This is a genomic window from Wolbachia endosymbiont of Drosophila pseudotakahashii, from assembly GCF_026015925.1.
Taxonomy (GTDB): domain Bacteria; phylum Pseudomonadota; class Alphaproteobacteria; order Rickettsiales; family Anaplasmataceae; genus Wolbachia; species Wolbachia pipientis.
The window spans coordinates 461,374-519,044 of record NZ_CP110359.1 but is presented as its reverse complement, the minus strand read 5'-3'; the positions used below and the strand labels follow the sequence as shown (position 1 = coordinate 519,044).

Sequence of the window (57,671 nt, the reverse complement as noted above, 5' to 3'; positions counted from 1 at the left end):
TTTGCTTAGGAGATACTAAGTAAGTTTTAGTACAACTATTACATTGTATTTTCATAGCACTTACATATAAAGTAGTAACAAGCTCAAATGATACAGAGCTACAAATTTAATATCAATATATATATAACAAATGGAAGGTTTGCAACTAAAAAAAACACAGAGTGAGATAGAAAATATTTGGAAAAATAGAGAAAAATTTAATGACTGTAATCTAAAGAAAACAGCAAGAATAGCAATTAAAGAGGTAATTGAGCTCCTTGATAGTGGCAAAATTAGAGTAGCAGAAAAGCTATCAAGTGGAGAATGGGTAGTACATAAGTGGATAAAGCAAGCAATATTATTACATTTTCTCACTGAAGAAAGCAAAATAATAGACAATACCAATTGCTGGTTTGATAAGATCGGTAACAAGTTTAGTGAATGGAATGAGGAGAAATTTCGCCGGTTAAAAATTAGAGCAGTTCCTGGGTGTTTTGTTCGCCGATCTGCTTATATAGGTACAAATGTTGTTCTAATGCCAAGTTTTATCAACGTTGGTGCATATGTTGATTCAGGAACAATGATAGATACCTGGTCAACGATTGGTAGCTGTGCGCAAATAGGAAAAAACTGTCATATTTCCGGTGGAGTGGGAATAGGTGGAGTTCTTGAGCCTATTCAAGCTTCACCTGTCATTATAGAAGATAATTGCTTTATTGGAGCACGTAGCGAAGTGGCCGAGGGTGTGGTAGTGAGAGAAGGATCAGTCCTTGGCATAGGCGTGTTTATTGGGGCATCAACAAAGATTATTGATAGAGAAAATAGCAAGGTATTTTACGGCGAAGTGCCACCTTATTCTGTAGTGGTACCAGGGTCTATTCCATCTAAAAATAATATTTCAACCTATTGTGCAGTCATAGTAAAAAAAGTGGATGAAAAGACGAGATCGAAAATCTCTATAAATGAAATATTGAGGGATTAAACTATCTTATTCCTTGTCGTCACTTTTTTTATCATTATTACTAACCACAGTAATGGCATACGCGCATAACTCTGAGAAAGAGATTCCATTTTCTTGAGATAGTTTATATAATTTTTGTAGACTTTCTTTTACTTTATTAGGAATATTCCCTCCACGTTCTTTTACAAGCCAGGAATCTTGATGATGAATTGGATGAGCATCACTTTTTGGATTTCCTATGTATATTGCAAAAGGTGAACTTTGTCCTTTGAAGTCACATTGTACAGTAAATTTTTTTATAGATTCAGCCATCTAAAGACCTCTACTTTTCTTTTTGGTCGATTTTATAGCAGGTGGAAGAGGTGGTTTCTTTATAAAATCTTGTCTATTGACAACACTTTCTCTACCTTCCAAAGCTCGGCGAACATCAGCTCTGCTTAATTGCGACTCTTTTGCTACCTTCATTCCATGCTTTGCCATAATATTAGCACATGCTAGTACTTTTTTTACCAATTCTAGATCACCATTTAGCATTTGAACTAGCACTTGAAACACTTCCGCTAAAGTTAGCCCATCAGCATTTATAACCTTGTTTTCTATAAAATTGACAGCTTCTTCAAATTTGTATTCAATACTATCATCTTGAGGTATAAGGGCAACATAATCGGTGTTTTTGTCGTCCATAACTGAAGCACTGTTACTCACAAACTTAAGTTTATACTATATATATAAATACTCTACTATTTTATATTATGGCACGCTATAGTTAAACATTTATTAATAACATGCTCACTTATATACACGAATTAATTGACAAAAGTCAAGGATCAATATCCATCAGTGATTTCATGAATGCCGTTTTGTACCATGAAAAATACGGCTATTATACAAGTAAATTACCGCTTGGTAAGGATGGTGATTTTACTACCGCACCTGAGATCAGCCAATTATTTGGTGAAGTAATTGCAGTTTGGATAATGCATACATGGGAAAAATTAGGAAAGCCATCAAAATTTTCTCTAGTTGAACTTGGGCCAGGCAAAGGAACACTCATTCACGATATAATAAGAGTCACTAAAAAGTACAGCAGCTTTTTTAATTCAATGTTGATCCACTTAGTTGAAATAAGCCCTACTTTACGGAAGATACAAAAGGAAAAATTAAAAAGCTTAGATGTTAATTGGCACAAAAATATTGACAACCTACCAGAACAACCAACCATTTTTTTAGCAAATGAGTTCTTTGACGCTCTTCCGATAGATCAGTTTGTATATCATGATGAGGGGTGGTATGAAAATATGGTGACAAAACAAGATGATGGCAGTCTCTTGGTGTCATGCCAGTGCGTGACACTGGAATCCAGAAAAAAAGAATCATGGATTCCAGTGTCAGCTACTCAGATGACAAATGGAAAATTTTTTAATGGTGCAGTGGTGGAAATATGTTCAGTTGGGGTTGAAATATTAAAAAAACTTGAGAAGAAGATATATAATAATAAAGGAGCTGCTTTGATTGTAGATTACGGTTATGTATACCCCGCATATAAGAGCACTTTGCAATCGATAAAACAACATAAGTATGCTAATTTTCTTGAGAATGTTGGTAATAGTGATATTACCGCACTTGTAAACTTTCAAGCATTAAAAGATTCATTAAAACACGTAGATTGCGAGATTTTAACTCAAAGAGAATTTTTATATCTTTTTGGCATAAAAGAAAGAACCCTGGCTTTAATGAAAAGCGCAAGTGATGAACAAAAGAATAGGATCTTTAGTGAATTTTTAAGGTTGACTGAAAATATGGGCACTCTTTTTAAAGCAATGCTATTGATATAGCTAACCCAAGAAAGGTTTTCCTACATCATACCGCCGCAGCGCTAACGAGTAGCGGAATGACGAATTTGTTGTTTTTCAAATTGTAAGTAAACCTAAGCCACTTTAGCTATAGCATAGCTAAAGTAATTTATGTTATTGGGTAAGTTAAAAATATGATATAAATAAGATAGGAGGGAGCTACTCACTATAGGAATAGAGTTGTGCACGACCCACAACTGTACGAACATTTGTTTGCGAAGAAATGTTATAGCTGGTTTTGCCTCAAACACAAAGATGTCATACGAGTAGCTGACTACTTGGATCCAGCCTTTCCATCCAAGACGGCAGTGCCCAGACACTGGAATAACAGCAGTCCTACGTCATACCGCGATTCATTCGCGGTATCTCTAGATCCCGCTAACAAGCAGCGGGATGACGGTTGTCTCCTAGCTGTCATCCCAGTACTGGTAGACTCAAATCACAATGCTCGTATAGCTGCAACCCTGGAGGTACTGTTTCTCACCCACTGGAGATATTGCACGGTACTATCTACTTGATCATCGTGTCGAGTTTCAGGAAACATTAAAATCTCATACTCAAAATCGTTCAGCCATACTGCTTGATGTGGCAGAAAAACCTTGCCAGACTCTATAATCGGAACAATTTGATGAAATCGAGTGAGCTTGTCATCATGTGGCACTATTTCAATAATCGGTAAATCACTGTTTGTCTTTAGCTCTTGCACCAATTGTTGACCACTTGTTTTTGCTTCGATTAAAATTGCGTGTGGCGTCCATCTTGCAGCTAGTGACAAAACCTGTTCTTTAAGCTTTGGATACTCAAGCTTTGCGCGATATACGTCGAGTAAATAGAATTTATTATCTATTTTTGCCCAGATGGTGCAGACACTAAAGTTGCTCATGTTACTTGTTGAAACCGCAGTATCCCAACTTTGTGTTATATGCGAGAGATTATCAGGAAATTTTTTATAGCGTTTCAACCACTCTGGTTTAATTATACCACTTGAAAGCGGCAGAGGGTTTTGTTGATATTGAGCAGCAAAAGCGTAACTCCCAAGTTCAGCTTTTATTATCTCAACTTCTTCTTTTCCTCCATCGAGGGGATATAACAACTGACCTTCTTCTCTTGAATATAATATCCTTACAGGTGACGCTGGTTTATTATATAATCGCCTGGTCGCACAGTGCTGAGCTACTCGGATGATAGGAACGGGAGGTATTGGCTTTTTGATTGAATAAATAACCTGCTTATTTTCAGAAATCATTGGCAAACAAATATGATGCCATATGTTTTTTGGCTTGGAGAGAAGGTGTCCAGTTAAGTCCTCCTGGTGTAGCCTGTGCATTACAAGAACGATGACTCCTTTTTTTCTATCGTTCAGCCTGGTTACTAAAGTCTGATCAAACCAGTTTGTGGCACGCTTTCTAAGCGTTTCACTCAAAGCTTGAGCAGAACTGAGCGGATCGTCCACAATGATAAAATCACCACCTTCACCAGTTAGTGTTCCACCAACTGATGTTGCGATTCTGTATCCTCTCTGCACTGTTTGAAATTTATATTTGGTATTCTGGTCTTTGGATAGTTCTATCTCTGGAAATAGCGCTCTATACCAACTAGACTGCATCACGCACCTGGTGTCGAGCGAGTGCTTTTCGCTGAGCCGCTGAGAATAACTTGCAACTATTATTCTCGCAGTTGGTTGGTTTCCCAGTATCCATGCGGGCCACGCAACGCTTATGCACATGGACTTCATCGAGCGCGGAGGCATATTGAATATTATTCGTTTCACTTCACCAGCGCTCGCTGCTTCCAGCCTATCTGCTATGACTTTTATGTACCGATAATTATTATACTCACACCCCGGCACTACCGTTTGAAAGCATAACTCAATGAATTTTAGAAAGTTCATGATATAATGTTGAAACTAACGCGTGACGCTGGGATGACAAAAAAAGGAGCACTGGAATGACACCCTACTTAACCGTCATACCGCGATTCATTCGCGGTATCTCTTAACATAGATCCCCTACTATACCTTAACATAGATCCCGCTAACAAGCAGCGGGATGACGAATTACTTAACCATCATCTACACCGTCATACCGCGATTCATTCGCGGTATCTCAAAGCATAGATCCCGCTAACACGTAGCGGGATGACGGTTGTTGTTTAGCTATAAATATTAAGAAATTTACCAAATGAAAAAAAAGGCAAAAGAAGCCCCGTGGTTATTATCCGCTTTAAAATATTGGCGTTTTTTATGTTTTAAACGCTTGACAAGCGAGATTCAGCCGCTTTTAATTGCAACTAACCTACGCTGCAAATGTTTAAGAAATTTACTAAGCAGAAAAAAAGACAAAGAATCCCCGAGTTAGCTAGTCTTTTACTATCTCTGTCGAGTATTGGCATTTTTTGATGTCTTGTAACGCTTTATAAGCGCGTTCAGCTTATTTAGATAAAAATCTAGATGTAGATGAAGTTTTGTAAAGACATACAGTATCTATATACTGCAAAAAATTGAACATAAGACGCCGATACATTAAGTAACCCTTACCTTTTAATCTGCAGATTGGCGAAAGCAAATACAATAGCTTCACTATCGTGATAAGGGCGCTGGCGAAGGGTGTCAAGTAAGTTTTTTCGTTTCTATTCCCAATAAAAGTTTGTTATATGGTTATGCAAGAAGTTTAATACTCATAGTTTCAAGCATATACTGAAATATTTCATTAGCTATAGCAACATCTTGGCGTGGGGCTTTGCCGTGTTCTATAAACACAGAGATTGCATAGCGCGGGTTATGGTAAGGGCCATAGGCGATAAATAACTTATGACTTTCGCCCTTAGAGTTTATTTCTGGTGTACCGGTTTTGCCAGCAATTTGTATACCGCTTAGCCCTTTCTTATAGGTTCCAGTTTTAGAATTCACCACATCAAACATAGCTTTTCGAACTATGCTAAGATGCTCACAATCCACATCAATATCGGGAAAATCTTGTATCGTTTCATTCATCTTAATGCGGGGAATTACCTCTTTTCCTGTTGCAATCCTCGCTGCAAGAACTGCAAGCTGTAGTGGTGTTGTAAGCATATACCCTTGTCCTATAACTAAGTTGATAGTGTCACCTAAATACCACTGCGAATATAGCTTTCGTGTACGCCAATCTCTATCTGGCAACAACCCTGGAGCTTCTTCTTTAAACGTTCCAATCAGTGGCCCACTTCCAATACCAAATTTTCTGGCCATTTCTACCAGAGAGTCTACACTTATTTTTTTCCCTATATTATAAAAGTAAGTGTTGCATGATAATGCCATTGCCTCATTTAAAGATACATACCCATGGACTTTGCTTTTCAGACAACGAAATTTCCGCTCACCTATTTTCATATAGCCCTTGCACGAGAATTTCTCTTCTGGTGTTATTATCCCGTCTTTTAAACCCGCAAGCGCAACTATTACTTTAAATATTGAACCAGGTGGAATTTGATATGATAACGCACGATTCACGAGCGGCAATGAAGGAGCATTCAAGCTCTCCCAAGTCTCATTTGATAGCCTGCTAGCAAAAAGATTATTATCGTAAGAAGGTGAATTATATAATGCTAAAATTTCTCCATTATTTACATCAATTACCACTGCGGAGCCTTGGTGATCTTTAAATACCTCTGCGGTTTTCTCTTGCAGATTAATATCAATTGTCAGTTGTACATCTTGTCCGTCTTGTTGTGGTATGCTTGATAATTCTTTTATGACGCGTTTTTTAGAATTTATTTCCTGCTCAGATTTTCCTGACTTGCCTTTCAATATATGATCATATGTATATTCAATACCGCTGATTCCTACTTCGCTTATGCCTTGCTGTCTTTTTGTATATCCGATTACATGAGAACACATTGAACCAAACGGGTAATAACGTTTATAAAGAGCAGTTATTTTTTCTGACGATTTTGCTATTTTAGACTCGACTTCTGATAATGTCTGCAAATCAACTTCCTTACCAGAACCATCAAACAAAACAACATACGAAATTTTGTTTACCGCAAGTTCAATGCTATTCCTATCTAAAATTTTGCCCCGCTTAGGCATAATAGTAGCAACTCTTATTCTATTACTATTAGATAGTGCTTCGTACTTTTGTCTGTTTCGTATTTGTAAATTATATAACCTGCAACTAAAAACCGCAGAAATGGTAAGCTGAACACCACCTAATATGAATGCTCTGCGGTTAAAGACTTTGTTTTTTGTCCACATAACATTCCTTCAAAACGCACTTTTTTCCCCTCTTTTATTGTTACACTTCTGGCTTTTACCGTATTACAAACCCTTTTTTCCCACTCACTTAAGGTCACAAACTTATAACCTGATTTTTTTAGTATTTTAATAATATGAGGTAAAGCTTCAATTGTGTTTGACCTGTTATTGTGATCATGAAACAGTATAACTGCTCCATTATGTACATTACTTAAAACTCTTTCAACTAAAGTTTCTGGCTTATCACCTTGCCAATCTAGCGAATCAACTATCCATAATATTGAATACATATTTAATTGATCAGTATTTTCAATCAGATTATCGTCATAACATCCATATGGCGGACGAAACCATTTTACATCTTGTTTTATTGCATTTTTAATTGCTGTATTTGTCTTTTCCAATTCTTGCAATTGTTCCTCACTTGAAAGTGATGTCAACTTCCTATGCGACCAAGAGTGATTGCCTAACTCATGACCTGATTCATGAATTTTCTTTACTATTTCAGACGTTTTTTCATTTATACGTTCACCAAGCACAAAAAATGTTGCTTTTGCTTCATAGCTTTCCAGAACATTAATAATATCGTTTATTCTATTGTTGGAAGGTCCATCATCAAACGTAAGCGCAACAAACTTATCGTCGTTATTCAATAATTTTTTTATATTACTTAAATTTCTATATGATAGATCTAGATTACAACTGAGCCCACAGTATGGTAAATTAAAATTACAATCACTACAAAAAGCCGTACTTGAATATAGTAAGAAAAAAGTGATTATCCTTATAAACATTTGTAATCAGCAAAGTGATAGAATACTACACTTTTTTGCTAAGTTAAGCCATCTTTAATTGCTGTAGCCTTTACTTCATCGCTTCTTTAATATATTGTATTAACAATTTTATATAATATATTATGATTGCAAATATAAATACCGTTGCGCTTCAGGGAATTAGCACAGTAAATGCACAAATTCATATGGCAAATGGTATTCCAGCTTTTAATATTGTTGGATTGCCAGATAAAACTGTTGCGGAATCCAAAGAACGCATCAGAGCAGCGTTAAATTCAATCAATCTACTACTACCTCCAAAAAGAATTACAGTTAATCTCTCCCCTGCGGATTTACTGAAAGAAGGTAGTCATTATGACTTGGCCATTGCTATTGGACTACTTGTTGTAATGAATGTGATACCAGTTGAAAAAGTTCAGTCTTATATCATTATGGGTGAGCTTGCCCTTGATGGCAGAGTTATTCCAGTTTCAGGAGTGCTGCCAACAGCGATCAATGCAAAACAGGCAAATAAAGGAGTAATTTGCCCAAGGGGAAATGGAGTAGAGGCTTCATGGGTAAAGAATGTTTCAATTCTAGCTATAGAGAAATTAACTGATATTATCAGACACTTTAAGGGTGAGCAATTAATTCAGCCAGTAATTTTTAAATATAGTGATGCACCCAAAGAAAAAAGATTGGTTCCCGATATGAAGGATATTAAAGGCCAAGTTGTTGCAAAAAGAGCAGCTGAAATTGCAGCAGCAGGTGGGCATAATATGCTTCTTGTTGGCCCTCCTGGTACTGGAAAATCAATGCTTGCTAAACGATTTGTAGGGCTATTACCTGATTTGACTGAACAGGAAATGATTGATGTTAATATTATTTCCAGCATAACAAAAACTGGTAACGAAATATTCAAAGTAACTCGTCCCTTTCGTGAACCTCATCATTCATGCTCTATGCCAGCGATGATAGGGGGAGGAAAGAATGCAAAACCTGGAGAAATTACCATGGCTCACAATGGCGTGTTATTCCTTGATGAGTTGCCAGAATTTCCAAGACTTGTGCTTGATTCTCTGCGCCAACCACTTGAAGATAGAAAAGTTACCGTTGCAAGGGCAAATGCTCACATAACCTACCCTGCCAATTTTCAACTGATAGCTGCAATGAACCCTTGCAGGTGCGGTTATTTAGGTGATGCAAGCAGATCGTGCAACAAAGCTCCAAAGTGTGGCACAGATTACAAAAACAAAATATCAGGGCCATTGCTTGATAGAATAGACATATGCATTGAGATGCCAAACGTTAGCATACTCTCTCCTGAAATCTCTGTGGAGGGAGAAAGTACTAAAATTATAAGAGAAAGAGTGATAGCAGCAAGAAAAGTTCAAACTGAGCGCTATAGTGAATTAAATATTCGTTGCAATTCAGAAGTAAGCGGTGAAGCATTTAATAAATTTACTGAACCAGATCAGGCAGGGTTAGAATTGCTAAAATACGTACTGAAAGAAAATTACATTTCCAATCGAGGCTACACACGCGTATTAAAAGTTGCAAGAACTATTGCAGATCTTGCAAAAAGTGAAGAAGTAAAAAGAGCACACATTGCTGAAGCGCTCAATTACAGAATAAAGGTATATTAAAAAATTAGTTTACTTGACAGGCAATTTTTTTTACTATATGCTTCCTTAATGAAATTTTAACGTTCTATTTAAGGAGTAGAGTTATGGCATTAACAAATTATGAGCATGGAAAAGGGGATGGCATTTTTCATGCTATTTCAGAAGGATATATACGAGCTGAAAAATACTGGGGAATTCCTGGTGCTGCTGGTGGAGCTGGTCAGTACGCTATGCATAATAAAGGGAGAATAGCATTATTTCCGCTTGCAGTTGCAAGTGTTGTCTTTACAGCAATGCATATGAAAGCAGGCTTTGTTAGTGCAGCAGAAGCTTCTGGGTTTCTTGCTAAGACTGCCAGTTACTTTGTTGGAACAAATCAAGCAATAGCTGCTTCATTACCTGGATTTATCGGAACAGGTGTTGCTGGTCAGATAGTTGCGGGTGCCATAATGGCAATTGCTGCAGCTGCCGTTCTTTATGGAACATATCAAGTTGCCTCAAAATTAAAAGATGTTGCAGTTGAAGCATTGAAAGGGAAAGATCAGGAAGTATAATAATCTTCAACAAAATAAAAAGGGATAGGTTTCTGTCCCTTTTTATAAACTTTTTCTATTTTTTGCATCGGTTAAGTGATGTCATCTAAGAATCTAGTTATTATAATTAACTGCACTTATTAGTATAAATGTTAAGAATAAGTAAATCCCGTTTACTGTTTACGCCTATAGAAGTGAAAAGTATTTGCATATTATTAAAAAAGCGGTAACTTATTATCAAGTCAATTCGCTAAATTTGAGTAATTTAAATGTCTATTGATCTTAGTCTGCCGGAGTTACCTATATTGCACCCAAGGATTACCGTTGTGGGAGTGGGTGGTGCTGGTGGAAATGCTGTGAATAACATGATCCAATCTAATTTGCAAGGAGTGAATTTTGTTGTCGCAAATACCGATGCTCAAGCACTAGAAAAGTCGTTGTGTGATAAAAAAATTCAGCTTGGCATTAATTTAACTAAGGGGCTTGGTGCTGGTGCTTTGCCTGATGTTGGCAAAGGTGCAGCAGAAGAGTCAATTGATGAGATTATGGAGCATATAAAAGATAGTCATATGCTTTTCATCACAGCAGGAATGGGCGGTGGTACTGGAACCGGTGCAGCACCGGTAATTGCAAAAGCAGCCAGAGAAGCAAGAGCCGCAGTTAAGGATAGAGCGCCAAAAGAAAAAAAGATATTGACTGTTGGAGTTGTAACTAAACCGTTCGGTTTTGAAGGTGTGCGCCGTATGCGCATTGCAGAGCTTGGACTTGAAGAACTGCAAAAATACGTGGATACACTTATTGTCATTCCAAATCAGAATTTATTTAGAATTGCAAATGAAAAAACTACATTTTCTGATGCATTTAAACTTGCTGATAATGTTCTGCACATTGGCATCAGAGGAGTAACTGACTTGATGGTCATGCCAGGGCTTATCAATCTTGACTTCGCTGATATAGAAACAGTAATGAGCGAGATGGGCAAAGCGATGATCGGCACCGGAGAGGCAGAAGGAGAAGATAGAGCAATTAGCGCTGCAGAGGCTGCAATATCTAATCCATTGCTTGATAATGTATCAATGAAAGGTGCGCAAGGAATATTAATTAACATTACTGGTGGCGGAGATATGACTCTGTTTGAAGTTGATGCTGCAGCCAATAGAGTGCGTGAAGAAGTAGATGAAAATGCAAATATAATATTTGGTGCTACTTTTGATCAAGCGATGGAGGGAAGAGTTAGAGTTTCTGTTCTTGCAACTGGCATTGATGGTCGCAATAATAAATCAGAAACTTCACCTATAAGTCAGAGCGAAGACTCAGAGAAAGAGAAATTTAAGTGGCCATATAGTCAAAGTGAAAGTACGCAAGACAAAACACTGGAAACAAAACCAGCTGAACAGGTAAGCGAAGGAGCTAAGTGGGGCAGCAATATCTATGATATACCAGCTTACTTAAGAAGAAAAAAATAATGCAATTTTGGCTACTCAAGTCAGAGCCAAGTGAATACTCATGGCAAAAAATGGAAAAGGATCAGGTAGTTGAGTGGGATGGTGTGCGCAATTATCAAGCTCAAAATTACATGAAAATTATGAAAACAAGCGATCTTGCGTTTTTTTATCATACAGGTAAAGAGAAAGCAATACTTGGAATCGTTGAAGTATTTAAAGAGTATTATCATGTTAATGATCCCAAGTTCGGATTAGTGAATGTAAAGTTTTTGAAACCTTTAAATAACCAAGTAACGTTAAATAATATAAAACAAAACCCACTTTTGAAAAATATGACTATATTAAAACAACCACGTTTATCAATTGCCCCAGTTTCGGAAATTGAATGGAATGAAATAATAAGGATGAGTGATGTGTAATACCTGTCATTTCAGTTCCTAAATGATGTCATCTCAGCACACAACGCACAGCTGTATGAATATTTGTCTCGAAGGTAGTGCATTAAACGTTATAGCCGATTTTGCATCAAACACAAAGGTGTCATTCCAGTGCTTGACACTGGAATCCAGCCTTAATGCAACCACATTAAAGCCGTTGTGTTTTAATATAAGATTAGCTACTTTTATATTCACTAACTTGATGTCTAATCAAAATTCCCGGATTCCAGTGTCTAGGTACTGGGATGACATCCTTCTAGTGTACAATATTCGTACAGTTGTGTACATGACACAAGGGTCTATAACTCTTCTTTTTTGGATTCCAGTGTCAGCTATTTGCATGACACCCTTACTGATGTGTCACTCATGTTAGAAGTAAATATTCTTGACAAGAAATGGTGCAGCATTATAGAAAATCCTAAAAATTTTGTATTAGGTGTCATCAATGCTTCTCTAAAAGAATTAAAAATAGACCACTATAAACCAAATATATCAATAGCTCTGGCTGATGATGACTTGCTACATCAACTTAATTTAAAATTTAGAGAAATGGATAAGCCAACTAACGTACTATCATTTCCGTATGAACAATTGTCTAATGAGTGCGATTTAGGAGACATAGCAATTTCAATAGACACAATAAAAAGAGAATCGCATGAGTATTGTATACCCATTCTTGCTCACATTGCACACATGTTAGTGCATGGATTACTGCATTTACTTGGTTATGATCACCAAAAAAAAGATGAAGAAATTATAATGAAAAATCTAGAAAGAGAGATTTTAGCTTCGCTTGGCTACAATATGTGCACGATTTAAAAGGAATTTAATAAAAATATAGTAGATGATAATAAAATATGTTATCTACAAAGGGTTTTAGCTATAAACAATAAAAGGTAAGTGATATGGTTCAGTTTTCTTTGCCAAAGAATTCTAAAATTAATCAAAAGGGCAAAATTTATCCTATTCCTGCTAGAGCAAAAAACATCAGAAGATTTCAAATTTACCGTTGGTCTGCTGATGACGAGAAAAACCCTAGGATAGACACATTTTTTATTGATATGGATAATTGTGGCCCTATGGTACTTGATGCATTAATAAAAATAAAGGATGAAATAGATTCGACTTTAACTTTCAGACGTTCTTGTAGAGAAGGCATATGTGGATCTTGTGCCATGAATATTGATGGAACCAATACTCTTGCATGTACTAGATCTATACATGATATAAAAGGTGACGTAAAAATATATCCATTACCTCACATGTATGTAATAAAGGACCTAGTCTCGGATTTGAGCCAATTTTATGAGCAATACAAATCAATTAAACCTTGGTTACAAGCAGATAAGCCTGCCCTACCAAATAAAGAATACTCTCAATCTTCTGAAGATAGAAAAAAATTAGATGGCTTGTCCGACTGTATATTATGTGCTTGCTGTTCGACTGGTTGCCCAAGCTACTGGTGGAATAGTGATAAATTTTTAGGACCAGCAATACTATTACAAGCTTACAGATGGATTGCTGACAGCCGTGATAATAAGACAGGTGAAAGACTTGATGTTTTAAACGACCCATTCAAGTTGTATCGTTGTCATACAATAATGAATTGCACAAAAACTTGTCCTAAAGGACTTAATCCAGCAAGAGCAATAGCGAAAGTAAAACAGCTCATGGTAGAGAGAGAAGGAGTTTAAGTATTATCTTTTGCATTCTTCGTAAGAGAACAGCAAACCTTCCGAAGCGTAGGGTATTGTTAATACCCTGAACGCTTTTCCATTCGTGAAATGCATCGTATCATCATACGATTCAAATAATTTTTTGAACAACTCATGTCTTTGATTACTAATAGTTTGAAAATCCTCTTTTTCTAAAAGCTTTTTAGATTCGCAGAGGTAAAGCATAACTTCATGATAAGTTGGGTAAGATGCCAAAAATTTTGGGTCAAATTGAAAGGTTTTTATAAAAGCATTATTATAAAATTTTAGCTTTTGATTCTTACTATACATTACTATAGCAACCGGTAACCTCTCAAGCAAATTTTTCTGTGTAGCTAAATAACTGTTTAATTCAGTATATAATTTCTCTGCATCACTAACATCTTTCCCATACATTACTATGCTACCAGAACCTTGTATTGGAATTTTAACAAAATCGAAAACCTTAGGTTCGTTCTTATAAGTTATGACATGTCTTCCTGGTTTTGTGCTATGAGCGCTACCGGTAATAGCAAATTTCTTAGAACCATCTACATATTTATCATAAAATAAGTTATAAAATTCCACCTTTCTACTCTTGTTATATCTTAGTATTGGAAATGGTAAAGAGTTGAAAACGTTTTTATAGCTCTCCACTTCCTGTGTAAGCTTACTATTTTCTAACTCAAGTCCGTTAGCCTTTATCTTACAGTCTGAGACATTCCTTATCCATAACAGCACACCTATCACATTGTTAGAATCATCTATTATGCTTCTACCGTAACATATGCAATAAACCTCACTGTCTTTTGACTTTAAATCTAGAGTGAAAGATTTATTTATTTCCTTTGCCTCAACAAAATTTTTGATTAAGCTTTCTGATTGCTCAAAAAAATTCAAAAACTCATTAAATGAGTAAAAAACAGTATTAAGCAAAATTAGTAAATTGGGAGAGAACTTTTCTATACGTTTTTTTGCATCCCAAATATAAAACCCATCATTCACAGTATCAATTAAATTATTTATGATAACATTTTGATGCTGTAAGTTCTTAATCTTATTACTAATTTTTAATTTAGAATAAGAGAGAAAGAATAATATTAGAATCAATATTAAAACCACTTCATACAAAAAAAACATAGCACTTTTAAAACAAATGTAAAAATTTGTAACCGCTCAGAATTATGCTGAAGAGGTATATAAGTAAAGATTGCCTAACATTTAGAAAGCCCAATCTCTTATAAAGGTTCACAGAAGATTTCATACAATGTGCTACTATATATTTGCATTCAAGCTGTTTAGCTATCTTTATTCTTTCTAAAACCATTTGGGTACCTATTCCACGATTCCTGTAAATTGGTAAAACTCCATCACTATAAAAACCAGCTACGCTGCCTTGAACATAAAGACCGCATGTCCCAATAATTTCATTATTTAGTGTTACAAGAAAAAATCTTAATCTTGAGTTCTTATCATCATAATTTGATAATCCGCGAAAAAATGTGCTGACAATTCCAACGCCATGATAAAAAATTTTAGAAGTGTGTAGATCTAACTGTTCTAAGAGGTTGCTACCATTCACAGCATTTAACCTCAAGTTTGGAATAACATCAGCAGGTAAAAAGTAATTTTTCATATTAAGTAAAGCTTTTTTTGGTGTGCTAACGTGTTTTATTTCACACTTTTCTAAAATATCTCTTATTTTCATATGTGAATTTATTACCCATGTTGCTTCTATATCTCTTGTTCTGAGATAATCTAGAGTTTTTTGTATAGAAAGCTCGGTACATTGATCTCCACAGAACACAAAATTAAATAATGACTCCCTGGTACCATTTATTGTAAATATGATGTTATCAAATTCATCGTGTACTTCCCACTCAGATAAATTCGCTGTGTACAGTATATAATCCTTTAGATTTTGAACAATTAAGCTTGAATAATAAATTTTTTTATCCTGCATACACCAACAATAAACAATAAAAGGCTCCTATAAGAACACAGGCTAAAATTGCAGCTATAACGTCATCTAGCATAATACCTAAAGGACCTTTGGTATTTTTATCGATTAAATTTATAGGCCACGTTTTTATTATATCAAAAAACCTAAAAGAAAAAAAGCACAACAACAATGAAGAACAATTCATCTCTTGGCTTAACAATATCGAAACTAAAAGTATCGTCAGCAATTGACCAACCACTTCGTCAATTACTACCTCTTTTGGATCACATGAAGTCTTGTAATGTTTTATATAATTACCTGTAGACCATAATCCAATTAAGAATAAAAAAGAAATAATTGCTGCACCTAAAATTTTGTTGCTCAGGATTACAGGAACAAGCGGAAAAGAAGCCAAACTACCCACAGTACCTGGCATTTTTTTTACTGTTCCAGACAGCCACCACGTTGATATTAATTTATATAAAAATTTCACAATATATCGAAATACAAAATTAACTTATAAGAACAGAAATAGTATCCTCTATAGAGGCGCTTTCATACAATAATCCATAGACCGCTTCACATATAGGCATTTTTATCTTTAGCTTTCCTGCTAAATTAAATATGGACTCAGCAGTGCTAAAACCTTCAATCACTGACTTGCCTTCTGACAAAATCTGCTGAACATTAAAGCCATTGTCACTATTACCTATTTTAAACCCAAAAGATAAGTTTCTTGAATTCAAGGATGTGCATGTCATAATTAGGTCACCCAGACATGCTGGCCCAAGTAGTGTATTTATATCCACACTACCGTCACCAATTTTTGCTGAGTATAAAGCCTTAATTTCGCTCATACTTTTCGTAATCAATGCTGCATGAGCATTAAACCCAAGTTTACTACCTAAAACAATCCCACACGCTATAGCAAAAACGTTCTTTAACGCTGCACAAATCTGTACTCCTGTAATGTCGTTACTAAACTTCAATTTAACATTTTCTTGTTGCAGCTCTGATACTAGCTTTGAACCTAATGTGTTATTTTGGCATGCAAGAACCATTGAATAGGGTAATTTTCTTGCAACTTCTACAGCAAAGCTAGGACCTGAAAAAATAGCAATAGGATTGTTAGGTAAAATTTCATTTACTATTTCACTAGGTAATTTTAATGTAGACTTTTCTATTCCCTTACAAGCTAAAATTATTGCTACATCTTTTTTCAGATTACAATTATGCAATTGCTGACATACCTTCCTCAGAGACTGAGTGGGAACAGCGAGGATTGTTACTGAAGCATTAATTGTGTCTTCAATAGCCAATTTTACTGACACATTATCAGAAATTCGACAACCGGGTAGCTTGTCACTTTCTCTTTTCCCGTTGATTGATTCAAATGTAGTTTCATTGCGAGTCCACAAAATCACATCTTTCTTACTACCTAATGAAATTGCGATTGCTGTACCCCATGCACCAGCACCTAAAATTGATATTGCCACACGATATTCCTGAAAATATTACTTATACTTTAAAATAGTAGGATAAGTAAATTAAAAATATAATACAGACATATAGAATAGTTAAATATTTATTAACCGAAGTATTCTTTTAATAATAGTAACTTTAATTCAATATTTACTAAAAATATTATTACTATCATGGTATGTCTATTATATTTTAGATCTATTTATATAACTTTGGAACAATATATTTACTATTAATTAATAAGTGTAATTTTGATCATTTGTTAATAAAAATTTGATTTATTACTTTCCTTAGTTATATATATTACTAAAATTATAAATTATTTATGGGGTGTAAAATATGCGTATATTATTAATTGAAGATGATCAAGTAAGTGCAAAGACTGTGGTTAACGCCTTAACTTCTGATGGACATTTCTGTGACGTTGTTACTTCTGCACAAGATTATAACAATAATATGGTTTCCTCAAACGGAGATTACTATGACCTAGTTATTTTAGATATACACTTGCCTGGTGATATTGACGGATATGATATATTGCTAAGACTAAGAAGTGCAAAAATCAAAGTTCCTGTCTTAATACTTTCATGTATATCCGCTGTCAATCACAAAGCTAAAGGACTCGGGTATGGTGCCGATGATTACTTAACCAAACCATTTCATAAAAGTGAGTTATTAGCTCGAATTAAGGCCATAGTGCGTCGTACTAAAGGCCATCCTGAATCGGTGATAAAGATTGGTAATATAAATATCAATTTTGATCACAGGATTGTTGAGGTGAAAGGTAAAACGGTTCACCTTACTAATAAAGAGTATTCTATGATAGAATTGCTAGCACTGCGTAAAGGAACAGTATTAACAAAAGAAATGTTCTTAAATCATCTTTACAATGGCTTAGATGAACCTTCAGATAACAAGATAGTTGATGTTTTTATGTGCAAATTACGTAAGAAACTTGAAAGTGCAAATGATGGAAAAAGCCACATAGAAACCGTTTGGGGCAGAGGGTATGTTCTGAAAGAGTATATTGATGATGAAGAATATTCTAATGTTAATGTAGGCGAAAGTAGTGATGGCTATCAAGCAGAACAAGTGAAGGACAACGCATGAAATGCCTATACATTTAAATATAGCATGGCTTATATCGCACGTATCATGTGAACGCCTAGGTGAAATATAAGCCGAGTTCTGTTTATGTAGCTATTTATCTGGAGTAAATGTTACCATTTACCGCATGCGATTTACCCGAGTAGATATGAGGAAAACATAAAATCTACTTCTATTTAATCTTGCTCCTAGTGTTGGTTACTCGACTACCAATGTTGCCATTGCCATGGTGTGCTCTTACCACACCTTTTCACCCTTACCTAAGAATATTTTAGGCGGTAATTCTCTGTAGCCCTATAACTGGAGTTACCTCCGGCGGGCATTACCCGTCACTATTTTTCCTTGGAGCCCGGACTTTCCTCTGCTATGTTTATCACACAACAGCAGCTACTTATTTCACCTAGGAATTATACTTTAACATGAAAATCACAAAAGCAAAAGACAATTTCCTAACAGTCTACATATTAAAAACATTTAGACAAATAGCTAAAGGTGATATTCCGGCACATCATCACTATCCCAAGATAAGCTTTTTTCACTTTTAGACTCCGCTTCAGTTAGTCAAGAGCCTGGTCCACCGCTTGAAGACGATGAGCTACTTCTTGATCGACTACTACTTTCTACTGATATACTATTTAGCACTGTTTCAGATTGATATATAGTTCGCATTCTGTTACCAGTGGTAAAAATTTCTTCATCGCTACTTGAAGATGATCGCCTTCTATAACCCAAATCAGTTAGTTCTAATACAGGAGCAGCATTACGACCCTTAACATATCTATATGCTATGAATCCTATAATTCCAACAATACCTATTGCTCCAACCAAAGATCCCCCTATCATTCCTGCCTTATTAGACCCTATAGCAAGTTGAGTAGGTTGTGGTGAAGAAGTAGACTGAGGAAGTAAAGTCGTGGTGAATATAGGAGTTGTTGACTCTTTTGTTCTAGTACTTGGTATACTAAATACTGTTTGTGTAGTTTTCTCTGAGCTTGTTATTGGCGCAGTTGGTTCCACTGTTACTGTGCTTGTTTGAGTCGTTGACTCTGTTGAAGGTTTATTCGTTGTAGAAGTAGGTGCAACGGCTTCTGTTGTTGGCTTCACTGTTACTGTACTTGTTTGAGTCGTTGACTCTGTTGAAGGTTTACTCATCGTAGAAGTCGACACACCAGTCGCTGCTGTAGGTTTTACAGTACTTGTCTCAGTCCCTGAAGTTACTGTCGGCACACTAGTTGACGTTGTAGCAACCGTGGTCGCTTGTGAAGTAGTAGTTGTTTTTGCTACTGTCGTTGACTCCGTTGAAGGTTTACTTATTGTAGAAGTAGGTGCAACGGCTTCCGTTGTCAATTTAGTAGTCTTCACAGCGTCGGTTTCTGCTGTGCTAGTAATTGCAGCAGTCGGCGTTTTCTTAGAAGTCACAACCGTTTCTGCAACAGTTATAGGAGCCACGGTACTACTAGAAATAATATCTGGCATTAATCGACCGTTAATGATATTAACAAAATCACTGAGAGTTTTGATGCTATTTGCCGGTATTATTGTTGCTTCAGAAGATTTTCCAGAGCCGTTTTGATTAAAAGTTACAATATTTTCTCCACTTACCGCAGTTACGATAAAACCACCCTGACCGTTGCCTTTAATATATAATTGCTCTATAGGATCTGTAAATTGATAGATAGGAAAATCTGACACTGATCCATTTTTAAGTAGAGTTGCTATATGTAACCTCTGCTCATTAGCTGATTGGTCATTTTCAAGAAAAGCAACTAGATCATTTCCTTCCGTTTGTTCAACATACTGCAAAAAGCTTATTTCATGTTCTCTAGAAAGAGATAGTGCTTTATTATCTATTTAACCTTTTCGATTACCAAGTAAAAAGCCATTAACTCCATCCTTCAGACCCTGAATCACTTTAGCCATATCAAATTTAAAAATACGTGTTTTTCTCACCTCTTGATTTTCCTTAGTAATCCTTTTGCTCACTTGCGAATAAAGCATCGTGTTTCCATTTAATGCCAATTGCCCCTGATTATCAAAATTGAACAATTTTCTTTCTGTAACACCTTTTTCTCCAGTCAATACCTTAAATTTTCCGCTCTCGCTTGACTTTAAGTACCAAGAAACTAAAGTTTGATCCTTTAAGTTATGGGCGATTACAATTACGTCACCATTACCAACTTTCACTGCTCTTGGTTGAAAGTAACTATTGCCCACATTTGCAAGACTATTATTATCAATATTCTTTTGTAATTTTCTTTTATCTAAATGTTCAACTGAAGGAGTATTAACTGATTATTTAATTCCGTAAGTGTTAAAAGATAAGCCTTTAACGCATTTTTCTCCTTCTTCGCTAATTCCTTCTTCAGGAAAGATAACTCCAACTTTATCTATTTCAGCTGAATCTTCTATTAACGTGAGAGATAATTGATCTTTGAATTCATTTGCTACGCTGATATTTGTACCACATTCGTATGTTTTTGATTGATATAATGGACTAATAAGTAATTTTACTTTACTGCTCCCATTACCATTATCTTGATAGCTGAGTCCGTAAGCAACTCCATTCCCCTCAATTAATTCTACGTTTGTTGGATTAAAACCTATCGCTTCTTTAATTTCCGGTGTATTTGAGTTGATCCCGAGCAATCTTCTTAATATAGACATAATTTTATTTAAAATATTAATAAAATGCTATTATGATTACTCCTGTGTGTTAATGTCAATGAAAATTTTAACTAAAATTAAAAAATTAATATAATATTTTATACTAAAAGGTAAATATAAGCTTGAAGAGGGCTAAGAAGCTTTATGCTATTTCTCAAAAAACCAACAATTGCAATCATTGGTTCTACAGGTATAATCTGTTAAAGTTTACACGAGTCTCATGAATGATAGAAAAAGAAGAGCAGTTTAGTTTTACATCAGAAAACCTCAAGAAAGCGGGAAAGTTTATAGAGAAGTATCCCAAAGGTAGAGAAGGTAGTGCTGTTATGCCTTTACTATATCTGGTTCAAGAGCAATGCGGATGGGTTTCTGAATCTGCTATGCGTTATGTTGCTGATATGCTGCATATTCCACATATTCGTGTATATGAAGTGGCAAATTTTTACACCATGTATAATTTAAAACCAGTAGGCAAATATCTAATACAAATTTGTATAACAACTCCTTGCTGGTTGTGCAATAGTGAAGAAGTTTTAAATACCTTTAAAAAAAAACTTGGAATCAATATCGGTGAGACTACTAAAGATAATTTGTTCACTTTAAAAGAAGTTGAATGCCTAGGTGCATGCGTTAATGCTCCCGTTGTGCAGATCAATAATGACTTCTATGAAAATCTTACTCCTGAGAAAGTAGAAAACATCATAACAGAACTTTCAGGCAAATAGATGAAAGAAGAATTTTCATTCAAGAGAATCAAGCAATCAGGTTCTGCAAGAGTTGGAACAATTAAAACTCCAAATGGAAGCGTAGAAACCCCCGCTTTTATATTCTGCGCAACAAAAGCTGCAATTAAAGCTGCAGATATTGAAAGAATAAGTGAAGCTGGTACCCAAATCATACTTTCCAACACCTATCACCTAATGCTTCAACCAGGAGAGAATACTGTTGCAAAACTTGGTGGTTTGCGCAAGATGATAGGATGGAATGGGCCAATGCTAACTGACTCAGGTGGATATCAGATATTTAGCTTAGGCCACGGATCAGTTTCGGAAGAGATAAAAGGAATAAGAAAAAAACAAAAAACTTTGATCAAAATTAATGAGGATGGGGCAATTTTCCGTTCTTACATTAATGGTAAAATTTATTGCTTAACTCCTGAAAAATCTGTACAAATTCAACAGAAATTAGGTGCAGATTTAATCCTAGTTTTAGATGAATGCACTCCATTTCACGTAAGCAAAGAATACACAGCAAAATCAATGCTCATGAGCCACAGATGGGCTGAACGTTCTTTAAATGAATTTGAAAAAAACAATAATGGCAAGCAGGCACTGTATGGAATTAGTCAAGGCGGAGTGTATCAAGATTTACGTAGAGAAAGTTGTGATTTTATCAACGATTTGCCATTTTTTGGTCAAGCAATAGGTGGATCACTTGGTCAAAGTAAAGAGCAGATGCATGATGTAGTTTCTTTCACTATGGACCACCTGAAAAAAGACAGGCCTACTCATTTGCTTGGTATTGGTGGAATTGTGGACATCTTTCGCGGAGTAGAGCTTGGAATTGACACGTTTGATTGCGTGCATCCAACCCGCTTAGCAAGGCATGGTGGCGCACTTGTTAAAGTAAAAAACAGAAATTCTATTTCTTCAAAGTGCAAAGAGCATATTAATTTGCGGAATCAACGATTTGAGCTGGACAACAACCCAATTGAAAGTGACTGTTTATGTTTTACCTGCAGAAAACATTCAAGAGCTTATATACACCATTTACTGAAAGCTAAAGAGCTCCTGGCTTACACGCTCGTTACCATTCATAATATTTTCTTTATGAATAAGTTAATGGCATCAATAAGGCAGGCTATATTAGATGATAGGCTAGATCGGGAGAAAAATAATTGGATTAGTGAGACACCACTACACTGTGAATTATACACCTAGTTCATATTTTTCTACGCTTATTTTATATTCCCTAAAACAGAAAAAGCCTTCCTCTTCCTACTCTTTCTTCCTTGGCTAATCCATAGTTAGCGTTTTTTGCACATGTGCGTTGCATTTTTTAATCTTCTTTAAAAACTTGACAATACATGACAACACTGGTATGTTAAAAATATAGTTTTTGTGGGGTATTTATGGTTAACAATAAAGAAAAACATCAAATAGCGTTTTGCGTTTCAGCCGTTACATTCTTAGCTGGGTTATCATTAATCGCAACTGCAATTGCAGTGGTTACCGTACCTGCTATAGCTGCTTGTCTAGTGATAGGAGGAATTTTGACTGTCTTGTCTGGCGTGCAAGCAGTAGAAAGCTATTTATTTTTACGAAACAGTGAGAAAACTTTGAGTAAACTGATAAGTAATATACGCGATGAACCAGAAAGCAAACTTTTTATAGAAAGGATTTTGCAACCGTTCATTGAACTTTTTAGTGAGCTTAAGCAACATAATTAAAGTACACTAAGCTTTAAGCATAGAAACCACTTTATCGTAACTTGGCAATGATTCAATTTCTCCAATTGCAGCTAGAGTGGTTTTTTCATGCTGAGATAACAATTCTTCTGCTGCTTTTTTTACGTTAGCAGTGGTAACTACACTAATTTTTTCTATTAATTCATTTTTACTGATGTACCTATTATAGTTACCGTAGTAGTGTCCCAATGTTTCAGCACGTGAGCTAACACTTTCGCGTGACATTAAAATTTGGGATTTTACTCGCTCTTTCACTCTATTTACTTCTTCTTCCTTCAGATCATCTGTAGACAACTTCTTCAACTCTGTCGTTATAGATCTTAAAAGCTTATCTAAGTTACTACTGTCTGTACCAGCAAAAATGGAAAACATTCCTGTATTAGTATAGCTGGAATTAAATGAATAAACAGAGTAAGCTAATCCCTGCTTTTCCCTTACTTCCTGGAATAAACGTGATGACATTCCGCTCCCTAATATAGAATCAAGCACTTGAAACGTGTGATATTTATCGTCATGGCGAGAAACACTAGGTAGACCAATTAGCAAGTGTACCTGATCTAATTTACGATGTTCTAAATACTCACCACCAGTACAGCTCGCATTTTGGCTTTTTTTCAGCTTTTTAGAATGAATCTTTGAGAGAAAATCTTTGGTTAATGCAACAACTTCTTCATGCTCAACCTTTCCTGCAACGGCAAATAGCATATTCTCACCAAAGTAATGCTCATTTATGTAATTATCTAGATCTCCTCGAGTAAAAGATTTTACAGTATTTTGCGTGCCTAAGATTGACCTACCAAATGGTTGGTCTTTATAAGCTGCCTCAAAATATTTGTCAAAAATAATGTCACTTGGTGAATCATTAGTTTGAAAAATCTCTTGTATTACAACACCCTTCTCACGTTCCAATTCATCTTCTGGAAACGTGGAATTCATCAATATATCTATTAATATATCAATACCAGTTTTTATGTCTTTCTTGAGGACTTTTGCATAATAGGTGGTGCTTTCCCTACCGGTGCTAGCGTTGAAAACTCCACCTATGTCATCAAAAGCTTTTGCAATTTCAAAGGCAGTTCTTGTCTTCGTCCCTTTGAAAGCCATGTGTTCTAAAAAATGGGATATTCCATTTTGCTTTGCACTTTCTGCTCTACTGCCAACACCAACTCGTACGCTTAAAGCTACGGAATCAATATCACGCACCTGCTCAGTTATTATGCGCAGACCATTATCTAATTTTGTTACCCGGGGTATATTCATCTCATATATTCTTCTAAGTTCTCTTCTGCAAAATCCCAATTAATCAAATGATCAAGGAAAACTTTTATGTAGTCAATTCTACGGTTTTGACAATCTAAATAATAGGCGTGCTCCCACACATCCATAGTGAGTAGTGGCACTTGGCCATAAATTATTGGCAAATCTGCATTTGGAGTTTTGGTGATTTTGAGCTTTCCTAACCTACCTTTTTCGAGCACTAACCATACCCATCCACTGCCAAATTGGCTTACTCCATGACTCGAAAATTCTTCATAAAATTTATCAAAGCCACCGATATCGTCTTGAATTTTTTTTGCTAGAAGACTACCATCTTTAGGCTTACCACCACCATTTTTTTTCATTGAATTCCAATAAAAAGTGTGATTCCAAACTTGTGCTGCGTTATTAAATATAGGCAAGTTGCCGCTATTACCATGCACTTTTGTTATTAATTCCTCAATTTTTACATGTTGATAATCCGTATTTTCAACTAGCTCATTGAGTTTATTTAAATATCCTTTATGGTGCTTATCATAATGAAAATCCAAAGTTTTTGCAGATATGTAAGGCTCCAAAGCTGTTTTATCATATGGTAATTCAGGTAAAGTAAAACTCATGCCAACCTCTTTATTTTTGACCTACTTGGATGGTAGGGCAATATATGCTTTTATGCAACATATAATTAATAGCTAAAACATTTAGGTATCTATTGCATTATTCTAAATTATACTACAATAACGATTATTATATAAGCCATAGAAATGGATTAAATGCAAAAGTTACTTGACACCCTTCGCCAGCCCCCTTATCATGAAACTGAAGCTATTGTATTTGCTTTCGCCAATCTGCAGATTAAAAGGTAAGGATTACTTAATGTATCGGCGTCTTATGTTCAATTTTTTGCAGTATATAGATACTGTATGTCTTTACAAAACTTCATCTACATCTAGATTTTTATCTAAATAAGCTGAACGCGCTTATAAAGCGTTACAAGACATCAAAAAATGCCAATACTCGACAGAGATAGTAAAAGACTAGCTAACTCGGGGATTCTTTGTCTTTTTTTCTGCTTAGTAAATTTCTTAAACATTTGCAGCGTAAGTTAGTTGCAATTAAAAGCAGCTTAATCTTGCTTGTCAAGCGTTTAAAACATAAAAAACGCCAATATTTTAAAGCGGATAATAACCCCAGGGCTTCTTTTGCCTTTTTTTTATTTGGTAAATTTCTTAATATTTGTAGCTAACATGAAGCTAAGTACGAACTTTGTTAAACACAACAAATGGTTTCATCCCAGTGCTCCTTTTTTTGTCATCCAAGTAGCTGACACTGGGATCTATTTTGCATGTAACTCCAATTGTGTTTTGGCATAAAACGCGACGCGTATTAGACTTATTTGCAAGCAAAGCTTGCTAGATCCCAGTGTCAGCTACTTGGATGACACTATATAGGCTACTTAGAGGACCCAAAAAGGGTGTCATCCCAGTGCTTGACACTGGGATGGCTTTGTTGCATCGCTAGCTATGATGGATTAAAGATAAAAAAGATAGTGAATATCAGTAGCTTATTATTCTGGTATTTATAACAAGAACGGTCAATGAATACCTAAATTTGAGTAAAAGAAATTTCACTACCATTTACCAATCCGGCTAAAATTCAAGAATTTCAATGCTTTAGCTATTTTCAATAGAATTAAATTTATTAATATAAATAACAAATTACTATTCTTAAATTTGATCAGATTGATTGCAAAAAAACAAGATTTTCAATAGGTTGCTTATAATCCTAACTATAGTTAGCCTTTCATAAGTAGCGATGCAACAAAGCCCACTGGGATCCAGCCTTGCCGTAATTTCATCAAGAACGTTGTGTTTTAACATAAAACGGCTACTTTTATGCTTACCAACTTAATAAAATTCCTGGATCCCAGTGGGCTTTGTTGCATCGCTAGCTATGATGGATTAAAGATAAAAAAGATAGGGAATATCAGTAGCTTATTATTCTGGTATTTATAACAAGAACGGTCAGTGAATACCTAAATTTGAGTAAAAGAAATTTCACTACCACTCACTAATCTGGCTAAAATTCAAGAATTTCAATGCTTTAGCTATTTTCAATAGAATTAAATTTATTAATATAAATAACAAATTACTATTCTTAAATTTGATCAGATTGATTGCAAAAAAACAAGATTTTCAATAGGTTGCTTATAATCCTAACTATAGTTAGCCTTTCATAAGTAGCGATGCAACAAAGCCATCCCAGTGTCAAGCACTGGGATGACATCATAGGGACACTGGAATGACACCATAGGGGCACTGCCGTCATAAAGGAACCAGTGTCAGCTACTTGGATGACAGCTAGCCTAACAACCGTCATCCAGCTACTTGTTAGCGGGATCTGGAGATACCGTGACGGTATGACAAGCAAGAACAGTTGCATTCCTGCACAATTTATTCTCATGACAAAAACGTCTTAACTTTTTCTCTACTTTTTCTGGGCAAGGTCACTAATTGACATGGTATCTTGTTAAAATATTTTTTGAAAAAATGGATTGAATTATAGGTAGATTTAGCTATTATTTGTAATACATGGGTATTGGATAAAATGTTTGAATTTAGTTCTGTGCTGCTAGCTCGAATTCAGTTTGCCTTCACAATAGGCTTTCACATTATATTTCCTGCTTTCACGATCGGGCTTGCAAGTTTTCTAGCCTTTTTGGAATGGTGTTGGCTTAAGACTGGTGATACACGTTTCCGTGATGTTTATAAATTCTGGATCAAGATTTTTGCCGTTGCTTTTGGCATGGGAGTGGTATCTGGAGTTGTAATGTCATATCAACTTGGTACCAATTGGTCGATTTTTTCTGACCGCATAGCCAATGTTCTCGGCCCTCTATTTTCCTTTGAGGTTTTAACAGCCTTTTTTCTGGAGGCATCTTTTTTGAGTATTATGCTATTTGGATGGAATAGAGTAAGTTCTCGTATGCACTTTGCTTCTACTTGTATTGTTGCAGTGGGAACGCTTATTTCAGCTTTTTGGATTATTGCGGCCAACAGTTGGATGCAAACACCCGCTGGATTCACGATTGGTGAGAATGGTCTCCTATATCCAACCAATTGGTTAGAGATTATTTTTAATCCTTCTTTCCCTTATCGCTTTATTCATATGGTAACAGCAGCCTATCTTACAACAGCTTTTGTGGTTGGTGGTGTAGGAGCATTTTATCTTTGGAGAAAACGACATGCTCCTCAAGCAAGAATTATGCTTGGTATGGCAACCATTATGGTAGCTTTAGCTGCACCATTTCAGCTGTTCATGGGAGATAGGCATGGATTAAATACACTAAAGCATCAACCTGCTAAGATTGCTGCAATCGAAGGTATATGGAAAACCGAAAAAGGGGCTGGCTTACTTTTATTTGCTTATCCGGATCAGCAAAATGAAATTAATCACTACGAGATAAAAATTCCTAATCTTGCCAGCTTGATCTTAACACATGATTTTTTAGGAGAAGTAAAAGGATTAAAGGAATGGAAAAAAGAAGATAGACCACCTGTAGTATGGGTATTCTGGTCCTTCCGTATAATGGTTGGAGTTGGAATTTTAATGATCATAATTGGGTCAGTAAGTGTTATACAGTATCTTCGTGGCAAATTATTCCAAAGTTGTTTCTTACATGGATGGTGGATATCAATGATGCCGTCTGGGTTCATAGCGTTACTTGCAGGTTGGTTTACTACTGAAATTGGCCGTCAACCTTACACTGTATATGGAATTATGCGCACAATTGAATCATTTTCATCTGCGATTACCGGTCCTCAGGTTGCATGGTCTTTGATTGCATTTATCGTTATGTATACCCTTATATTTGGAGCAGGCAGTTACTATATCCTGAAACTTATATACAAAGGAATTCCTGTCATTAAAGAAGAAGAGCAATTTTATAAACACGGTATTGGAGCTTCAGTGATTGATGCTGGTACATCTGGAAAGGGCAACAATCATGTTTGATTTTTCTTCCTTAATTAATTTACCCCTAATCTGGGGATTACTAATTGCCATAGCTGTTTTACTGTATATTTTAATGGATGGGTTTGATTTAGGTATTGGTATTTTACTTCCTTTTGCACCGTCAGATAAATGCCGTGATCACATGATAAGCTCAATTGCACCATTTTGGGATGGAAACGAAACATGGTTGGTACTAGGTGGTGGAGGGTTGTTTGCTGCTTTTCCTCTTGCATATTCAATATTAATGCCTGCTTTTTATATTCCAATCATTATTATGCTGCTTGGCCTTATAGTGCGCGGAGTATCCTTTGAGTTTCGTTTTAAGGCAGAAGGAAAATACAGGCAATTATGGGATTATGCCTTTCATTTTGGGTCACTTGGTGCTGCATTTTGCCAGGGCATGATTTTAGGCGCATTTATACATGGTGTAGAAGTAAACGGACGCAACTTTTCTGGTGGCCAATTTGATTGGGCAAGTGCTTTTAGTGTAATGACAGGCGTTGCTGTGATATTTGGATATGCACTTTTAGGTTCTACATGGCTCATAATGAAGACAGAAAATATAACACAAGAATGGGCACGCAAGGTTGCTTCTTATACGCTTGGTTTTGTAGGTATTTTCATGGGATTAGTGAGTGTAGTGACACCATTTTTAAATGAACGTATTAAAAACTTTTGGTTTAGTATGCCAAATTTTTATTATTTATTTTCTATTCCATTACTCACATCTTGGCTATTTTTCATGCTGTGGTTTGATCTTCAGAATACTAAACGGGAGTACCGTCCATTCTTTCTCAGTATTGCTATTTTTTTTATGGGGTATTTAGGTTTAGGAATTAGTATCTACCCATGGATTATACCTTTTCAATATACCATTCTGGATGCAGCTGCTTCTGGGCCAAGTTTATCTTTAATGCTCATTGTTATAATACCGCTTTTACCAATCATTTTAACTTACACTGGTTATTGCTATTATGTCTTTCGTGGAAAATCAAATTATGAACACACATATTAAGGAGTTAGTGACCTTATGGTTAAAACGTTACCCTTAAATCAAGCAGTCGTTCTGGCAATGGCGTCAACTTAAGAGCCTTCATTAGCAAATCCTCCTATGGATTTTCTGACTTCTTGTCATATAAGTAGCTTGACGCTGACATTCAGTTTTCTTTATAATTTTCTTTGTGAAAGAACAAAAATGCTTATTTGTAACGATAGCTGGCTTACCAAATGCTGGGAAGTCTACATTAATTAACAGCATCATAGGCAAGAAAATTGCAATTGTCACCCCTAAAGTGCAAACAACAAGGACGCAAATAAGGGGTGTTGCAACATGCAACAACACACAAATTGTCTTTACTGACTCCCCAGGAATTTTCTCAGCAGAAACAAAACTTGAAAAAGCTTTAGTCAAATCTGCATGGTCGGCAGTTAAGGATAGTGACATCACTTTGTTGCTTGTTGATGTAAGCAATTATTTGAAAAATATAGAAAGAATTAAGACTATATTTATGCGGCTGCAGCGCACAAAAGGCAGATGCATTTTGGTTATCAATAAAACTGATTTGGTAAAAAGGCCTGAATTAAAGATGGCGCATGAGCATCTGAATTTGCTTTATAAATTTGAAAAGGTTTTTATGATATCAGCATTAAAGAATGATGGACTTTCTGATTTGATGAATTACTTGTCTGAAGTTGCATCGGTGAGCCCATGGTTTTATGAAGAAGATCAAATAACCGATTCCTCGACAAATTTTTTATCAGCAGAAATTACGAGAGAAAAATTATTCTTGAACTTGCGTGAAGAATTGCCATACTCTACAGCTGTTATAACTGAACAATTTGAGGAAAAAAAAGATAAGAGTTTAGTCATCAAACAGATCATATTTGTGTTGAAAGATAGTCATAAAAAAATAGTGCTAGGAAAAGATGGCAGTAATATTAAAAAAATTAATATCGAAGCGCGTGCTGAACTAGAAAAATTATTTGAGTGCAAGGTACACCTCTTTTTATTTGTGAAAGTGCGACCTTGGATCGACCGTCCGGAGGAGTACATAGGCAATGCTTAATTCTTTATTGGTATTTGATATTGAAACTATACCAGATGTAAATTCCTGCAAAAATTTACTCAATATTAGTGATGATAGTAGTGTAGAAGAGAAGAGGGATGCATTAACAAAATATCATCTTGAAATAACAAACGGGCAAAACTCTTTTCTGCGTCAGCCTTTTCACCTTGTTGTAGTTATTAGTTTTTTACTTTGCAATATAAGCTACCAGAGTGGTTATGAGGTGTTCACACTGCAAGAAATAAGATCTGGAGGCACACTAAATTCCAGTGAAAAGGAGCTAGTGAAAGGATTTTTTAACTACATATCAGAGAAAAAGCCAAGATTAGTTTCGTTCAACGGACGCACTTTTGATATACCAGTGCTGAAGTATCGTGCTATGGTCCATGGCATTCAAGCAGAATATTTTCATAAAGCTGGCGATAAGTGGAATAGTTACAATCAGAGATATAGCAGTGATTGGCATTGTGATTTGCTTGAATCCCTCTCTGATTTTGGAGCTTCTGCGAGAGTAAAAATGAACGAAGTTTGTGCAGCATTTAATCTTCCTGGTAAGATTGGAGTTGATGGGTCACAAGTTATGGGCTTATACGATAGCGGCAAGATACAAGAGATTCGAGATTATTGTGAAACAGATGTAATTAACACTTATTTGATTTACTTAAGGTTCATGCATCATCAGGGAAGGATTACTACTGAAAGCTACAACAAAAGTGTGGAAGAGCTACTTTTAGAGTGCGAAAAAAAAGAATACCTAAAGAAATTTAAAGAAGAATGGCAAATAACTTGTGGTGGAAAAATTTTACTTCCATAGAATAAATAGTCGAGTTATAATGCACTAACAAGCGAACCTCTGTACTAAATTTTGGTTAATATACACGTTGAGCATATTAAGAAAGTTGCTTTAAGGTATTGCATTTTACTTTTATTTTCGTTATAAGGTTGCTTTAAGTTGAATTTTCAACATTTTTATACTATCTACATTTAAGATATGATTTCGAAATTTTTTGGGGGCACTTCATGAAAAAGTCTATGTATACTAGAACTGCTCTAGTTTCTTTATTAACTTTATGTTCTTTCAGCAGTTTTGCAGCTGACTTTCCTTATGAGAGTATGAAGGAAATAAAAAAGCAAGAGAGCACAAAAACTTCTGGAAAAACAGAAGTTATGAAAACATCAAATAAAAAACTGAAAGAAAAGATGGACAGAATATGTAATGCTGATCCAAGAAAAAAAGCTGAAGAGCTTAAGAAAAAAGAGGAGATCAGGCTAGCAAATGAGAAAAAAGCAAAGCTTATAGAGGATTCAAAAGCGAAAGCTCTAAACGCTAAGAATTCTAATATAGAAAAAGGTAAAGTTTCAAAAACTAAGCGTTCTAAAACTAAGAATGCTAAAGTTGAAGCTAAAGATGTAAAGAAGGACATAAAAGTTGTTAACAAAAATACAGAGGAAAAAGGTAAGGCAAGTCCTGTTGCTTCAGTTGGTAGAGTTGATATTATCGATACCAATCAAGGGCAAAGTAATTTAAGAATAACTTTTGGTGGTGTTGTTGATGCTCAAGGTTATGGCAAAGCTGGACCAAGTGGCGCAAATTATAAACGTTATAACGTTATGCCAAACAGATCTACAGAGTATTATAATGCCACTCCAGATATAACAAAAGGAGCAAATCCAATATTCTATGAAGGAATAGGAAATATTGGTGATTACAGCAACGATATGGGTATGATTGCTGATGCAATATTGCACCTCAGAGCAGAAAATAAGAATGAAGATTTAGGTCTTCTTTATGGTGCTGACGTGCAGTTTCATGTTCCAGTGACCGAAGGTAAGGGAGCTTCACAGGGTGTTTATGCTGCAAAAGGCAGAAGTGCGCATGTGTTTGTTAACTCAAAATATGGTGACGTGAAGCTTGGTTACCAATTTGGTCCTGAGGCTCTGATGAGGCTTGATGCAACAAGAATTGCGACTGTTGACGGAGCTGCAGATAGTGACTGGTTCAGAAAAGTGAACTTAGAAGGAAGCGCTGCTAGCTTTCCATTTTATGTAACACCACGTCTTTACACTGAAAGTTTTTCGAGTGAAAGTGAAAAATTCTCTTTCCGTATGGCAGGGAAATATAACAAAGGCGTTATGACTACACTGCCATTTAGAGTTGCTTACTACTCACCAAATTATATGGGCGCAAGATTTGGTATCAGCTACTCACCTCGTTATGATAGTGGTTTGTTTACTGTAAAAGAAACAGTTTCAGAAGATAAAGGCGGTAAGATAGAACATAAGGAAACGATAAAGCATGTCGGCCCAGACTATGAGCACATAGTAAGTGCTGGTGCATCATATGAATATGACTTTGATAAACATAACATAAAAGTTAAAACTTCTGCAGTTGGTGAATATGGCTTTCCAAAGCAACCAAGTAAAGATAAGCATCTTTATAAGGAATTTGTGGAGTATAATGACCTGATGGGTGTTAATTTTGGTGTAAGCGCTGATTATAAGATTAATGAAGATCAAGGCGTAAAGTTTGCTGCCTCTTTTGCATACTTGGGCAAATCTGGTCAACCGAAGGGTATTAAAAAATTAATTGGTGATACCTATACGGAAATTGATAGTAAAGATGCTACTGATGGCAAAAGAGTGGAAGGGCTGAAAGCTCAATTTGGTAAAGATAGTATAGATACCATGTATTGGACTGTAGGAGCTGGGTATCAACATGAGAATATCTACACAAGTTTGACGTATTTTGGCAGCAGAATGAATGACAAAGATATGCTTCATGATGGTGCACTTGGCGTTCAATATGATCTGTCTCCTGCATGCAGTAAGAACAAATTTGTTCCTTACGCAGCTCTCCATTATTTTATGACTAACGAAACAGGTAAGCTGAAAGATGAGTCTGATGCTGATGTACCTTCTAACCAAGGAATTCTCCTTCTTACTGGTGTGAAGTTTTCTTTCTAACCAGCCAGTACACACCACAGTTAACTGTGGTGTATTCTTGTCTGTTAGTGTTTATTTGTCGATCAAATAAACATATGGTGTCCTCTCTCCTGTCATCCCAGTGCGTGACACACAACTGTACGAACATTGTGATTTGAGGACACTCCACCAAGAAGGATGTCATCCCAGTGCCCAGACACTGGGATCCAGCTTTCCATGCAACTTCATCAAAAGCGTTTATTCAGCATAAGATCAGCCACTTTTTATGCTCACCAAATCAGTTTGCTTACTTACAAGCAAAATTTCCTGGATTCCAGTGTCAAGCACTGGAATGACACCCTATGGTCACCGGAATAACGCTTTATGGCTACTTAGATGATGAGAAAAGAACACACTGCCCTTATTCTACTGGCCATATAGCTACTTTCAAATTTAATCAATTAAGCAGGAGGCCCCTATGCAAACCACACTAAAAAATCATTTAGCTGGAGAATTACTTACCACTGCTACGTGCTGGAAATTAAAGCTCGCAGGTGGAGAAGTAATGGGATTCACTGACTATGATGAAGACTTAAATATTGATAATATACTCTATAAATCTTCAAGTGGATTTACAGCCAGTAGTATAATATTAAACAGCGATTTAAAGACTGATAATTTGGAAATTGAGGGAATATTAAATAGTGTTGATATCAAAGAAAAAGATGTTTTATCAGGAAAGTACGACTTTGCAAATATTGAGATATTTCTTGTGAATTATAAAGACTTGACCCAGGGAACAATGAATCTACATTCAGGAATTTTTGGTAAAGTGACATTAAGTAGTGGAAGATTTATTGCTGAAATTAGAGGGCTCTCAGCAAAGCTTGAGAGAAGCATAGCAGAATTATACTCTCCTGCATGCAGAGCACAATTTTGCGATGATAAATGTAAAGCCGATACTAAAAAATTTAGTAAAATAAGTACAATCACTAAAGTAATAGATGAAAGAAGATTTGAAGACACGAATTTAACTGAGAGTGATGAATATTATAAGCACGGAGTAGTAAAATTCTTTGGCTCAATAGCGTTTGAAGGTGTAGTAAAAGAATATAAAAATAAAGTAGTTACGTTGTTTACTTCGCCTCCATACCAAATTTTTGCTGGAGATAAATATTCAATACTCGCAGGTTGCGATAAAATATTTCCAACTTGCAGAAGCAAGTTTAACAATACTGTGAATTTTCGTGGTGAACCCTATATACCAGGTTTTTATATTGTTTAGCAGTACAATTTTCAATATTATGATATAAGCATGGAAAGGTGGCTGAGTGGTCTAAAGCACACGCTTGGAAAGCGTGCACATATGAAAATATGTCGGGGGTTCGAATCCCCCCTTTTCCGTATGTTACTTCTAGAATAGTATAAAACCCCCGGTCGCGCACACAACTGTACGAACATTGTAATATGGTACAATGCTACAACTATGCGGTGGTAATTTACGATAAATTCATGTAGCCATTTCAAATTTAGCCATACCAATGTCAGTAAATTGATTAAGCAAATAACACTTGAGTAGCAGTTCCTTCCCACGATTAATTTCAGATTTGTTCCGAAAATTAAACCCGAATGTTTGTTTCAGTCGCGAGAAAAAACTTTCTACATAAGATCTTTTTCCGTAGTTTGTTTGCCTTTTCCACCTCTTCATTCCATCTTCGCTGTATGACTTTATTAGTCTAATTGCAGCATTTCTCTCTGCCATACTTTGGATGCTCTGCTGCATTGTTTTTTTGGAGGAATTTTTGTCTTTATGCCGCATTCATCACACAATTTATAGAGTTTATGTCTGTCATATGCTCTGTCTGCATATAGTGCTTTTATGGCATGCTGAAAATTAACTCCTTTAAGTAAATCGCAAGCTCCATAGTGATCAGACCGTTACTGTATTCTGCAGCTATGGCTTTTTTGCTGTTTATATTCAACATTACATGCAATTTTCTTGTCTGTTCATAGCCACGATATTTTCTGTCAGCGCTATTTTCCTTGCTGTGTGTTGTTATAAATGCTGATACTTGTGCTATCTATGGCAATTTCGATATCTTCCATATTATTTTTATCAATTCTGCAATCATTGATCTTAATATTAAGTTTTTTTTGAAGCTTGCGAATAGCTGATAACTGCCAAATCTCTTCCTATTTGTTGCAAATATCCTTTTATAAACCCGACTGTTTGTCTTAAGCCAATTCTAAAAAGATTAACGATTATATGCACTAAAATCACAACTTTATCACTATAAATATAGTTGCCGCCCTGCATTTTTGGACTATTTCCATACCAATTTTCGATAGCTTTATCGATGTAACGAAAAATATTTCCTCTTTTTTCTAGAAATTTGTTATATTCATGGCAGTTACTAACTCTCATTTTTTGTGGCATATTTTTCCTTAAGCGGTTAAATGGCTATTTTATAATGAATTTTGTCAGTAGCCACCAGATTTTTTCAGTTGCGATGCAACAGAGCCATCCCAGTGTCAAGCACTGGGATGACAGGAAAAGAGGCTATTTGGATGACATCTTTCTTCTTGGTATAAATTACTTTTATATCTCAATGTTCGTACAGCTATGCACGTTGCCGCATAGTGGATGAGGTGTACTACCTCTAAGAGTATACATTATCTCACATAATAATATAATATTTCGTTCATAAATCAACGTTTTTAACATGCAGCAAGAACATTTCCGTTGTAATTAAGGTTCTTAAGATGTATATTAATGAATCTTGTTTTCAATAAATAATGAAAGTAATAATTGTCATGATAATGTTATTGTGTAGCAGTTACACAATGGCAAGCGAGAGAATAAGTCTAGTGGATAAAAAACTATCTCAAGGATATGTAGCTCCAGTGCTTACAGAAAATAGCGTTATTTTATCAGACAAGCACGGCGCTTTATATTCCTTTGATATTGATAACTCAAAGGCTATGAATTGGAAATTACACCTCTCACACAGAAAAAAAATTAGTAACATGAGCCTATTGCGTCACAGAGGAAACGTTTTCTTTATAGTGGATAACGTTCTACACACAATAGATGCAAAAACCGGCGAGATTCAGTGGGAAAAAGAATTGAGAGCTCCAGTAAGAGGGAAAGCAGCAGTAATAAACAATAAATTGGTAGTATTGACTATTGATAATTATCTGTACGTGTTTGATATAAAAGATGGCAGCTTCGTTTGGACTTATCAAAACGGCATCAATGAGGTTCGAGGTTTGTATTCCATATCGTCAGCAATTTCTAATGATAAAATAATAGCACCATTTTCAAATGGTGAGTTAATAGCTTTTAATGAAGACGGTAAAAAATTGTGGAGCCAAAAATTGGCTACAAACCTTTTGGATACACAGCTCACAGATGTAACTACTACACCGAGAGTGCTTGGCGATACTTTAATAGCTACAAATAATTCTTATATTTATGGTATTGACGTAAAATCAGGAAATATTTTATGGTCAAAGTCACTGCAAGTAAAAAGTGTATCAGACATTGAATCATATTACAGTCCTCTTATTCTTCCAAAGGAGCAAAAAGAAGGCGGAAGAATTTTTATAGTTACTAAAGACGATAAAATAATTGGCCTGGATATAAAAAATGGAGAAACAGTCTGGGCATCTGATTTAATAGAAAATACGCAATTGTTTGCTCCAATTATGCATGCCCATACACTGTGGGTGACAAGCAATAAAGGTTCAATGTTTGCTTTTCCGGGATCTGAAAATGCAGGAAAGGTAGTCAAAGTACCTGGCAATGTGTTTCACACTCCAGTGTTTACTCACGATAAAATATATGTAACAACTGAGGGAAAAGGTGTTTATTCTTTAGAAAATAGGTTTGTTCTTTATGATTGATTATGACCTGATTGTTATAGGTGGTGGTCCAGGTGGTTATAAGTGTGCTATCGCTGCTGCAAAACTTGGATTGAAAGTTGCCTGCATAGATAAAAATAGCATTTTTGGTGGTACGTGCCTGCGGGTTGGGTGCATACCCTCCAAAGCATTGCTCCATTCTTCCTATCAGTATGCTCACACGAAAAATGATCTGTCGAAGTTTGGCATAAAAATTAAGGACGCAAGTTTCGACTTAAAAGAAATGCTAGGCTATAAGGACGCCAGAGTTCAGGAACTTGGAAAAGGTATAGAATATCTGTTTAAGCTTCACAAAATCACTAAAATCAATGGGCTTGGGAAAATTACTTCTTTTGACCAAGGTAATCTTGAAGTTTCAGTTGAAGGTAAGGTGCTGAAGACAAAAAATATAGTAATTGCAACCGGTTCTGACGTTATTTCTTTGCCAGGAATTAATATCGATGAGAAAAGTATTATTTCATCAACTGGTGCATTATCTTTAACTGAAGTACCAAAAAAACTTGTCGTAATCGGAGCCGGGGCAATAGGGCTTGAAATGTCTTCTGTATGGAGGAGGCTAGGGTCTGAAGTCACTGTAGTAGAATTTTTTGATAGAATCGCTGCAGCAATGGATGGAGAATTAAGTAAGTCTCTACTTTCTAGTCTACAAAAACAAGGAATAAAATTTTTACTTAGCACTAAAGTTGAGGAGATAAAACAAAGTAGTAATTCTTTGAGTGTGAAAGTTTGCTCTGTAAAAGATAATCAAACAAACACTATAGAGGCGGATAAGGTATTGGTGGCAGCAGGACGCAAACCATGCACTGAGAATCTTGGTATTGATGAAAAAATAGAAAAAGATAATCGCGGTTTCGTTCAAGTTAACAACAGATATGAAACTAATGTGAAAGGAATATTTGCTATTGGTGATGTGATCGGTGGAGCAATGCTTGCTCATAAAGCAGAGGAAGAAGGAGTGGCAGTTGCAGAGATAATAGCAGGACAGTCACCTCACGTTGATTATGGAATCATACCATCTGTCATTTACACTCACCCTGCGGTTTCTTCGATTGGTAAAACCGAAGAGGAATTCAAAAATGCTGGCCGTAAGTACAAAGTTGGTAAATGTCAATTTGCTGCAAACGGCAGAGCAAAAATCACTGATGATGCTGAAGGATTCGTGAAAGTGCTGACTTGTAGCAGAGCAGATACAATACTAGGTGTGCATATCATAGGAGCATACGCTGATACGCTAATCAACGAAGCAGCGGTTGCAATGGCATATGGCGCAGCAGCAGAGGATATATACAGAATTTGTCACTCTCATCCTGATATAAATGAAGCCTTTCGAGATGCGTGCATCGATGCTTTCTTTAAAAAATAATTGTGGACCTCGGTTCAATCATTGAAAAATGGTATGAGTGGCTGAGGTGCAACAGATCTTATTCACCAAACACTTTGGAATCATACATGAGGGACTTGAAGGATCTTATAAGTTTCCTAAATACTCACATTGGTGGAGAAGTAAATGTTGGTACTCTGAAAAATTTAAGCATACCTGAGTTAAGAAGTTGGCTTACCTCTCGTTACGCAAGAGGTGTAAACGCAAGATCCAACACTCGAGCACTCTCAGTAATCAGAAATTTCTTCAAGTACATAAAAAACAACCACAATATAGACAATGAAGCTGTATTTTCCTTATCAAGGCCAATTCAGAGAAGAACTTTGCCCAAAGCACTTTCAATATCTAATATAAAAACTTTATTGAAAGAAATGAAACTATCCTACCTGGGCGAACCTTGGGTGGTAAAAAGAGAAATTGCGATTATCGTCCTGCTATATGGTACAGGCTTAAGAATCAGTGAAGCGTTGAACCTTAGGGTTAGTGATATTAACAATGAAAGTTTAATAGTAACAGGTAAAGGAGATAAACAAAGGCAGGTATTCATTCTCCCAGTAGTAAAAAAATGTATACAAGAATATGTAAAAGCCTGTCCTTACCTTGATGAAGCACAACATCTTTTTGTGGGAGTAAGAGGAAAAAAATTGGGAAGAACTTATGTGGCTAATCGTTTGCAGAAAATAAGGAGAATGTTAAATTTACCAGAAATTTTATCTCCACATGCATTTCGCCATAGTTTTGCTACTCATTTGCTTCAGGAAGATATTGACATAAGATCAATACAACAACTGCTTGGCCACTCAAGCCTGGAAACTACTCAAGTTTACACTCACCTCAATTATCAAGATGTTTTTGATATGTATAAGAATTTTCAGCAGAGTTTGGAGAAGAAATCAAAACCTTAACTTCGTTCTAAATCACCAAGCTGAGTGCTTTTAACGTTGCTAAGTGTTGTGTTTGCTTTGTATGAAAAGTAGCATCCAATTGTAAAAAAGGCAAATGCAGTTACAGCAAGTGGAATACATATTTCCAAATTAGGTATTGTTAAACATGCACCAACAGCAAACGCTCCAGACAACACAAAAGAAGCAGAAGCGTAGTTGCTTTGTTCTCTATCAGAAAAAATTGCTTGCGAGGGTTTTTCGTTTTTATTACTCAGACTTTTAGTACGGAGCAGTCTATTTTCTGATGAAAGCCTATCTCTTTCTTCCCTTACTTGTTTCAAATCTCTTTTTAATTGTGAAATTTCAACAGTGTCACTTGCTCTTCCATACACAATTCTATTAAGTCGAGTTACTTCACTATTTAGATCATTGATTTTTGTTTTTTGAGCCGATTTTTCCTGTCTTACTTGCCCTAAATCTCTTTCTAATAGTGAAATTTTGCTAGTTTTATTCGTTAGCTCTTGCTCTTTCTCTACAAGTTGAGCTTTTGTTCTTTCAAGCCCTTGTAAAAACTTCTCAAAATCTTCTGGTATATTATTCGTATTTGCAGGAAATTTTTCATTTAAATAATCTTTAATAGAGTTAACTGGATTATCAACACCCCCCAATGCAGCAGTAACAACTGCACGATTTATAAAACAATTATCTTCTACTAATTTTTTCACATCATCTAAATCTTTTCTATTAATAGTATCAGTTAATCGGCTCTGAATAGCTTGTTCAATTGTTTGCTTTAATTGTGCATACTGCTCGTAACTAAAATCTAGGTCTTTATGTTTTAAAAGTTTTGTCAATACTTCTTTTTCATCTTCTGTTATCGTTCGTAAACATAATCGAATAATTAAGCTAAGTGGTGTTTTTATTCTTCCATCTTGGGTTCTTCTCCAGCAATTAGGATGAAGCTCTTGATTCAATAGTGTTTTCGCTTGGCAAATATTTCCGCTAGAAAGAGCAGCTAATAATTCTTTTCCTTTCTGTGCTTTTTGTATTTCTATTATCAAATGCCCAGCACGATTTTGTCTAGCACATTCCTCAGGATTTTGATGGTTTTTATTGGTTAGATAAGTGTTTATGTTTGGATGACTTAGTAAGAGTTGTAAAGTTTTCTTTTGTTGAAAGCACATTGCTAGATGCAAAACTGTATTGTTATTATTTTGTTCAGAAATATTAACATCTATGCTCCGGTGCAGTAGGAGCAACCTAATCATATTCTGATATTCTTTTTCTGTTTCAGAGCCTGCAGACAAATTAGTAACTATGGACATCAAAGGTGTCATGCCTTCTTTATCAAACGCATTAACATCCGCACCCTCTGCCAGAGCTTCTTTAAAATCTTCTAGGTTTCCATCATTAATAGCCTTAAATAGCTGTTTTGTTGATTCACTTAGCTGTCTTGAAGTTGTCGGATTTCGAGCTTGCGATGCCGTGTTATCACCACCTCCATAAGCTCCATAATATGCTACACCGTTTCTATAAGGCATACTAAACCCTCTTTATTAATGATTTACTAATATAATTATGTAAAAGAAAAGGAAAATTGCAAGCAATTTATCTAAAATCCTAGAATTAACTACGACTCCAAAAACTTTTCTGCATCAAGCGCAGCCATGCATCCTGTTCCTGCTGCAACTACTGCTTGACGATATACCTTATCTTGAACATCACCTGCAGCAAATACTCCTGCTTTACTAGTTAAAGTTGTTCCAGGTTTTGTAATTATATAACCCTGCTGATCCATTTCAACAAAGCCTTTAAAAATACCTGTATTTGGTGCATGCCCAATTGCAATGAACACTCCATCGACTTTCAATTCTTGAGCTTCCGTTGATTTAACTATAATACCAGTAACTTTCTTTGGATTTTCTTCTCCAAGAATCTGCTCTACGGTATGGTTCCACATTACTTTTATTTTATCATTTTTAAAGAGTCTATCTTGCATTACTTTTTCCGCTCTTAATTTATCACGCCTGTGTATTAATATCACTTCTTTGGCAAATCGAGTTAAAAATATTGCTTCTTCAACAGCAGTGTTTCCACCGCCAACTACAACTACAACTTTATTCCTAAAAAATGCACCATCACAAGTTGCACAAGCTGAAACTCCATAACCTTGAAATTCTTTTTCACTCTCCAAACCAAGCCATTTTGCTTGCGCACCAGATGCAATTATAATTGCATCTGAATAGTAGTCATTAGTATCACCAGAAGATCTAAATCTATACTTATTAGAATCCTCAAGTTGTTCAACGCTTTTTATCTCATCATCTATTATTTTTGCTCCAACCTTTTCTGCATGCAACCTCATTTGCTCCATTAGTTCTGGACCCTGTATTGAAACAAAACCAGGATAGTTTTCAACATCTGTAGTAATTGTAAGCTGACCACCAGGCTGCATTCCCGTTACTACAATTGGCTCTAAGTTTGCACGTGCTGCATATATAGCGGCAGCATAACCCGCTGCCCCAGATCCAATAATAAGAACTTTTGTACTAAATTTATAATTCTTCACTGTATGAGTTTAGATAATCAGCTACTCCTTCATCGCTTGCCTGCATTGCTGGCTTACCTTTCTTCCACCCTGCTGGACATACTTCACCATGCTCCTCATTATGTTTAATTGCATCAACAATTCTAACGAATTCATCGATATTACGCCCTAAAGGCAAATCATTTATCGATTGATGACGTACAATAAATTTATCATCAATAACGAAAGTTGCTCTCAGCGCAATTGAGTCATCATATAAGACCCCATAGTCTCTTGATATAGACTTTTTGATATCAGACACTAAAGTGTAGCTAATCTCTCCAATACCACCATCATTAACTGGAGTGTTTCGCCATTTATAATGTGAAAATTTTGAATCTACACTTATTCCTATCACTTCAACACCACGTTTTGAAAAATCCTCTATTTTATTACTAAATGATATCAACTCAGTTGGACAGACAAAGGTAAAATCAAGTGGATAGAAAAAAAGGACAGCATACTTATTTTTTATGCGCTTACTCAGACAGAAATCATCAACAATTTCTCCGCCAGAGAGAACAGCTGAAGCAGTAAAATCGATAGCAGATTTTGTTACAAGATTCATAATTAACCTATTCTTTTAAAATAACTTCAATTTTACATCTTGATAAACTTATATGCAAGTTTTCTTTGGTTTTAGTCCTATAAAAACTTCCTAAAATAGCTCTTCTTTTTTACCGATAAGATACAATCCAGGTTGGAATACTGAGTTGGTGAGTATAAAATTCTACGTCATGCCACCGCGAACCGTCATACCGCCACGGTATCTCAGCCGCTCACAAGTAGCGGGATGACGATTGCCGTTTAGCTATAAATGTTAAAAAATTTACCAAACGAAAAAAAAGGCAAAAGAAGCCCCGTGGTTGGCTAATTACTTACATTATACTTTCAAGTATGGCGTTTTTTTATTCTAAACACTTAATAACCGCGATTCAGCTACTTTTAAACCGCAACTAATCTAAATTATAAACGTTAAGAAATTTACTAAACAGAAAAAAAGGCAAAAGAAACCCTAGGGTAGCTAGTTATTCACTATCCATTTTTTAAGTTGGCGTTTTTTTATGTTTTAAACGCTTTATAAGCGCGTTTCAGCTTATGTAGGTAGAAATTTTATAAGACATAAGGTGCACATAGTGCAAAAAATTAAACATGATACGCCAGATACGTGAGTTTTTTTGTCATTTAATCTGTACAGAAAAGATAAATAAATAGCTTCAGTTTTATGATAAGAGGGCTGGCGGAGTTTGTCAAGCAAGTTTTTTTGTTTCTGCGGACTACTTGAATAACAGCTACAATGTTTGTACAGCTATGTACATAGCTGGAACCAAAAAAAGAACCAAGTAGCCTTGGCTACTTGGATGACAAAAGGTAATACAAGAAATCTATTGGCTCTCGTATATCTTAGTGAAACTTAACAAGTTTATCTATAGTTTTAGTGATGATTCTTGGAGTATCCGGAGAAACTGCTGAGCTCAGCCTATTTAACCGCTCTATAGCGAACTCGCTATTCTCATTTGCTATGAAATCACATAAAATATTTTCTATATCCTTAGTAACACTTTCATGCTTTCTCAGAGGATGATTATGTGGATACCTACTGATGGTTTTGATACTGGAATACTCAACAAAAGCTTGATCCTTAAAAGCAAGTTGTCTCAATTTCTCTTTGAATTTTCCTTCTTCCTCTTTTGCTAAAAGGCGAGACTTTATCAGTGACTTTATAATCAAATTTATAGCTTGATGTATTTCAGAATGCACTATAACTTTAATGGTATTTTCTTCTACTATACAATCATAAATATTTTTTTCGCTCTGTAACGACTCTATTAATTTCTTGCTACTTTGTGAATTCAATTCCAAATTCTCCTCACTCATAGGAGTTATTATGAAGGTGTTCTTACTCACTCTGATGTTAAATTGTGGAGAGCCTTCAGAAAAGGAAAATGCTACATCCTTAAATTCAAGTGCATGATTGTATGCAGCAAAAAGGGTGTGTGCTATAACACTGCTGGGCACCTTCATTCCATGTTTACTCAGGTGGTTCAATACATTTTCAACCTCATGATATGTAAAGTCTGTATCTTTTAGCAATTCAACAACTTCTATGCCGTTGTGTTGTTTATACTCTATTCTCACTTCTTCTGTAAAAAGTGTTTTAGCTGCTATATGTTTATCAAGCACTGTGAAAATCTTGATGAAATTCTCTAAATCTTGTTTGTTAACTAATTCGATACTAATTAAGTTTCTGCTAATAATTGAAATATTTTTTGTCATTTTTTCCCACTAAAAAAACTCACTGAATGAATTGTATTTTTAATTCATTAAGAATTGTTTAAAGTGAGCATACTAGTTTTCATTTACGTATTACACGACAAAACAAGATAAAAAGTTACATAAAATCATCATGTGGTATAACACACTCTCCACAGTCATCATTGCTGTTTGTGTAGGTTGTGACATCAGTGTGATTGTCATTATTATTTAGCATATCATCCAACTTTCCTTCTTTTTCAAGATCCATCAATTTGTCACACCCCCCAATGTGCTTATCGTTGATAAAAATCTGTGGAACTGTTCTAACGTTATACTTTGATTTTATGTCGTTAAATAGATCTGAGTTTTTGAGCACATCAATTTCTTCATACTTCACACCTTTTTTATCTAGTAAATCCTTTGCCCTTATGCAGTATGGACAGCCCTTCTTTACATATATCACAACATTTTTCACAATTTATCTCCGTAGCTTACTAAAATATAGTTATTATATATAAGAAACATGTAAAAACATCAAATTGTATGAAAATTATTTATAATTGTGAGCAAGGGATAGAAAATAATATAGCACTAACCTTCGGAAATTTCGATGGCATTCATTTAGGACACGAGTTTGCAATTTCTACTCTCAAGAAGGTAGCACAAGAAAGAGGATTACCCTCTGCAGTTTTAACTTTTGAGCCTCACCCATCAACTGTTTTATTTGGTAGAAACAATTTTAGGTTAATAGACCAAGAACAAAAAAAGGAACTAATCAGCAGCTATGGTATAGATTACTTATATATTATTAATTTTAATAGAGGTTTTTCTGAGGTTAGCTGCGATGACTTTATCAGTGAAATTTTAATAGATAAATATGGCGCTAAACACATAATTGTCGGAGAAAATTGCACTTTTGGTCATAAACGATTGGGTAATATATTAACTCTAGAGAAATATTCTGAAATATATGGATACTCTTTGACTAAATTAGAGCCATTAACAATTGACGGCAAAATTTGCTCTTCTTCTTCAATAAGGAAGTATGTACAAAGGGGCGAAATAGAAATTGCTAATAAATTGCTCGGCAGGCCTTATCAAGTTTCTGGTGTTGTGACAAAAGGTGCATGTAGAGGTAGAGAAATAGGATTTCCAACCATAAATATTCCTATAGAAGATTGCATGATAAAACCTAAGTTTGGCACATATTACGCTAGAGTGACTTTTCCTGATAGTAATCCAAATTGGTTATATGGAGTAGTCAATATTGGTATGAGACCTACTTTTAAGGATCTGAAAAAGCCTATAATAGAAATGCACATATTCGATTTTGATGAAGACGTATATAGTCATAAAGTCAATATACAACTTTTAAAATTCATAAGGTCAGAAAAAAAATTCCATAGTATTGAGGAGTTAACAAAACAGATAAATTATGATATACTTAAAGTTTATAGGTTAAAGGCAAATTTATGAAAAAGTTATGCTTAGTTGTTATATTAATTATAGTATTGATTGACCAAACGAGCAAATTGTACATAAACTCATTGATTGATGAAGGAGAATCAATTGAGATCGCTAGTTTTATAAAACTAGTTGAAGTTTGGAATTCAGGTATTAGTTTTGGAATGTGTAGCGCTTTACCACATGGCGGTTTCTTTTTTTCAGCATTTTCAATACTAATAATTGGTATACTTGCATATTTGATATACAAGTCTGACGATCAGTCAACTTACCTTGGTTTTTCTCTGATGATTGGTGGAGCAATCGGAAACGTAGTTGATAGGATCTATTGGGGAGCTGTATATGATTTCATATATTTTCATATTGATGATTGGTATTGGCCAGCCTTTAATTTAGCAGATTTATCTATAGTTTGTGGAATGTTTACATTGTTATATAAGTGGTATATATACGATATGCTTATTTCTAAACAAAATGAGGAATAAAATAATTGTTTTTATATTAGGTCGAAATAATGCTTCATAAGTTTTTTAGTTTTCTTATACTACCTGTACTTTTTTTTACTTACCCAATTTCTTCGAATGCTTTAAACATAGAGCACAACATAAAATATACTAAACTCAGTAACGGACTAGATGTTTATGTTGTTTCTAATCATCGGATTCCAGCCGTTTTACATGCAGTAATATACAAAGTTGGGGGAATGGATAATCCAATCGGCAAAGCAGGATTGGCTCACTACTTTGAACATTTAATGTTTGAAACTACAGGAAAGTTCACAGATATAGAAGCCACTATGAGTAGCATTGGGGCTCAATTTAACGCGTTTACCACTAAAGAATATACCTGTTATTATGAGTTGGTCCCCAAAAAAGATTTACCACTTGCAATGGAAGTTGAAGCAGATAGAATGGGCAGCTTTAATGTTACTCAAGACAAAATAGATAGAGAAAAAAACATTGTGTTGGAAGAAAGAAAAATGAGATTTGATAATCATCCTAACAACTTGTTATGGGAAGAAATGAATAGTGCATTTTACCGTACTGGCTATGGTAGGTCTGTTATCGGCTGGGAGAGCGATATCAAAACTTACAATTTGGATGACATAACGAGGTTTCATGATAACTATTATCACTCCGGCAATGCAATATTACTGATTGTGGGTGATGTGGAACTTGATGAAGTAGTGAAATTAGCAGAAGAAAAATATGGCGAAATTAAAGCTAAGCCTGTAATGAGAAATTACCCAAATCAGGATCCAGTGCATAATGCAGGTCTATCGGTGACCTTAGAGAGCACTGAAGTAAAAGAACCAGTTTTATATTTTCGTTATCGTGTACCCTTATTTGAGCATATAAATGAAGCTTCCGCTGCTCATTTAGCGGTTGAAATTTTAGGTAGCGGCAAATCCAGCAAACTGTATAATGATCTGGTTTTAGATGAAGATGTGGCAGTATCAGTGTTTGCTTATTATAATAGCCTAGCTTTTAGTGATGGCTACATTGATATTCAGGTCATTCCAAAAAGCGGAGTTAATTTAGATATTGTTGAAAGAGAGTTAGATAATGCTATTAATAACTTCATGTCTAAAGGAATAACGGATGAGGAGTTGCAAAGCTCGAAATATAGATACAAAGCAGCACAGTTTGATAATCTATCTGACTTAACTCATATAGCGATGTTCTATGTGCCACACCTTGCACTTGGTATTCCACTTGATGAAATAGATATTTCATATAGCAAAATAGATGATGTTAATTTAGAGGATGTAAATAACAAAATTCGTACTATCTTTTCTTCCAATAAGTTAATTGGTCGTTTATTACCAAAAGGAGATAATAATGAGAATAAGTAAATTTGTACTTCTGTTTTTTTTCTGCCTAAGCTTTAATTTACAAGCAAGTGGTAGCTTAAATATAGAGGAGGTCACTACCCGTAAAGGATTTAAGTTTTTATTTGTCGAAAACTGTGCTTTACCAAAAGTTTCACTGAATATATCATTTAAAGATGCAGGTTATGTGTATGAGAGCGCAGAAAAACAGGGGCTTGCTTGGTTTACTTCTCTTGTAATCCAAGAAGGGGCAGGAAAAAATGATGCCAAAGATTTTGCGAAAAAGCTTGAAGATAAAGGGATTAGTTTAAATTTTATTGCTGATTTAGAAGCATTTAGGGTTTCGTTAAATACTTTGTCTGACAATCTAGAGGAAACAATTTCATTACTGAGCGATACTATAATGCGTCCTAAAGTTGACCCTGAAGGGTTGAATAGAGTTTTCGAGAAAGCCAAAGTTGATTTTAATAATCTTGAAAAAAATCCTTATTTTGTTGCTGGAAAAGAATTAGATACGTTATTGTTTAAAAAACATCCTTACTCAAAAAGTGTGTATGGTACTCTTGATACTATAATGAGCATTACTAGAGACGATGTTTTAACATACATAAAGCGTAATTTTGCTAAAGATAACATAGTTATCAGTGTTGCTGGTTGTGCAAAAAAAGAAGAAATTATTACGCTATTAGATAAATATTTATCTAAATTGCCGTCAAAAAGATCAAAAGTTAGAAAAATACCTGTGAAAAATGATTTTGGTTCTGCAGAAAGTAAGAACATTTTTATGGATATACCACAAAGTGTGATACTTTTTGCTCAAAAAGGTATAGCTTATGAAGATCCAGACTACTATAATGCTCAAGTTTTGGTTAATGCGCTTGGTGGTATGGGGCTGAATTCAGTGCTGATGAAAGAGCTAAGGCAAAATCTTGGAATTACTTATGGTATTAGTGCCTCTATGGCTAGTTATACGCATGCAAATATTATAGCCGGAGGTTTAAGTACTGATAGCTCTACTGCCAGTCAATCCATATCTGCAATAAGAGATACATTGAGCAGGATAAAAAAGGAAGGAATTGATGAACAATTATTTAAAGATACAAAAATTAGTATGGTAAATAATTTTATCTTTTCCCTATCTAATAACGTAAACACAGCAGTGTTCTTGGCTAGTATGCAGGTACGTAATCGCGATATTAATCGTCTAAATAATTTTGTAAGTCTCATTAATGACGTAAAGCTAGAAAAAGTAAACGAGCTGGCAAGTTCTTTACTGGAACCCGAAAATTTATTTTTCGTTGAAGTTGGAAAAAACGCTCAGGGTCAATAATTAATACTTTCTGCTATTGATCTTACTGCTTCTACATAGCACTTATGCTCCTCAGCTAGAATGCGTTCTGAGAGGCTTTGAATATCATCAGCTGGTAACACTGGTACAACAACTTGAGCAATTATGGCTCCAGCATCAACTTCAGGAGTGACATAATGTACAGTACAACCTGTAATTTTTACACCTGCTTTTAGAGCTTGCTCTTGAGCGTTTAGGCCTTTAAAAGACGGAAGTAAAGAGGGATGAATATTTATCACCTTGTTATGCCATTTACTCAGAAAATCAGCTTTGAGAATTCTCATAAACCCTGCAAGGCAAATTAAATCAACCTTATGTTGAACAAGTATTTCGTGAATTTTACCAGCATCAAGCGGTTTATCTTTAACAATAAACGCTGAGATTCCTGCTTGCTCTGCTATTTTCAGACCAGCAGCTTCGCTATTATTTGTGATAACACATGCAACTTCTGCGGAAAAATTCTGATCTTGACATGCTTCTATTAAGGCCTGCATATTCGACCCCCTACCTGAAATTAGTATTCCGAGTTTTATCTTTTTCATTATAGCACAGTTAGTTTAGAATTTAGTTAATACTAACAAAACAGCTCAAAAGGAAAACTTATTTTATAGCAAAGAAGGCAGACTAAACTCTTTATATAAGTGGACCTCTAATTTTGAACCTCACTGGACAACACAAAATAACGAATAGCCCCATGTACCCAGCTAAAACTAGCTTTAATGCTTAGATATTGTGCTATTTTTGTATAATATACTACTATAAGTATATATTTTTGTAATCGCGTTATTATTTATTTAACAAAGTATTAGTATAATTTATTACACTGGATTAAATGGAGAAAGTTCAATGAGTAAATTACCGAACAATGCAAAAATAGGTAAATCTCAGGTTACTCAGTGGGAGGTAATAAAAAATTGTGAATATGCTGATAATTGCTTGTCAAAAATAGTAACTTTGTACGTTATTAGAATAACTCAGCTATCAGATTTTTATACGAGTGACGAACCTGAAATTAACACTGTTTTAGCAAGAATAAGCGTGACAAGTGAAAATGTATTTTTAAACAAGGCTACTACTATTGAAGTTATGGAAGGTATTTTTCCGTATAAATTCAACAGCAAGAAGAGAAATAACGTATTAAGGTTAGAAGATTTGTATAATTATTTATGTTCTATTGTTAACAATAGCCTTCCAAAAGAAATGCTTGAAAGTCTTGTAAGGGAATATAAGGATGCTGTTAACTTATTTAAAGCAATTACTTAACTGAACGTAGTATTTTTAAGATTTTATTTTCTATTTCAGAAATGCCGCTTTCAAGATCTTTATCTATCAAATACATGGTAGAGAAATATGTTTTCTGCTTACTTTCAACATTGATAGTTAAAGTTCCGGGAGTGATTGTGACTGAATTGGAAAATAACGCAATGCTTTCATCATTATGCCCTTTGCATTTTCTTAGGATAATGATTGGCTCAAGCTTAGATTTGAGTTGTAGCACCTTTTTTGTTACATAAACACTTGATAAAATGATTTGGTACATTAACCATGGTATATAACTTACTAACTTATAAAACGACAGTCTACTCGTACTATTTAAAATCTGGCTAAGAGCTCTTTCAGCGTTTATCAACCTTCTAAAGATAAACGATGTGAATATAGAGGAAAACACTCCACAAAAAATAAAAAACGGCTCAAAATAACCAGACAATACAGTCCATAGAACAAATAAAATTATAAATGACAGAGAAAAAAACTTGATTTCCTTCCTAAAGTTGAGGTTTTTCATAGTCTGTAATATAACTTAAATGACTCTTTAAGGAAAGATAATAACGAATATTTAGGTTCTTGACTTCTATGTTAAAAGATATAACAACTAAGTTATGTATTTTAAGTGAGAAAGTTATGAAATATGACAAATTTATGGAAATATTAAAAAAAATAAATGACCTTTCAGATTTGAGCAAGGACAATATAGTTGAAAAAATAAAAGCTAAGTTACAAGAAGAAGATCCAGATTTATGTCAAGAGTGGGAAAAGAGTAAACCTGACAACGATAGTGGATCTGGCATAAATTACATATTTACTATATCTTGTGGTCAAAATTCTAAGAAAGTCAAATTGTTACATCTTGCTTCTTATTGGAACTATGCAAATGTAGCAAAAGCTCTGATTGAAAACGGGGCAGATATTAATGCAGAACATGATAATAAAATTACTCCTTTACATATTGCTGCTCACTATGGCCACAAAGATGTAGTAACCATTCTAACTGGAAAAGGAGCAATTGTTGATGCAAAAAATGGTGATGGATGGACTTCTTTACATTTTGCTGTTGAAAAGAACCACGAAAATGTAGTAAACACTCTAATTGGAAAAGGAGCAAATGTTAATGCAGAAAATGATAAAGGATGGGCTCCTTTACATCTTGCTATTACAAATGGCCACAAAGAGATAGTACAAGTTCTATCAAAAGCAGAAGGAATCAACGTTGATGCAAAAAATAGTGATGGGTGGACTCCTTTACATCTTGCTGCTGCAAATGGCCGCGAAGATATAGTAGAAACTCTAATTGAAAAAGGAGCAGATGTTAATGCGAAAGATCATTATAAATGGACTCCTTTAACATTTGCTTCTCAAAAAGGCCATGAAGTGGTAAAAGGAGCTCTATTAAAGGCACAAGAGAACACCAAAGCTTTGCATTCAGCTGTTAAACATAATAATGAGGAGGAGGAGGTGAAAAACCTATTAAATAAAGGAGTAAACGTTAATGCAAAAGATGATGGTGGATGTACTCCTTTACATCTTGCTGCTGAAAATAACCACATAGAGGTAGTAAAAATTCTAGTTGAGAAAGCAGATGTTAATATAAAGGATGCTGATAGATGGACTCCTTTGCATGTTGCTGCTGAAAATGGCCACGAAGATATAGTAAAAACTCTAATCGCAAAAGGAGCAAAGGTTAAGGCAAAAAATGGTGATAGACGTACTCCTTTACATCTTGCTGCTAAAAATGGCAAAATAAAAGTGGTGGAAGTTCTGCTACACACTGAAGCAGACCCTTCATTAAAAGATGTTGATGGAAAAACGCCAAGAGACCTTACTAAATATCAAGGTATAATTCAGCTTTTAGAGGAAGCGGAAAAAAAGCAAACGTTAAAAAATGAGAATAAAAAAGCGCCAAAGGATCTTACTGAAAATAAAGATGTAATGCAGCTTCCAGAGAAAAAGGAAGAAAAACAGGTTGGAAAAAATGCAATTGTGAAAGAAAAAGAACAATCTGCAAAAAATGCAATTGTAAAAGGTGTTATTGTGTGTTTTGTAACTGCAGTGATAGTTGGTGTTGCACTTGCATTTGCTACTGCCCTATCTGTACCAGCAATAATTGGACTAGCTGCAGGATTTGCGCTCATAGTTGGTGCTGGTCAATATATAATGTCAAAGCCTAAAACTGAAATGAAAGGAGTAAAGCAGGAACTTGTATCTGGAAAGGCAAAAGAAGTACTTACTTGATTTTTGTTATCCTGTTGCTATCAGACTAGCCTGGCACCTTATATTTATTGGGATAACTGTTTTATTATGAATTAAGTCAAAAACTCTGTAATATATTGAAGCTTAAAGATATCTTTAGATATGGAAGTTATTGCAGAAAATAGGAAAGCAAGGTTTGAATATTTCATCTTAGAAGAATTTGAAGCGGGTATGGTCTTATTAAGCAGTGAAGTTAAATCGCTAAGAGAAAGAAAAGTAAATATTTCCGACGCCTACGTTGTTGAAAAGAATAGCGAAGTATGGCTGCACAATATGCATATTGCAGAATATAAAGCTGCGAACCGAAAAAATCATAAACCAAAAAGGGAACGTAAATTACTCTTGCATAAAAAGGAGATAAATAAACTAATTGGTCAAATCAAGACTGCTGGGATAACTGTTGTGCCGCTTTCGGTCTATTTTAACGATAAAGGATTTGCAAAAACTAAAATTGCCATTGTAAAAGGAAAAAAACTCTACGATAAGAGAGCAACCATAAAACAGAGAGAGTGGGATCGTGAAAAAAGTAGATTGTCTAAAAATAATTTATAGCAAAATATGTCTTTAAATCCAGTAATTTTCAGCATCGGTCCTGTTTCTATATATTGGTATTCCTTAGCCTACGTTTTGGGTATAGTGTTTGCATATTGGTATTTACATAAGCTAGATGACCAAAAAATATTTACTAAGAATTTTTACGATTCGTTATTAACAGCCACTATTGTAGGTATTACCCTTGGAGGTAGACTTGGCTACGTATTGATATATGATCCAGTTCTTTATATAAGCAACCCTATTGAGATATTGAAGACCTGGGAAGGAGGGATGTCATTTCATGGTGGTGCTATAGGAGTTTTGCTTGCAGTAATAATCTCCTGCAGAAGACATAACATTCCTATATTTTATGCACTGGACCTAGTTTCTTGCGGAGTTCCCATAGGTTTATTTTTAGGTCGCATAGGCAATTTTATAAACGGAGAGTTATTTGGCAGAGTTACAACTATGCCATGGGGTATGGTATTTCCAGAGAGTGGTGATAATTTGCTGCGTCATCCAAACCAGCTTTATGAGGCACTTTTTGAAGGACTGCTACTTTTTGCAGTTGCAAATTCACTGTTTTTCTTAACTAGAATAAGACTGTATCACGGTGCGTTAACTGGTATTGCAGTTATGTGGTATGGAATAGCACGTTTTTTCGTTGAGTTTTTTCGCGAACCAGACTATCAAATTGGCTATTTGTGGCTTGATTTAACTATGGGGCAGTTGCTTTCTATACCTATGGTTTTGCTAGGAATGCTTGTATATCTAGGCGCATTAAATTTAAAATTTAATACGAAATCTGTCACATAGAGGAAAGGTGAGTTCAATAGAAAAATGTAGCCAGAAGCCCCATATTATGCACAATTGTACGAATTTTCTGCGTTGCAGTAGAATGAATCGGTGGGCTTTGTTGCATCGCTAGCTATGATGGATTAAAGATAAAAAAGGTGGAGTATATCAGTAGCTTATTATTCTGGTATTTACAACAAGAACGGTCAGTGAATACCTAAATTTGAGTAAAAGAAATTTCACTACCACTCACTAATCCGGCTAAAATTCAAGAATTTCAATGCTTTAGCTATTTTCAATAGAATTAAATTTATTAATATAAATAACAAATTACTATTCTTAAATTTGATCAGATTGATTGCAAAAAAACAAGATTTTCAATAAGTTGCTTATAATCCTAATTATAGTTAGCCTTTCATAAGTAGCGATGCAACAAAGCCATCCCAGTGTCAGCTACTTTCATGACACCATTTGCTGTGCAGTTTATCTTTAAAAATGAATGTTCGTACAGCTATAGAATGAATCGCGGTATGACGTAGCTTCGCTATAGGCAACGAAGGAAATATCAACTATACTTCTTTTTACCATTGTTTATATTTCCTATTCACATATATTAATATTTTACTCACTTAAAGTAAGCTAACTACCGTTATTAATATTTTTGTAATAAAAATTGTATATGGTGCATGTAATCAAATTAAGAGGAAGATTGTGGAAATTACGCCATCAATAAAAAAAGATTTGAAGCAAAGTACTCTATATGTTTGCCTAGAAAAATGCAAAAGTGCATTTTGGTTTATCTTTTGGTTTAGCGCGGGAATCAATTTATTAATGTTATTCCTACCACTTTATACCTCTCAAGTGCTTGATCGGGTGATATCGAGCGAAAGTGTATCAACACTAACTATGCTGACAATTATCACTTTATCTGCATTTGCATGTTCTGCAATGCTTGAAACTTGTCGATATTTAGCCATGGCAAAAATAGGTGATTGGATCGATAAAACTGCAACACCAGATCTGATAGTAAGGTCAATCAGGCTAACGTCAGTGCAGAGCTCAACTTCAAGTGGTGAAGCAATACGAGATCTCGGAGTGATAAAAAATTTCATTACAGGAAATGGTATATTCTCACTGTTTGATACTCCATGGTCGTTAATTTACCTTGTTGTGATTTTCATGATACATACCTCCACGGGGTTTATAGCTATTACTGGAATTATTATATTAGTCTCTATGGCAATATGGAATGAACTTGCCACTAAACGAATATTACAAGAAACCAACGAAGAAACTATACGGAATATCAATGCTATAGATGTTGCAACAAGAAATGCAGAAGTGGTTGAAGCTATGGGCATGTCAGAATTCATAGTCTCTGATTGGTGTAAACGAAATGATCAGAACCGAGCAATGCAAATTAAAGCACAAAATCGCTCTAATGTAATTACTGGAATCACTAAATTTTTGCGCTCAACTCTGCAAATATCAGTGATTGGAACAGGTGCATTACTTGCAATCACAGCTCATAAGACTGCCGGTAGCATCATCGCTGCTTCAATTTTAATGGGTAGAGTATTAGCACCATTTGATGCTGCGGTTCATACTTGGAAGTTTTTAAATCAGGCTAGAATGTCATATGGAAGGCTACAAAGACTTATATTAACATCGCCAAAAAGAGAGCAAACGATGGCTCTACCAGAACCTGAAGGAAAATTGGAATTTGATAGAGTATTTTTTACTCCTTATGGAAGCAATAAGCCGACAGTAAAAGGAATATCATTCATTATAGATCCTGGAGATGTAGTTGGTGTTATTGGTGCAAGTGCTTCTGGTAAATCCACTATCGCAAAATTAACTGTTGGTATATGGAAGCCAATATCTGGTGTAGTCAGACTAGATGGCGCTGATGTATATACTTGGAATCGAGAAAATTTTGGTAATTATGTTGGCTACTTACCTCAGGATATTGAGTTATTTAACACTAGTGTCAAAGCTAATATTGCTCGCATGAGGCCAGATCCAAATCCTGAAGAAATAATCAAAGCAGCAAAAATTGCAGGAATACATGAACTAATACTAAGCTTACCAAATGGATATGATACAACAATAGGAGGTCCTGGAGGAGTAACGCTCTCTGGCGGCCAAAAACAGCTTCTTGGACTTGCCAGAGCTTTTTATGGTCACACAAAACTTTTAGTACTTGATGAACCAAACGCTAACTTAGATAGCAATGGAGAGGCATGCTTAATTAATGCAATTGGCATTGCAAGAAAACAAAATACTACTACTGTTATCATCACTCACAAGCTACCGTTATTGTCCGTAGTTGATAAGGTGATCCTCATGTCAGATGGTGTCATTTACGCTATGGGACCAAAAGATGAGATTTTGAGCAAATTAGTTGCTCCATCATCAAGTACCACAGAAGATGAGCGCTCTTCAGCAAATGGTTAGTTTACTTACAATAAATTCTGTATCTGAAATAACAACTGTTCCAGAAAAATATATATTTCTTTACCATTAGAAATAATATTACAAGAATAGTAAATAGATTAATAACTCTTATTAATTAAAGTCAATCGGCAGATATAGCTAAAGTGGCTTAGGTTTACCTACAATTTGAAAAACAACAAATTCGTCTTAATGAACTTTCTTAATTTATTATCTAAATAACTTAATATTAGTGGTAATTTTATAAAAAATTATAATATAAATAATGTTGCTGCGAAAATTTATAACAATATTTCCCTCTAGCGTTTAATGAATTTCAATAAATTGCCTTTTTAATTCTAGATAAGTATATGCTTTGTTAATATGTTTAGTTCAAAATCCAAAAGTAAGTTTATGCTTTCTATTGGAGAAGAAGGCATAATGTTACTATATTTTAAAAATAATACTTTAAATAAAAGGTATTTTGTTAAGGGCAAAAACGATAAAGCAGTTTCCGATTTAATTTCATGTCTTTCGTCAGATAAAAAAGCACCTTTATACCTGGTGCTTAATCATGCAGATCAAAATTACTCGCTACAGTTTATTACAAGGGCAAACAAGATTAGTGCCTATCTATCAGCAAAAACAAAGATGGAGCATTTTTCTCGTAATAATGACATAAGTTCAGTTTTTTTGGTTGAGAAGCCAAACAAATTCAATCAAAACTGGTGCTATCTTCTTGTTTCATCAAAAGCAAAGCATTTAGTAGAATATTGGTTGAATGTGTTTATTGAGATAGGCTCCAACTTTAAGGGAATATTAATGTTTCCTATAGAAATAAGTAATATAACAAAAAAGATTCTACATAAAGATCCTAATAATTGGAAAATTATAGTTGCTGCAACTAAAACGGGAGGCTATAGACAAGTGGTTCTTAAAGAGAATAAAATAGTATTTACGCGCTTAACATCATTTACTAATGATAATTTACCAGGAATTATCGCTGGTGGAATATATCAGGAAGTGCAAGATACTATTCGATCCTTAACTAAGTTTGGGTTTGAAAAAAATAACCCTATCGACCTTTGTATCATAGTGTCAGAAGATATCAAAGCTAGTTTATCAGTCATAAATTTTTCAGAGAACAGTGTGAACATATTAACTCCATATGAGTTAGGCAAACTATTAGGAGCAGAACCAGCTATAAGTGAAAAAGATAACTTTTGCGATACCATAATTTTGTTTCATAGCTTT

57 protein-coding genes, 1 tRNA gene, 1 other RNA gene and 2 pseudogenes (2 of these 61 only partly in view) are annotated in these 57,671 nt (G+C 35.1%); 35 read left to right on the top strand and 26 right to left on the bottom strand.

The window, feature by feature from the left end; all coding sequences use genetic code 11:
- A protein-coding gene (locus ONI09_RS02685) for a zinc-ribbon domain-containing protein (protein WP_265014341.1) crosses the window boundary here: on the bottom strand, window positions 1-55 show its 5' portion. The gene continues 374 nt to the left of window position 1, outside the view; 55 of the gene's 429 nt are visible here — the first part of the coding sequence; its start codon is at window positions 53-55; its stop codon lies off the left edge, out of view.
- 75 nt (window positions 56-130) lie between these two features.
- Between ONI09_RS02685 and dapD the strand changes: the two genes are divergently transcribed.
- Window positions 131-961, top strand: a complete 831-nt coding sequence (dapD, locus tag ONI09_RS02680; RefSeq protein ID WP_265014340.1) for a 2,3,4,5-tetrahydropyridine-2,6-dicarboxylate N-succinyltransferase — start codon at window positions 131-133, stop codon at window positions 959-961.
- 6 nt (window positions 962-967) lie between these two features.
- Here the strand turns inward: dapD and ONI09_RS02675 are convergent, their stop codons facing one another.
- Both ONI09_RS02675 and ONI09_RS02670 read right to left on the bottom strand, forming a co-directional pair.
- Window positions 968-1,252, bottom strand: a complete 285-nt coding sequence (locus ONI09_RS02675; protein ID WP_265014339.1) for a DUF2610 domain-containing protein — start codon at window positions 1,250-1,252, stop codon at window positions 968-970.
- Complete coding sequence (locus ONI09_RS02670; protein WP_022626336.1) at window positions 1,253-1,624, bottom strand: hypothetical protein; 372 nt, start codon at window positions 1,622-1,624, stop codon at window positions 1,253-1,255.
- Between the two features lie 101 nt (window positions 1,625-1,725).
- Here ONI09_RS02670 and ONI09_RS02665 point away from each other — a divergent pair, with 101 nt between their 5' ends.
- Window positions 1,726-2,775: a class I SAM-dependent methyltransferase gene (locus ONI09_RS02665; RefSeq protein ID WP_182320464.1), complete on the top strand. Its 1,050-nt coding sequence runs from the start codon at window positions 1,726-1,728 to the stop codon at window positions 2,773-2,775.
- 457 nt (window positions 2,776-3,232) lie between these two features.
- Here ONI09_RS02665 and terL read toward each other — a convergent pair whose 3' ends face one another.
- From terL to ONI09_RS02650, 3 genes are all read right to left on the bottom strand, one after another.
- A complete protein-coding gene (gene terL, locus ONI09_RS02660) occupies window positions 3,233-4,684 on the bottom strand; it encodes a phage terminase large subunit (RefSeq protein ID WP_265014338.1) in 1,452 nt (483 codons plus the stop codon).
- 765 nt (window positions 4,685-5,449) lie between these two features.
- Complete coding sequence (locus tag ONI09_RS02655; RefSeq protein WP_265014337.1) at window positions 5,450-7,024, bottom strand: penicillin-binding transpeptidase domain-containing protein; 1,575 nt, start codon at window positions 7,022-7,024, stop codon at window positions 5,450-5,452.
- Complete coding sequence (locus tag ONI09_RS02650; protein ID WP_265014336.1) at window positions 6,979-7,818, bottom strand: polysaccharide deacetylase family protein; 840 nt, start codon at window positions 7,816-7,818, stop codon at window positions 6,979-6,981. Before ONI09_RS02650 ends, ONI09_RS02655 begins: the two co-directional genes overlap by 46 nt.
- 122 nt (window positions 7,819-7,940) lie before the next feature.
- Here ONI09_RS02650 and ONI09_RS02645 point away from each other — a divergent pair, with 122 nt between their 5' ends.
- The 7 genes from ONI09_RS02645 (at window position 7,941) to ONI09_RS02615 (ending at window position 13,531) form a co-directional block, all read left to right on the top strand.
- Window positions 7,941-9,443, top strand: coding sequence for a YifB family Mg chelatase-like AAA ATPase (locus tag ONI09_RS02645; RefSeq protein ID WP_265014335.1), 1,503 nt, complete (start codon window positions 7,941-7,943; stop codon window positions 9,441-9,443).
- Window positions 9,444-9,526: 83 nt separating this feature from the next.
- Window positions 9,527-9,976, top strand: coding sequence for a hypothetical protein (locus ONI09_RS02640; RefSeq protein ID WP_265014334.1), 450 nt, complete (start codon window positions 9,527-9,529; stop codon window positions 9,974-9,976).
- Window positions 9,977-10,224: 248 nt separating this feature from the next.
- Complete coding sequence (ftsZ, locus tag ONI09_RS02635; RefSeq protein ID WP_010962790.1) at window positions 10,225-11,421, top strand: cell division protein FtsZ; 1,197 nt, start codon at window positions 10,225-10,227, stop codon at window positions 11,419-11,421.
- Complete coding sequence (locus ONI09_RS02630) at window positions 11,421-11,819, top strand: EVE domain-containing protein (protein WP_265014333.1); 399 nt, start codon at window positions 11,421-11,423, stop codon at window positions 11,817-11,819. The genes ftsZ and ONI09_RS02630 overlap by 1 nt, the downstream gene beginning before the upstream one ends.
- A 55-nt stretch (window positions 11,820-11,874) precedes the next feature.
- Window positions 11,875-12,210 carry a WPE palindromic element domain-containing protein gene (locus tag ONI09_RS02625; protein ID WP_265014332.1) on the top strand — a complete coding sequence of 112 codons (336 nt, stop codon included), beginning with the start codon at window positions 11,875-11,877 and terminating at the stop codon, window positions 12,208-12,210.
- Window positions 12,204-12,656, top strand: a complete 453-nt coding sequence (ybeY, locus tag ONI09_RS02620) for an rRNA maturation RNase YbeY (RefSeq protein ID WP_253303271.1) — start codon at window positions 12,204-12,206, stop codon at window positions 12,654-12,656. Before ONI09_RS02625 ends, ybeY begins: the two co-directional genes overlap by 7 nt.
- A gap of 86 nt (window positions 12,657-12,742) precedes the next feature.
- The gene (locus ONI09_RS02615) at window positions 12,743-13,531 is read left to right on the top strand and encodes a succinate dehydrogenase iron-sulfur subunit (protein WP_264378091.1); all 789 of its coding nucleotides are present in this window, start codon (window positions 12,743-12,745) and stop codon (window positions 13,529-13,531) included.
- Between the two features lie 3 nt (window positions 13,532-13,534).
- On the opposite strand, the gene ONI09_RS02610 is transcribed toward ONI09_RS02615, so the two are convergent.
- The 4 genes and pseudogenes from ONI09_RS02610 to ONI09_RS02595 form a co-directional block, all read right to left on the bottom strand.
- Window positions 13,535-14,671, bottom strand: a complete 1,137-nt coding sequence (locus ONI09_RS02610; protein WP_265014331.1) for a hypothetical protein — start codon at window positions 14,669-14,671, stop codon at window positions 13,535-13,537.
- 42 nt (window positions 14,672-14,713) lie between these two features.
- Window positions 14,714-15,494: pseudogene (locus tag ONI09_RS02605) on the bottom strand (GNAT family N-acetyltransferase).
- Entirely contained in the window at window positions 15,484-15,966 is a 483-nt protein-coding gene (locus tag ONI09_RS02600) for a phosphatidylglycerophosphatase A family protein (RefSeq protein WP_006279290.1), read from the bottom strand. Before ONI09_RS02600 ends, ONI09_RS02605 begins: the two are co-directional and overlap by 11 nt.
- Window positions 15,967-15,985: 19 nt before the next feature.
- Window positions 15,986-16,969: an NAD(P)H-dependent glycerol-3-phosphate dehydrogenase gene (locus tag ONI09_RS02595; protein WP_265014330.1), complete on the bottom strand. Its 984-nt coding sequence runs from the start codon at window positions 16,967-16,969 to the stop codon at window positions 15,986-15,988.
- 325 nt (window positions 16,970-17,294) lie between these two features.
- Between ONI09_RS02595 and ONI09_RS02590 the strand changes: the two genes are divergently transcribed.
- Window positions 17,295-18,065, top strand: a complete 771-nt coding sequence (locus ONI09_RS02590) for a response regulator transcription factor (RefSeq protein ID WP_096616586.1) — start codon at window positions 17,295-17,297, stop codon at window positions 18,063-18,065.
- 51 nt (window positions 18,066-18,116) lie between these two features.
- Here ONI09_RS02590 and rnpB read toward each other — a convergent pair.
- The 4 genes from rnpB to ONI09_RS02570 all read right to left on the bottom strand — a co-directional run bounded on the left by rnpB (window position 18,117) and on the right by ONI09_RS02570 (window position 20,726).
- Window positions 18,117-18,466: RNase P RNA component class A (gene rnpB, locus ONI09_RS02585), an RNA gene on the bottom strand.
- A 157-nt stretch (window positions 18,467-18,623) separates the two neighbouring features.
- Complete coding sequence (locus ONI09_RS02580; protein ID WP_265014329.1) at window positions 18,624-19,865, bottom strand: hypothetical protein; 1,242 nt, start codon at window positions 19,863-19,865, stop codon at window positions 18,624-18,626.
- A 48-nt stretch (window positions 19,866-19,913) separates the two neighbouring features.
- Window positions 19,914-20,276, bottom strand: a complete 363-nt coding sequence (locus ONI09_RS02575) for a hypothetical protein (RefSeq protein ID WP_265014328.1) — start codon at window positions 20,274-20,276, stop codon at window positions 19,914-19,916.
- Window positions 20,277-20,354: 78 nt separating this feature from the next.
- The gene (locus ONI09_RS02570) at window positions 20,355-20,726 is read right to left on the bottom strand and encodes a hypothetical protein (RefSeq protein ID WP_265014327.1); all 372 of its coding nucleotides are present in this window, start codon (window positions 20,724-20,726) and stop codon (window positions 20,355-20,357) included.
- 224 nt (window positions 20,727-20,950) lie between these two features.
- Here ONI09_RS02570 and nuoE point away from each other — a divergent pair, with 224 nt between their 5' ends.
- The 3 genes from nuoE to ONI09_RS02555 all read left to right on the top strand — a co-directional run bounded on the left by nuoE (window position 20,951) and on the right by ONI09_RS02555 (window position 23,175).
- Entirely contained in the window at window positions 20,951-21,451 is a 501-nt protein-coding gene (nuoE, locus tag ONI09_RS02565; protein ID WP_265014326.1) for an NADH-quinone oxidoreductase subunit NuoE, read from the top strand.
- Window positions 21,452-22,666, top strand: coding sequence for a tRNA guanosine(34) transglycosylase Tgt (tgt, locus tag ONI09_RS02560; protein WP_010082445.1), 1,215 nt, complete (start codon window positions 21,452-21,454; stop codon window positions 22,664-22,666).
- Window positions 22,667-22,857: 191 nt separating this feature from the next.
- Window positions 22,858-23,175 carry a WD_0736 family protein gene (locus ONI09_RS02555; RefSeq protein ID WP_265014325.1) on the top strand — a complete coding sequence of 106 codons (318 nt, stop codon included), beginning with the start codon at window positions 22,858-22,860 and terminating at the stop codon, window positions 23,173-23,175.
- Window positions 23,176-23,181: 6 nt separating this feature from the next.
- Here ONI09_RS02555 and ONI09_RS02550 read toward each other — a convergent pair whose 3' ends face one another.
- Both ONI09_RS02550 and ONI09_RS02545 read right to left on the bottom strand, forming a co-directional pair.
- Window positions 23,182-24,453, bottom strand: a complete 1,272-nt coding sequence (locus ONI09_RS02550) for a M16 family metallopeptidase (protein ID WP_265014324.1) — start codon at window positions 24,451-24,453, stop codon at window positions 23,182-23,184.
- Window positions 24,450-25,070 (bottom strand): superoxide dismutase, encoded by a 621-nt coding sequence (locus tag ONI09_RS02545; protein ID WP_010082437.1) that lies wholly within the window; start codon window positions 25,068-25,070, stop codon window positions 24,450-24,452. Before ONI09_RS02545 ends, ONI09_RS02550 begins: the two co-directional genes overlap by 4 nt.
- Window positions 25,071-25,697: 627 nt before the next feature.
- Between ONI09_RS02545 and ONI09_RS02540 the strand changes: the two genes are divergently transcribed.
- Window positions 25,698-25,823 carry a hypothetical protein gene (locus ONI09_RS02540; RefSeq protein ID WP_265014323.1) on the top strand — a complete coding sequence of 42 codons (126 nt, stop codon included), beginning with the start codon at window positions 25,698-25,700 and terminating at the stop codon, window positions 25,821-25,823.
- Window positions 25,824-26,177: 354 nt separating this feature from the next.
- On the opposite strand, the gene ONI09_RS02535 is transcribed toward ONI09_RS02540, so the two are convergent.
- Window positions 26,178-26,330, bottom strand: coding sequence for a hypothetical protein (locus ONI09_RS02535; protein ID WP_265014322.1), 153 nt, complete (start codon window positions 26,328-26,330; stop codon window positions 26,178-26,180).
- A 277-nt stretch (window positions 26,331-26,607) separates the two neighbouring features.
- Window positions 26,608-26,829: a hypothetical protein gene (locus ONI09_RS02530; protein WP_182366392.1), complete on the bottom strand. Its 222-nt coding sequence runs from the start codon at window positions 26,827-26,829 to the stop codon at window positions 26,608-26,610.
- A 228-nt stretch (window positions 26,830-27,057) separates the two neighbouring features.
- Between ONI09_RS02530 and ONI09_RS02525 the strand changes: the two genes are divergently transcribed.
- From ONI09_RS02525 to ONI09_RS02495, 7 genes are all read left to right on the top strand, one after another.
- Window positions 27,058-28,464, top strand: a complete 1,407-nt coding sequence (locus tag ONI09_RS02525) for a cytochrome ubiquinol oxidase subunit I (protein WP_265014321.1) — start codon at window positions 27,058-27,060, stop codon at window positions 28,462-28,464.
- The gene (gene cydB / locus ONI09_RS02520) at window positions 28,457-29,479 is read left to right on the top strand and encodes a cytochrome d ubiquinol oxidase subunit II (protein ID WP_213863016.1); all 1,023 of its coding nucleotides are present in this window, start codon (window positions 28,457-28,459) and stop codon (window positions 29,477-29,479) included. Before ONI09_RS02525 ends, cydB begins: the two co-directional genes overlap by 8 nt.
- A gap of 166 nt (window positions 29,480-29,645) precedes the next feature.
- Window positions 29,646-30,530: a GTPase Era gene (era, locus tag ONI09_RS02515; RefSeq protein ID WP_010082484.1), complete on the top strand. Its 885-nt coding sequence runs from the start codon at window positions 29,646-29,648 to the stop codon at window positions 30,528-30,530.
- Window positions 30,523-31,344 carry a 3'-5' exonuclease gene (locus ONI09_RS02510; protein ID WP_012673253.1) on the top strand — a complete coding sequence of 274 codons (822 nt, stop codon included), beginning with the start codon at window positions 30,523-30,525 and terminating at the stop codon, window positions 31,342-31,344. Before era ends, ONI09_RS02510 begins: the two co-directional genes overlap by 8 nt.
- A gap of 206 nt (window positions 31,345-31,550) precedes the next feature.
- Window positions 31,551-33,494 (top strand): WD0745 family porin, encoded by a 1,944-nt coding sequence (locus ONI09_RS02505; RefSeq protein WP_265014320.1) that lies wholly within the window; start codon window positions 31,551-31,553, stop codon window positions 33,492-33,494.
- Between the two features lie 436 nt (window positions 33,495-33,930).
- Window positions 33,931-34,737, top strand: coding sequence for a DUF2163 domain-containing protein (locus ONI09_RS02500; protein WP_265014319.1), 807 nt, complete (start codon window positions 33,931-33,933; stop codon window positions 34,735-34,737).
- A 32-nt stretch (window positions 34,738-34,769) separates the two neighbouring features.
- Window positions 34,770-34,856, top strand: a tRNA-Ser gene (locus ONI09_RS02495).
- 106 nt (window positions 34,857-34,962) lie between these two features.
- Here ONI09_RS02495 and ONI09_RS07080 read toward each other — a convergent pair.
- Window positions 34,963-35,889 (bottom strand): annotated as a pseudogene (locus ONI09_RS07080) (IS5 family transposase).
- A gap of 34 nt (window positions 35,890-35,923) precedes the next feature.
- On the opposite strand from ONI09_RS07080, the gene ONI09_RS02480 reads away from it, so the two are divergent.
- The 4 genes from ONI09_RS02480 (at window position 35,924) to ONI09_RS02465 (ending at window position 39,662) form a co-directional block, all read left to right on the top strand.
- Window positions 35,924-36,100: a hypothetical protein gene (locus tag ONI09_RS02480; protein WP_265014317.1), complete on the top strand. Its 177-nt coding sequence runs from the start codon at window positions 35,924-35,926 to the stop codon at window positions 36,098-36,100.
- 148 nt (window positions 36,101-36,248) lie between these two features.
- Complete coding sequence (locus tag ONI09_RS02475; RefSeq protein ID WP_265014316.1) at window positions 36,249-37,358, top strand: outer membrane protein assembly factor BamB family protein; 1,110 nt, start codon at window positions 36,249-36,251, stop codon at window positions 37,356-37,358.
- The gene (lpdA, locus tag ONI09_RS02470; RefSeq protein ID WP_265014315.1) at window positions 37,351-38,739 is read left to right on the top strand and encodes a dihydrolipoyl dehydrogenase; all 1,389 of its coding nucleotides are present in this window, start codon (window positions 37,351-37,353) and stop codon (window positions 38,737-38,739) included. Before ONI09_RS02475 ends, lpdA begins: the two co-directional genes overlap by 8 nt.
- A gap of 2 nt (window positions 38,740-38,741) precedes the next feature.
- Window positions 38,742-39,662 (top strand): tyrosine recombinase XerC, encoded by a 921-nt coding sequence (locus ONI09_RS02465; protein ID WP_265014314.1) that lies wholly within the window; start codon window positions 38,742-38,744, stop codon window positions 39,660-39,662.
- On the opposite strand, the gene ONI09_RS02460 is transcribed toward ONI09_RS02465, so the two are convergent.
- The 5 genes from ONI09_RS02460 to grxC form a co-directional block, all read right to left on the bottom strand.
- Window positions 39,659-41,182 carry a TomO hydrophobic C-terminal domain-containing protein gene (locus tag ONI09_RS02460; RefSeq protein WP_265014313.1) on the bottom strand — a complete coding sequence of 508 codons (1,524 nt, stop codon included), beginning with the start codon at window positions 41,180-41,182 and terminating at the stop codon, window positions 39,659-39,661. The genes ONI09_RS02465 and ONI09_RS02460 overlap by 4 nt on opposite strands.
- Window positions 41,183-41,271: 89 nt before the next feature.
- A complete protein-coding gene (gene trxB / locus ONI09_RS02455) occupies window positions 41,272-42,210 on the bottom strand; it encodes a thioredoxin-disulfide reductase (RefSeq protein WP_265014312.1) in 939 nt (312 codons plus the stop codon).
- Window positions 42,197-42,796, bottom strand: a complete 600-nt coding sequence (locus tag ONI09_RS02450) for a peroxiredoxin (protein ID WP_264707354.1) — start codon at window positions 42,794-42,796, stop codon at window positions 42,197-42,199. Before ONI09_RS02450 ends, trxB begins: the two co-directional genes overlap by 14 nt.
- Before the next feature lie 836 nt (window positions 42,797-43,632).
- Window positions 43,633-44,505 carry a hypothetical protein gene (locus ONI09_RS02445; protein ID WP_007550039.1) on the bottom strand — a complete coding sequence of 291 codons (873 nt, stop codon included), beginning with the start codon at window positions 44,503-44,505 and terminating at the stop codon, window positions 43,633-43,635.
- A 115-nt stretch (window positions 44,506-44,620) separates the two neighbouring features.
- Complete coding sequence (gene grxC, locus ONI09_RS02440) at window positions 44,621-44,959, bottom strand: glutaredoxin 3 (protein ID WP_265014311.1); 339 nt, start codon at window positions 44,957-44,959, stop codon at window positions 44,621-44,623.
- A 68-nt stretch (window positions 44,960-45,027) separates the two neighbouring features.
- Here grxC and ribF point away from each other — a divergent pair, with 68 nt between their 5' ends.
- From ribF to ONI09_RS02420, 4 genes are read left to right on the top strand one after another with little or no spacing between them, the layout of a single operon-like run.
- The gene (gene ribF / locus ONI09_RS02435; protein WP_265014310.1) at window positions 45,028-45,960 is read left to right on the top strand and encodes a riboflavin biosynthesis protein RibF; all 933 of its coding nucleotides are present in this window, start codon (window positions 45,028-45,030) and stop codon (window positions 45,958-45,960) included.
- Window positions 45,957-46,433, top strand: a complete 477-nt coding sequence (lspA, locus tag ONI09_RS02430) for a signal peptidase II (RefSeq protein ID WP_006279329.1) — start codon at window positions 45,957-45,959, stop codon at window positions 46,431-46,433. Before ribF ends, lspA begins: the two co-directional genes overlap by 4 nt.
- Before the next feature lie 29 nt (window positions 46,434-46,462).
- Window positions 46,463-47,803 carry a M16 family metallopeptidase gene (locus ONI09_RS02425; RefSeq protein WP_265014309.1) on the top strand — a complete coding sequence of 447 codons (1,341 nt, stop codon included), beginning with the start codon at window positions 46,463-46,465 and terminating at the stop codon, window positions 47,801-47,803.
- Entirely contained in the window at window positions 47,790-49,109 is a 1,320-nt protein-coding gene (locus ONI09_RS02420) for a M16 family metallopeptidase (protein ID WP_265014308.1), read from the top strand. Before ONI09_RS02425 ends, ONI09_RS02420 begins: the two co-directional genes overlap by 14 nt.
- On the opposite strand, the gene purN is transcribed toward ONI09_RS02420, so the two are convergent.
- Window positions 49,103-49,669: a phosphoribosylglycinamide formyltransferase gene (gene purN, locus ONI09_RS02415; protein ID WP_012673208.1), complete on the bottom strand. Its 567-nt coding sequence runs from the start codon at window positions 49,667-49,669 to the stop codon at window positions 49,103-49,105. The genes ONI09_RS02420 and purN overlap by 7 nt on opposite strands.
- A gap of 304 nt (window positions 49,670-49,973) precedes the next feature.
- Between purN and ONI09_RS02410 the strand changes: the two genes are divergently transcribed.
- Window positions 49,974-50,390, top strand: coding sequence for a hypothetical protein (locus tag ONI09_RS02410; RefSeq protein WP_010082489.1), 417 nt, complete (start codon window positions 49,974-49,976; stop codon window positions 50,388-50,390).
- On the opposite strand, the gene ONI09_RS02405 is transcribed toward ONI09_RS02410, so the two are convergent.
- A complete protein-coding gene (locus ONI09_RS02405; RefSeq protein WP_265014307.1) occupies window positions 50,383-50,913 on the bottom strand; it encodes a Na+/H+ antiporter subunit E in 531 nt (176 codons plus the stop codon). The two genes, ONI09_RS02410 and ONI09_RS02405, sit on opposite strands and share 8 nt — an antisense overlap.
- A gap of 68 nt (window positions 50,914-50,981) precedes the next feature.
- On the opposite strand from ONI09_RS02405, the gene ONI09_RS02400 reads away from it, so the two are divergent.
- From ONI09_RS02400 to ONI09_RS02380, 5 genes are all read left to right on the top strand, one after another.
- A complete protein-coding gene (locus ONI09_RS02400; RefSeq protein WP_265014306.1) occupies window positions 50,982-52,637 on the top strand; it encodes an ankyrin repeat domain-containing protein in 1,656 nt (551 codons plus the stop codon).
- 120 nt (window positions 52,638-52,757) lie between these two features.
- Window positions 52,758-53,207 (top strand): SsrA-binding protein SmpB, encoded by a 450-nt coding sequence (gene smpB / locus ONI09_RS02395; protein WP_007548863.1) that lies wholly within the window; start codon window positions 52,758-52,760, stop codon window positions 53,205-53,207.
- Window positions 53,208-53,213: 6 nt separating this feature from the next.
- A complete protein-coding gene (gene lgt, locus ONI09_RS02390) occupies window positions 53,214-54,005 on the top strand; it encodes a prolipoprotein diacylglyceryl transferase (RefSeq protein ID WP_265014305.1) in 792 nt (263 codons plus the stop codon).
- Between the two features lie 690 nt (window positions 54,006-54,695).
- The gene (locus ONI09_RS02385; protein WP_265014304.1) at window positions 54,696-56,441 is read left to right on the top strand and encodes a type I secretion system permease/ATPase; all 1,746 of its coding nucleotides are present in this window, start codon (window positions 54,696-54,698) and stop codon (window positions 56,439-56,441) included.
- 360 nt (window positions 56,442-56,801) lie between these two features.
- Window positions 56,802-57,671, top strand: the 5' portion of a protein-coding gene (locus tag ONI09_RS02380) for a hypothetical protein (protein ID WP_265014303.1). Its footprint extends 570 nt past the window's final position; the window shows 870 of its 1,440 coding nt (coding positions 1-870); its start codon is at window positions 56,802-56,804; its stop codon lies off the right edge, out of view.

Excerpts from the sequence above, each read along its gene's own strand:
- ONI09_RS02670 (WP_022626336.1), bottom strand. The coding sequence starts at position 1,624 with ATGGACGACAAAAACACCGATTATGTTGCCCTTATACCTCAAGATGAT.
- ONI09_RS02500 (WP_265014319.1), top strand. The coding sequence starts at position 33,931 with ATGCAAACCACACTAAAAAATCATTTAGCTGGAGAATTACTTACCACT.
- lgt (WP_265014305.1), top strand. The coding sequence starts at position 53,214 with ATGTCTTTAAATCCAGTAATTTTCAGCATCGGTCCTGTTTCTATATAT.
- smpB (WP_007548863.1), top strand. The coding sequence starts at position 52,758 with ATGGAAGTTATTGCAGAAAATAGGAAAGCAAGGTTTGAATATTTCATC.
- ONI09_RS02570 (WP_265014327.1), bottom strand. The coding sequence starts at position 20,726 with ATGTCTATATTAAGAAGATTGCTCGGGATCAACTCAAATACACCGGAA.
- ONI09_RS02650 (WP_265014336.1), bottom strand. The coding sequence starts at position 7,818 with ATGTTTATAAGGATAATCACTTTTTTCTTACTATATTCAAGTACGGCT.
- terL (WP_265014338.1), bottom strand. The coding sequence starts at position 4,684 with ATGAACTTTCTAAAATTCATTGAGTTATGCTTTCAAACGGTAGTGCCG.
- purN (WP_012673208.1), bottom strand. The coding sequence starts at position 49,669 with ATGAAAAAGATAAAACTCGGAATACTAATTTCAGGTAGGGGGTCGAAT.
- ONI09_RS02505 (WP_265014320.1), top strand. The coding sequence starts at position 31,551 with ATGAAAAAGTCTATGTATACTAGAACTGCTCTAGTTTCTTTATTAACT.
- ONI09_RS02540 (WP_265014323.1), top strand. The coding sequence starts at position 25,698 with ATGAAGCTAAGTACGAACTTTGTTAAACACAACAAATGGTTTCATCCC.
- ybeY (WP_253303271.1), top strand. The coding sequence starts at position 12,204 with ATGTTAGAAGTAAATATTCTTGACAAGAAATGGTGCAGCATTATAGAA.
- ONI09_RS02475 (WP_265014316.1), top strand. The coding sequence starts at position 36,249 with ATGAAAGTAATAATTGTCATGATAATGTTATTGTGTAGCAGTTACACA.
- ONI09_RS02590 (WP_096616586.1), top strand. The coding sequence starts at position 17,295 with ATGCGTATATTATTAATTGAAGATGATCAAGTAAGTGCAAAGACTGTG.
- ONI09_RS02615 (WP_264378091.1), top strand. The coding sequence starts at position 12,743 with ATGGTTCAGTTTTCTTTGCCAAAGAATTCTAAAATTAATCAAAAGGGC.
- ONI09_RS02675 (WP_265014339.1), bottom strand. The coding sequence starts at position 1,252 with ATGGCTGAATCTATAAAAAAATTTACTGTACAATGTGACTTCAAAGGA.
- ftsZ (WP_010962790.1), top strand. The coding sequence starts at position 10,225 with ATGTCTATTGATCTTAGTCTGCCGGAGTTACCTATATTGCACCCAAGG.
- ONI09_RS02480 (WP_265014317.1), top strand. The coding sequence starts at position 35,924 with ATGAATTTTGTCAGTAGCCACCAGATTTTTTCAGTTGCGATGCAACAG.
- ONI09_RS02460 (WP_265014313.1), bottom strand. The coding sequence starts at position 41,182 with ATGCCTTATAGAAACGGTGTAGCATATTATGGAGCTTATGGAGGTGGT.
- lpdA (WP_265014315.1), top strand. The coding sequence starts at position 37,351 with ATGATTGATTATGACCTGATTGTTATAGGTGGTGGTCCAGGTGGTTAT.
- ONI09_RS02530 (WP_182366392.1), bottom strand. The coding sequence starts at position 26,829 with ATGACGGTTGTTAGGCTAGCTGTCATCCAAGTAGCTGACACTGGTTCC.
- lspA (WP_006279329.1), top strand. The coding sequence starts at position 45,957 with ATGAAAAAGTTATGCTTAGTTGTTATATTAATTATAGTATTGATTGAC.
- ONI09_RS02405 (WP_265014307.1), bottom strand. The coding sequence starts at position 50,913 with ATGAAAAACCTCAACTTTAGGAAGGAAATCAAGTTTTTTTCTCTGTCA.
- dapD (WP_265014340.1), top strand. The coding sequence starts at position 131 with ATGGAAGGTTTGCAACTAAAAAAAACACAGAGTGAGATAGAAAATATT.
- ONI09_RS02665 (WP_182320464.1), top strand. The coding sequence starts at position 1,726 with ATGCTCACTTATATACACGAATTAATTGACAAAAGTCAAGGATCAATA.
- ONI09_RS02645 (WP_265014335.1), top strand. The coding sequence starts at position 7,941 with ATGATTGCAAATATAAATACCGTTGCGCTTCAGGGAATTAGCACAGTA.
- ONI09_RS02400 (WP_265014306.1), top strand. The coding sequence starts at position 50,982 with ATGTTAAAAGATATAACAACTAAGTTATGTATTTTAAGTGAGAAAGTT.
- nuoE (WP_265014326.1), top strand. The coding sequence starts at position 20,951 with ATGATAGAAAAAGAAGAGCAGTTTAGTTTTACATCAGAAAACCTCAAG.
- ONI09_RS02425 (WP_265014309.1), top strand. The coding sequence starts at position 46,463 with ATGCTTCATAAGTTTTTTAGTTTTCTTATACTACCTGTACTTTTTTTT.
- ONI09_RS02640 (WP_265014334.1), top strand. The coding sequence starts at position 9,527 with ATGGCATTAACAAATTATGAGCATGGAAAAGGGGATGGCATTTTTCAT.
- ONI09_RS02545 (WP_010082437.1), bottom strand. The coding sequence starts at position 25,070 with ATGAGTTTTACTTTACCTGAATTACCATATGATAAAACAGCTTTGGAG.
- ONI09_RS02535 (WP_265014322.1), bottom strand. The coding sequence starts at position 26,330 with ATGTTAAAACACAACGTTCTTGATGAAATTACGGCAAGGCTGGATCCC.
- ONI09_RS02445 (WP_007550039.1), bottom strand. The coding sequence starts at position 44,505 with ATGACAAAAAATATTTCAATTATTAGCAGAAACTTAATTAGTATCGAA.
- ONI09_RS02410 (WP_010082489.1), top strand. The coding sequence starts at position 49,974 with ATGAGTAAATTACCGAACAATGCAAAAATAGGTAAATCTCAGGTTACT.
- ONI09_RS02625 (WP_265014332.1), top strand. The coding sequence starts at position 11,875 with ATGAATATTTGTCTCGAAGGTAGTGCATTAAACGTTATAGCCGATTTT.
- ribF (WP_265014310.1), top strand. The coding sequence starts at position 45,028 with ATGAAAATTATTTATAATTGTGAGCAAGGGATAGAAAATAATATAGCA.
- ONI09_RS02550 (WP_265014324.1), bottom strand. The coding sequence starts at position 24,453 with ATGAATATACCCCGGGTAACAAAATTAGATAATGGTCTGCGCATAATA.
- ONI09_RS02610 (WP_265014331.1), bottom strand. The coding sequence starts at position 14,671 with ATGTTTTTTTTGTATGAAGTGGTTTTAATATTGATTCTAATATTATTC.
- ONI09_RS02420 (WP_265014308.1), top strand. The coding sequence starts at position 47,790 with ATGAGAATAAGTAAATTTGTACTTCTGTTTTTTTTCTGCCTAAGCTTT.
- ONI09_RS02525 (WP_265014321.1), top strand. The coding sequence starts at position 27,058 with ATGTTTGAATTTAGTTCTGTGCTGCTAGCTCGAATTCAGTTTGCCTTC.
- ONI09_RS02630 (WP_265014333.1), top strand. The coding sequence starts at position 11,421 with ATGCAATTTTGGCTACTCAAGTCAGAGCCAAGTGAATACTCATGGCAA.
- ONI09_RS02510 (WP_012673253.1), top strand. The coding sequence starts at position 30,523 with ATGCTTAATTCTTTATTGGTATTTGATATTGAAACTATACCAGATGTA.
- ONI09_RS02450 (WP_264707354.1), bottom strand. The coding sequence starts at position 42,796 with ATGAATCTTGTAACAAAATCTGCTATCGATTTTACTGCTTCAGCTGTT.
- ONI09_RS02555 (WP_265014325.1), top strand. The coding sequence starts at position 22,858 with ATGGTTAACAATAAAGAAAAACATCAAATAGCGTTTTGCGTTTCAGCC.
- ONI09_RS02655 (WP_265014337.1), bottom strand. The coding sequence starts at position 7,024 with ATGTGGACAAAAAACAAAGTCTTTAACCGCAGAGCATTCATATTAGGT.
- cydB (WP_213863016.1), top strand. The coding sequence starts at position 28,457 with ATGTTTGATTTTTCTTCCTTAATTAATTTACCCCTAATCTGGGGATTA.
- tgt (WP_010082445.1), top strand. The coding sequence starts at position 21,452 with ATGAAAGAAGAATTTTCATTCAAGAGAATCAAGCAATCAGGTTCTGCA.